Annotated in this window: 36 protein-coding genes and 3 pseudogenes (1 of these 39 only partly in view); 11 read left to right on the forward strand and 28 right to left on the reverse strand. The window is 43.9% G+C overall.

The features are described from left to right. The 3 genes from QZ918_RS03290 to QZ918_RS03300 form a co-directional block, all read right to left on the reverse strand. Window positions 1-1,324, reverse strand: partial view of an adenylate/guanylate cyclase domain-containing protein gene (locus tag QZ918_RS03290; RefSeq protein ID WP_293331012.1) — the 5' portion only. The gene continues 290 nt to the left of window position 1, outside the view; 1,324 of the gene's 1,614 nt are visible here — the first part of the coding sequence; its start codon is at window positions 1,322-1,324; its stop codon lies off the left edge, out of view. Between the two features lie 72 nt (window positions 1,325-1,396). After that, window positions 1,397-2,254, reverse strand: coding sequence for a ribosome biogenesis GTPase YlqF (gene ylqF / locus QZ918_RS03295; RefSeq protein ID WP_293331015.1), 858 nt, complete (start codon window positions 2,252-2,254; stop codon window positions 1,397-1,399). Window positions 2,255-2,605: 351 nt separating this feature from the next. After that, the gene (locus QZ918_RS03300; RefSeq protein ID WP_293149304.1) at window positions 2,606-3,019 is read right to left on the reverse strand and encodes a universal stress protein; all 414 of its coding nucleotides are present in this window, start codon (window positions 3,017-3,019) and stop codon (window positions 2,606-2,608) included. Window positions 3,020-3,204: 185 nt separating this feature from the next. Here QZ918_RS03300 and QZ918_RS03305 point away from each other — a divergent pair, with 185 nt between their 5' ends. Continuing rightward, window positions 3,205-4,404: a phosphoglycerate kinase gene (locus tag QZ918_RS03305; protein WP_293149303.1), complete on the forward strand. Its 1,200-nt coding sequence runs from the start codon at window positions 3,205-3,207 to the stop codon at window positions 4,402-4,404. Between the two features lie 381 nt (window positions 4,405-4,785). After that, window positions 4,786-5,511 (forward strand): pentapeptide repeat-containing protein, encoded by a 726-nt coding sequence (locus tag QZ918_RS03310; RefSeq protein WP_293331018.1) that lies wholly within the window; start codon window positions 4,786-4,788, stop codon window positions 5,509-5,511. A gap of 143 nt (window positions 5,512-5,654) precedes the next feature. Here QZ918_RS03310 and QZ918_RS03315 read toward each other — a convergent pair whose 3' ends face one another. From QZ918_RS03315 to QZ918_RS03370, 12 genes and pseudogenes are all read right to left on the reverse strand, one after another. After that, window positions 5,655-6,371, reverse strand: coding sequence for a response regulator (locus tag QZ918_RS03315; protein ID WP_524538452.1), 717 nt, complete (start codon window positions 6,369-6,371; stop codon window positions 5,655-5,657). Window positions 6,372-6,489: 118 nt separating this feature from the next. After that, a pseudogene (locus tag QZ918_RS03320) lies at window positions 6,490-7,609 on the reverse strand (transposase). A 264-nt stretch (window positions 7,610-7,873) separates the two neighbouring features. Beyond that, window positions 7,874-9,220 carry an EAL domain-containing response regulator gene (locus QZ918_RS03325; RefSeq protein ID WP_293149300.1) on the reverse strand — a complete coding sequence of 449 codons (1,347 nt, stop codon included), beginning with the start codon at window positions 9,218-9,220 and terminating at the stop codon, window positions 7,874-7,876. 237 nt (window positions 9,221-9,457) lie between these two features. Continuing rightward, window positions 9,458-9,658 (reverse strand): hypothetical protein, encoded by a 201-nt coding sequence (locus QZ918_RS03330; protein ID WP_293331021.1) that lies wholly within the window; start codon window positions 9,656-9,658, stop codon window positions 9,458-9,460. 84 nt (window positions 9,659-9,742) lie between these two features. Then, window positions 9,743-10,012: a hypothetical protein gene (locus tag QZ918_RS03335; protein WP_293149298.1), complete on the reverse strand. Its 270-nt coding sequence runs from the start codon at window positions 10,010-10,012 to the stop codon at window positions 9,743-9,745. 190 nt (window positions 10,013-10,202) lie between these two features. Continuing rightward, entirely contained in the window at window positions 10,203-12,137 is a 1,935-nt protein-coding gene (locus QZ918_RS03340; RefSeq protein ID WP_293331024.1) for a serine/threonine-protein kinase, read from the reverse strand. Window positions 12,138-12,379: 242 nt separating this feature from the next. Next, window positions 12,380-13,168: a Uma2 family endonuclease gene (locus QZ918_RS03345; RefSeq protein ID WP_293149296.1), complete on the reverse strand. Its 789-nt coding sequence runs from the start codon at window positions 13,166-13,168 to the stop codon at window positions 12,380-12,382. Between the two features lie 532 nt (window positions 13,169-13,700). Further along, on the reverse strand, window positions 13,701-14,816 hold the full coding sequence (locus QZ918_RS03350) for a ParB N-terminal domain-containing protein (RefSeq protein WP_293331027.1): 1,116 nt from the start codon (window positions 14,814-14,816) through the stop codon (window positions 13,701-13,703). 657 nt (window positions 14,817-15,473) lie between these two features. Beyond that, window positions 15,474-16,349 (reverse strand): ParB N-terminal domain-containing protein, encoded by an 876-nt coding sequence (locus QZ918_RS03355; protein ID WP_293331030.1) that lies wholly within the window; start codon window positions 16,347-16,349, stop codon window positions 15,474-15,476. A 6-nt stretch (window positions 16,350-16,355) separates the two neighbouring features. Then, entirely contained in the window at window positions 16,356-18,002 is a 1,647-nt protein-coding gene (locus QZ918_RS03360) for an AAA family ATPase (RefSeq protein ID WP_293331033.1), read from the reverse strand. A gap of 209 nt (window positions 18,003-18,211) precedes the next feature. After that, on the reverse strand, window positions 18,212-19,264 hold the full coding sequence (locus tag QZ918_RS03365; RefSeq protein WP_293331036.1) for a fatty acid desaturase: 1,053 nt from the start codon (window positions 19,262-19,264) through the stop codon (window positions 18,212-18,214). Window positions 19,265-19,500: 236 nt separating this feature from the next. Beyond that, the gene (locus QZ918_RS03370) at window positions 19,501-19,788 is read right to left on the reverse strand and encodes a hypothetical protein (protein WP_293149291.1); all 288 of its coding nucleotides are present in this window, start codon (window positions 19,786-19,788) and stop codon (window positions 19,501-19,503) included. A gap of 120 nt (window positions 19,789-19,908) precedes the next feature. Between QZ918_RS03370 and thrC the strand changes: the two genes are divergently transcribed. Both thrC and QZ918_RS03380 read left to right on the forward strand, forming a co-directional pair. Continuing rightward, on the forward strand, window positions 19,909-21,033 hold the full coding sequence (gene thrC / locus QZ918_RS03375) for a threonine synthase (protein ID WP_527250383.1): 1,125 nt from the start codon (window positions 19,909-19,911) through the stop codon (window positions 21,031-21,033). 202 nt (window positions 21,034-21,235) lie between these two features. Continuing rightward, window positions 21,236-21,871, forward strand: coding sequence for a Uma2 family endonuclease (locus tag QZ918_RS03380; protein WP_293331039.1), 636 nt, complete (start codon window positions 21,236-21,238; stop codon window positions 21,869-21,871). A 777-nt stretch (window positions 21,872-22,648) separates the two neighbouring features. Here the strand turns inward: QZ918_RS03380 and QZ918_RS03385 are convergent. Beyond that, window positions 22,649-24,037 carry a tetratricopeptide repeat protein gene (locus QZ918_RS03385; RefSeq protein WP_293331042.1) on the reverse strand — a complete coding sequence of 463 codons (1,389 nt, stop codon included), beginning with the start codon at window positions 24,035-24,037 and terminating at the stop codon, window positions 22,649-22,651. After that, window positions 24,030-26,492, reverse strand: a complete 2,463-nt coding sequence (locus QZ918_RS03390) for an ATP-binding protein (protein WP_293331045.1) — start codon at window positions 26,490-26,492, stop codon at window positions 24,030-24,032. The genes QZ918_RS03385 and QZ918_RS03390 overlap by 8 nt, the downstream gene beginning before the upstream one ends. A 158-nt stretch (window positions 26,493-26,650) precedes the next feature. Here QZ918_RS03390 and QZ918_RS03395 point away from each other — a divergent pair. Next, window positions 26,651-26,830 (forward strand): annotated as a pseudogene (locus QZ918_RS03395) (ACT domain-containing protein); the annotation flags it as partial. Between the two features lie 59 nt (window positions 26,831-26,889). Here QZ918_RS03395 and QZ918_RS03400 read toward each other — a convergent pair. Then, complete coding sequence (locus QZ918_RS03400) at window positions 26,890-27,531, reverse strand: hypothetical protein (protein ID WP_293149285.1); 642 nt, start codon at window positions 27,529-27,531, stop codon at window positions 26,890-26,892. A gap of 234 nt (window positions 27,532-27,765) precedes the next feature. Between QZ918_RS03400 and QZ918_RS03405 the strand changes: the two genes are divergently transcribed. Then, window positions 27,766-28,782: a YihY/virulence factor BrkB family protein gene (locus QZ918_RS03405; RefSeq protein WP_293331048.1), complete on the forward strand. Its 1,017-nt coding sequence runs from the start codon at window positions 27,766-27,768 to the stop codon at window positions 28,780-28,782. A 505-nt stretch (window positions 28,783-29,287) separates the two neighbouring features. After that, complete coding sequence (locus tag QZ918_RS03410) at window positions 29,288-29,950, forward strand: hypothetical protein (protein ID WP_293331051.1); 663 nt, start codon at window positions 29,288-29,290, stop codon at window positions 29,948-29,950. Between the two features lie 91 nt (window positions 29,951-30,041). Here the strand turns inward: QZ918_RS03410 and QZ918_RS03415 are convergent, their stop codons facing one another. The 4 genes from QZ918_RS03415 to QZ918_RS03430 all read right to left on the reverse strand — a co-directional run bounded on the left by QZ918_RS03415 (window position 30,042) and on the right by QZ918_RS03430 (window position 32,059). Then, a complete protein-coding gene (locus QZ918_RS03415) occupies window positions 30,042-30,734 on the reverse strand; it encodes an MAE_28990/MAE_18760 family HEPN-like nuclease (RefSeq protein ID WP_293331054.1) in 693 nt (230 codons plus the stop codon). 109 nt (window positions 30,735-30,843) lie between these two features. Next, window positions 30,844-31,407, reverse strand: coding sequence for a DUF262 domain-containing protein (locus tag QZ918_RS03420; RefSeq protein ID WP_293331057.1), 564 nt, complete (start codon window positions 31,405-31,407; stop codon window positions 30,844-30,846). Between the two features lie 119 nt (window positions 31,408-31,526). After that, window positions 31,527-31,697, reverse strand: coding sequence for a hypothetical protein (locus tag QZ918_RS03425; RefSeq protein WP_293331060.1), 171 nt, complete (start codon window positions 31,695-31,697; stop codon window positions 31,527-31,529). Window positions 31,698-31,822: 125 nt separating this feature from the next. Then, window positions 31,823-32,059: a hypothetical protein gene (locus QZ918_RS03430; RefSeq protein WP_293149278.1), complete on the reverse strand. Its 237-nt coding sequence runs from the start codon at window positions 32,057-32,059 to the stop codon at window positions 31,823-31,825. Window positions 32,060-32,274: 215 nt separating this feature from the next. On the opposite strand from QZ918_RS03430, the gene QZ918_RS03435 reads away from it, so the two are divergent. Together QZ918_RS03435 and QZ918_RS03440 are read left to right on the forward strand one after the other, a co-directional pair. Then, on the forward strand, window positions 32,275-32,451 hold the full coding sequence (locus tag QZ918_RS03435; protein WP_293149277.1) for a ribbon-helix-helix domain-containing protein: 177 nt from the start codon (window positions 32,275-32,277) through the stop codon (window positions 32,449-32,451). A 55-nt stretch (window positions 32,452-32,506) separates the two neighbouring features. Then, window positions 32,507-32,683, forward strand: coding sequence for a ribbon-helix-helix domain-containing protein (locus QZ918_RS03440; RefSeq protein WP_293149276.1), 177 nt, complete (start codon window positions 32,507-32,509; stop codon window positions 32,681-32,683). Between the two features lie 96 nt (window positions 32,684-32,779). On the opposite strand, the gene clpB is transcribed toward QZ918_RS03440, so the two are convergent. The 4 genes and pseudogenes from clpB to QZ918_RS03460 all read right to left on the reverse strand — a co-directional run bounded on the left by clpB (window position 32,780) and on the right by QZ918_RS03460 (window position 40,830). Next, window positions 32,780-35,395: an ATP-dependent chaperone ClpB gene (gene clpB, locus QZ918_RS03445; protein ID WP_293331063.1), complete on the reverse strand. Its 2,616-nt coding sequence runs from the start codon at window positions 35,393-35,395 to the stop codon at window positions 32,780-32,782. Window positions 35,396-36,378: 983 nt separating this feature from the next. Continuing rightward, window positions 36,379-38,100 carry a sensor histidine kinase gene (locus QZ918_RS03450; protein WP_293331066.1) on the reverse strand — a complete coding sequence of 574 codons (1,722 nt, stop codon included), beginning with the start codon at window positions 38,098-38,100 and terminating at the stop codon, window positions 36,379-36,381. 532 nt (window positions 38,101-38,632) lie between these two features. After that, complete coding sequence (locus QZ918_RS03455) at window positions 38,633-39,157, reverse strand: hypothetical protein (protein ID WP_293331069.1); 525 nt, start codon at window positions 39,155-39,157, stop codon at window positions 38,633-38,635. A 388-nt stretch (window positions 39,158-39,545) separates the two neighbouring features. Beyond that, window positions 39,546-40,830, reverse strand: a pseudogene (locus tag QZ918_RS03460) (transposase). A 303-nt stretch (window positions 40,831-41,133) separates the two neighbouring features. On the opposite strand from QZ918_RS03460, the gene QZ918_RS03470 reads away from it, so the two are divergent. Beyond that, on the forward strand, window positions 41,134-41,256 hold the full coding sequence (locus QZ918_RS03470) for a hypothetical protein (protein WP_293331072.1): 123 nt from the start codon (window positions 41,134-41,136) through the stop codon (window positions 41,254-41,256). Here the strand turns inward: QZ918_RS03470 and QZ918_RS03475 are convergent. Continuing rightward, entirely contained in the window at window positions 41,213-41,785 is a 573-nt protein-coding gene (locus tag QZ918_RS03475; protein ID WP_293331075.1) for a thermonuclease family protein, read from the reverse strand. The two genes, QZ918_RS03470 and QZ918_RS03475, sit on opposite strands and share 44 nt — an antisense overlap. Window positions 41,786-41,798: 13 nt before the next feature. Then, window positions 41,799-44,882: a DNA polymerase I gene (locus QZ918_RS03480; protein ID WP_293331099.1), complete on the reverse strand. Its 3,084-nt coding sequence runs from the start codon at window positions 44,880-44,882 to the stop codon at window positions 41,799-41,801. A gap of 362 nt (window positions 44,883-45,244) precedes the next feature. Here QZ918_RS03480 and QZ918_RS03485 point away from each other — a divergent pair, with 362 nt between their 5' ends. Beyond that, entirely contained in the window at window positions 45,245-46,708 is a 1,464-nt protein-coding gene (locus QZ918_RS03485) for a DnaJ domain-containing protein (protein WP_293331078.1), read from the forward strand. Window positions 46,709-46,960 lie beyond the last annotated feature (252 nt).

Consider the following 46,960-nt stretch of genomic DNA (forward strand, 5'->3'; position numbering starts at 1 on the left):
CATTGAGTTCGTCAAGACGGTTGAGCATTCCCAAAGCTGCCGCCACAGCGCGATCGGCATGATCCGTTTGAGGTTCCGGCGCTCCAAAAAATGCCATAATACAATCTCCAATAAACTTATCTAAAGTTCCTCCTTCCCCAAAAACTTCTTGCAACATTTCCTCAAAAAAATTGTTGAGCAACCGCGCAATTTGAGGGGGACTCAAGCGTTCTGACATCGCAGTAAAGCCTACAATATCTGCAAATAAAATACTGATTTCGCGTTCCACAGGGGGCAGGCGGTGGTCAATTAAAGTCCCCGTATTCATTAAATGCTGAACCACAGCCGGAGAGTGATAGCGTTCCAATCTTTGCCGCATAGTTTCTTGGGTGCGGAGTTTTTGTGTCAGCAGCCAGCGCTGCACGCTAGAAGCGACAATATTTCCTAAAGCCGAAAAAAAGCTCAAGTCTTCATCTCCGCCCAGATACCACTCTCTAGAAGTCAGTTGAGCGTCGCCGTAAAGCACTCCAAAAACTGTATTTTCATCCCAGAGAGGAACAGCTATCGCCGTGCGAATTCCTTTATCGATCATGCTCATATTGTCGTCAAACTGTTCGTCAAACTGAGCGTCGGCAGTTTTTAGAGCAACTTGTTCTTCCAATACTTTGCGGCAAATAGTGCGGCCGATCCAACTGCCGTCAGCGGGGATATATTTATTTTTGGCAGTTGGTCTGGCGGCAGTTTTAACTACTTCCAGTTCGCCGTTATTTCGGAAGTCTATTAATAGTGCCAAACGTTCGATGTTTTTGATATCGCGGAACACGATTTGCTGGACTTGATCGAAAATTGCTTCGATGGATTCAGCGGTGTTTAAATACTTGGCAATATCGACCAAGTATTTTAAACGCGAGATAGCTTGTTCGTAGTTTTTTTCAATTTTTGTGTCTGGTTCTATCCACTGTTTTTGGAGTTCTTTAGCTTTGCCGAGGATAGTCACTCCTTCGGGCATGGTGCCGATTTCAGGAAGTTGGGGGTCAGAGCGATCGGGCAAAACGACAATCAAATTAATCCGGTGTCCCAGATAAATCACATCGCCCTGATGGACTAAGTGAGGTTGGTTGAGGGGACTGTTGTTTAGTAGCGTCCCGTTGGTACTGCCCATATCCTCAACTAGCCACTCCCCTGAAGCTATTTTAAACAAGCGGGTGTGGTGCCTGGAAATGTCAGAAAAAGGCAGTTGCAAATCGCATTCTAGCAACCTACCGATAATAAATTGCTCGCCTTCGACAGGCACGGTTTTTTCGATGATTCCATTAATTTGAAGTTCCAGATTCAGTTCATTCATAGACAGCACCGCTGTTGAATTTTCAAGGCTTGGATAAGACTTGAATTCATCAGATCAAATCTCCTACAAGTCTTATAAAGCTGGCGGCAACTCCAAAGTAAGCTGACCCAACACACCAGTTCTAAAATCGTTTAACATCTGCCGCGCCGTTCGTTCGACATCTCCTTTATACCTGTCTTTTGCTACTTCGTGCAAATAATCTTCACCATTGCTAGATCCTATATCTAATTTATACCGAGATTTGAAACCAGATACTGATATCAATGTGTCATCAGCCGCCTCCAGCCCGAGGAGCAAATCTACCATAGCTGCGGCTACTACCTGATTGTCGTAAGCTGCTTCGCCAATATCTTCGCAAATAGCTAATTTTATGGCATTTTCTTGATTGTTAATCCGGGTGGGGATAACTCCGGGGGCGTCTAGTAACTCAATTTCGTCAGAAATGCGAATCCATCGGAGCGATTTAGTTACTCCAGCTCTGCGGGCACTGTCTACCACTCTGCGCCCTAACAGGCGATTAATTAAAGCAGATTTGCCGACATTGGGAAAGCCCATCACTACGGCACGGACTGGACGGGGTAGCATTCCTCGATCGAATCTACGCTTATTTAGCTGCACCCCAGCCTCCTGGACAGCATCGGAAACATCGTGTACTCCTTGACCGTGCTCGGCGTTAGTAAAATAGGCAGTTTCCCCCTGAGATTCAAACCAGGTTTCCCACGCATCGAGGGTTCTAGGCGTAATCATGTCCATGCGGTTGATGACCAACACTCGCGCCTTACCGCCCACCCAGGTAGGCATTTGAGGGTGATAAGTCGCTAGTGGAATGCGCGCATCTCGGACTTCTAGCACCACATCTACTCGCTTTAACTGTTCTTTTAATGCCCGTTCAGCTTTGGCAATGTGACCGGGATACCATTGAATTTTCATTAGTTATTAGCTATTAGTTATTAGTCATTAGTTATTAGTCATTAGTCATCAGTCATCAGTCATTAGTCATCAGTTATTAGTCAGAAGTGCGAGCCTCGGAGTTTGCGAGCAGCAGTCATTAGCGATCAGTCATCAGTCATTAGTCAGTTGTTATATTAATTCTGTAGGTCGCTGCACAGAATGGTAAGCCTGAAATCCTTTCCGGTAAAGGATATTCTATGCAGCTTCACAGAAAAATGGTATTAGTGGTCAGTTGTTATTAGTTAGTTGTTATTGGTTGAATGACAACTAACCACTAACAACTGCCAACTGCCAACTGTCAACTGTCAACTGTCAACTGTCAACTGTCAACTAAGGCACAATCAAAACTGCACAAGGAGACAGATTGATCACCCGACTGGTAACGCTATCAGACGCGCCATCGTCAGTTAAACCCATCCCCCGACAGCCCATCACAATCAAATCAGCCCCAACTTCGTCAGCCACATCACAAATCGTGAAAGCAGGTTTGCCTTCTCGTTCGATGATTTCAGCTTCAATTCCCTGCTGGGAAAACATCGACTGGGCCTCAGACAGCAGTTTGGCGACTGCTTCGGGAGAGCTCATCACCTCTGACGGTGGGGCGGCACCCTCCTCGGCGGGGGGTTCGACTACCGACAGAATAATTAAACGAGAAGCATAGGTTTTCACAATATTGACAACCTTTTCCGCGGCTTCGCGGGCTTCTCGGCTTTGATCTACAGGAAATAAGACAGTCTTGAACATAGTTCGCATTTCCCGGACACGGACTCCGATAAAATGTTTACGTTGAGCCAAATCAGTGCCGTTTGTTTCATCTTCCGTTTTTTGTACGGGCGCGGTTGAATGCGCCCGAGGCCCCAAGTGCAAGTGACGAGTGCCGCCATTTCAACGGAATTAGACAAAAACACAAATATTAGGAGGTTAATCCTGTGACAAAAAAAACTGTAGCAAATTTATCGGCATCGGACTTATCGGGCAAACGGGTATTGGTGCGTGCGGACTTTAACGTGCCGCTCGACAACGGCAATATCACCGATGATACTCGCATCCGGGCTGCTCTGCCGACTATTCAGGATTTAGCGTCGAAGGGCGCTAAGGTCATTTTGTGCAGTCACTTCGGGCGTCCCAAGGGTGTGACGGAGAAGTTGCGCTTGACTCCGGTTGCTAAACGGTTGTCGGAATTGTTGGGGAAGGAAGTCAAAAAGACTAATGACTGCATTGGGGATGAAGTAGCTGCTACTGTGGCGGCGATGGCTGATGGCGATGTGGTGTTGCTGGAAAATGTCCGCTTCTACCCTGAAGAAGAAGCAAATGACCCAGAATTTGCCAAGAAGTTAGCTTCTGTTGCTGATTTGTACGTCAATGATGCTTTTGGTACGGCTCACCGGGCTCACGCTTCGACTGAGGGTGTGACTAAGTATCTGAGTCCTTCGGTGGCTGGGTTTTTGATGGAGAAGGAATTGCAATATCTCGGTAGTGCGATCGACAATCCGCAACGTCCCTTAGCTGCTATCATCGGTGGTTCTAAGGTTTCCAGCAAGATTGGAGTCATCGAAAAACTGCTCGAAAAGTGCGACAAATTGCTGCTGGGTGGCGGCATGGTGTTCACGTTCTACAAAGCTCGCGGTTTGAACGTTGGCAAGTCTTTGGTGGAAGATGACAAGCTCGAACTAGCTAAGTCTTTGGAAGCTAAGGCAAAGGAACGGGGAGTTACTTTTCTGTTGCCTACTGATGTGGTAGTTGCTGACAAATTTGCTGCTGACGCCAACACTCAAACTGTCTCCGTTGAAAGCATTCCCGACGGTTGGATGGGTTTGGACATCGGCCCGGATTCTGTGAAAACTTTCCAAGATGCTTTGGCCGATTGCAAAACGGTAATCTGGAACGGGCCGATGGGCGTGTTTGAGATGGAAAAGTTTGCTGCGGGAACTGAAGGAATTGCTCATTCTTTGGCTGGAATTACTAAGACTGGTACTACCACGATTATCGGTGGCGGTGACTCGGTGGCGGCTGTAGAACAGTTGAATCTGGGGCCAGAAATGAGCCACATTTCTACTGGTGGTGGTGCTAGCTTGGAACTGCTAGAAGGTAAGGAATTGCCTGGTGTTGCAGCTTTAGACGAAGCTTAAATCTTCCGATAGAAGGTAGAAGACCGAAGGCAGAATTCAAGATAATTGTCAATTAAAAAAAGTTAATTTTTTAGTTTGCTATGCTATTGAAATTTCTGCCTTCTGCCGGCTTATATGGTCTCCACTAGAACCAGCCTAATACAATTGGTTCGTAGTGAGGACTTTAGTCCGCATCCAAGAAATGACTAAAGTCCTCACAGCCTAATAAAATTGGTTCGTAGTGAGGACTTTAGTCCGCATCCAAGAAAGGACTAAAGTCCTCACTACAAACCTTTTATATTGGAGTTATTGAAGGTCAATAATATTACGTTTACCAGTGCAAGCCTAGCGATCGCAAATTTTGCGAGTATAATTGGTCTGAAGTGGCAGTGAGGTTTGTTTGTGAAATTTAAAATCTTGGCAAGTGTAACGGCAACTCTAGCAGTTTTAGCGCCGTTTTTGCTGGCACCCCCCGTCAAAGCTCAAAATCCCGATCACGTCCAACAGTTGCTAGAAACTAAGGAGTGCGAGGGCTGCGATTTGAGAAATGCTGATTTGTTTAAGGCGAGTTTGTACAGAGCTAATTTAAGAGGAGCTGATTTAAGCGGAGCTAATCTCTACGAAGCTAATTTGCTAGAAGCAGATTTAAGTGGTGCTAATTTGGCAAATACTAACTTGGTTAATGCTGAAATGTATGGTGCCGACTTGGACAGCGCTAATCTGCGAAATGCGGATTTGTCTAATGCTTTTTTGGGGCGGGCCAATCTGACGAGAGCTGATTTGCGCGGTGCTAAGCTTTTTAATACTAATTTGGGCGAAGCTTATTTGCTGCAAGCTAATTTGTCGAATGCAGATTTGCGACGTTCGCTGCTGTTTAGAGTGAATTTGAATCGCGCTAATTTAAGCGGGGCTGATTTGTCTTTTGCTGACGTGCGCGATACTAATTTGCAGAATGCTATTCTGTCAAATACCAGGCTTCCTAGAACTCAATTGACTGGGACAAATATCGATGCGGCGAGGGACGTGCGGCAGGCTGATTTGGAACGTGCAAATTTGCGGGGTACAAATTTGGGGCCGATGGTTTGCGTGACGACGAGTTTTCCTTATTGTGTTTTGAATTTGGAATAATATCAGGTTCTCTCGAACGACGACAATCAGATGGGTTTGTAGTGAGGACTTTAGTCCTCAGATTATGAGGACTAAAGTCCTCACTACAAACCGTTTTTATTGCGGGTAATTAAGGGCTGGTACACCGTAAGTTGAGACAAAAGCTAAGTTTGAGGTGGTTTGTATCCCCTTTCTAGGGCAAATCTCACAAGCTGGGCGCGATTTTCTAACTGTAGTTTGCTGAATATGCTGCCTAAATGAGCTTGGACGGTGCGGGGGCTAATAAACAGTCGATCGCTAATTTGTTTGTTAGTATAACCCTGGATCACCTCCCAAAAAACTCTTTCCTCGGCTGGTGTTAGAGGCAAAGGTGCTGGTGGTGGCAATACTGCGATAACTTTGGGTTCCACCGCCAGGGCGGTAGAAGTTTGCAGCAGTCGGACAATCTCGGCATGAATGCGGTGAGAGCGCTCTAACTGCGCTTTCACCTTAGCCAAGATTTCTTCAGACTGAAAAGGTTTTACCAGATAATCGTCAGCGCCGATCGCATGACCTTCAACTTTTGCCTCTATTTCGCCTTGACCAGACAAAAATATAAACGGCACCAACTGTCCTAAACGTGTAGTACGCAAGCGCCGGCAAAACTCAAACCCGTCCATTTCCGGCATCATTACATCTGAAATCACCAAATCTGGGGGGGCCTTCTCAAAAATCGAGAGCGCCTCAACACCAGAATTAGCGCATTCAACCCGGTATCCTTGGCTTTCAAGGTACATTGATAAGACTGTTTGACAGTCTGTTTCGTCGTCAACTATTAATATTCTTTCCATGACAGCCTTGCACCAATTCCAGTTGACAGTTCTTGAAACTGCGGCTCCCAAATTGACACTCCTGAGCTCAGATGAGCGTGAGGATTCTTAGTTCAACGATCGGACTTAAATTAAGAGCGTTACCGCACCTAACCCAGGGGTCTAATCTCCCTAAGCGTTTACGATCTTGCTAGATCGAAGTTCCGACGTGTCCCGTCGTACCTATCCCGCGATTCAGGATATTAATTGCGGCATTACGATCTCAATCCATCTCGCATCCACATTCACAAACAATGGGTTCGGGTGGATAGAGATTTTTTAACGACTTCCCCACAATTACTGCATTCTTGACTGGTATAAGCAGGGTTCACCGCAATGGTAATCCGACCAAACACTTTTCCAAAATATTCTAAGAACACTCTGAACAGGTACCAAGAAGCATGGCTAATTGATTTGGCTAAGCAGTGATTTTTAACCATGTTGGACACTCTCAAATCTTCATAGACCACTACGTCGTTTGACGTGATTACGCACCTTGCCAATTTGATAGCATGGTCTTTACGCTGTCTACTTATTTTGAGATGTCGCTTACCTAAAATCACTCTAGCTTTCCGGCGATTTGACCCACCTTTTGCCTTCCGGCTTACAAGACGTTGAGCACGTTTTAACCGTATCTCACCTCTATGCAGAAACTTAGGGTTGGAAACCGTGTCGCCATTTGAATCAGCGTAAAACTCTTTCAATCCTACATCTAATCCAACAGTTTTACCTGTCATTGCAACTATTTCTACTCTATCTACTTGAATACAAAATTGAACATAGTAGCCATCTGCACGTTTTACTAGCCTTACCCGTTTAATTTGGTCTGGCTGATATACATTCATGTCTCTTGTACCTTTTAACTTCAGCCTACCTATTCCGCACTTGTCGGTAAAGGTGACTGCTTTTCTATCTTCTGAAAGCTTCCAAGAGTTGGTTTTATACTCAACAGAACGACAGTCTTTTTGGAACTTGGGAAACCCGACTTTTTTACCTTTTACACCATTCTTTATGTTTTCATAGAATCGAGAAATACTAGCCCATGCTCTTTCTGCACTAGCCTGCCTGGCCATCGCGCCTAGCTTGTTGGCAAAGTCAAACTCAGACGCCCAAATCGCACAATACCTAGAAAGATCGAACCAAGACTTGGCTCCACCATCCATCCAAAGCCGAATCGATTTGTTGCGAATGAATTGACAAATTCTAATCGCTTCATCGATTGCCTTGAACTGTCCAGGCTTGCCGTAAGTCTTGAATTCCAGAACGAGCATTATGATTTACTCCTATATTCCTATGATAACAAAGCTGTCATAGGAATGGTTGGTTTTCTCGAAAAATATTGGGAAAGTCCCCCTAGAAGCGGGAGGCTCTAACCCCATTTTTTCGGTAGAGGAATATTTGGAAAAATTTCCTTTTTTTATTCGCCCCTCCCAAAAAAGCTACAACTTTTCAGGAGAGAGAGCGTCAACTTTTCCGCTGAAAATAGAAGCTCTGAAAAACAATTTTATTGTATTATACAGAAATCCTGGTAACACTTAGACTATTCCTAGACCTGACATGGTAAGGTTTTTAGATTTTTCGGCTTCGGAGACAGGTACAAAAGGTATAACACGAGCAGGTGCTACTGCTGGGGGCTGAGCGAACAAACGCTGGTTGGCAACTAACATACTTTCAACGATCGCTGCCGGTTCCGGACGGCTGAACAGATACCCCTGCATGATATCGCATTGGTGCTGTTTCAAGAAAGCTAGTTCTGCTTCTGTTTCTACTCCTTCTGCAATTACTGTCATATTTAAGCTGTGACCCAGCAAAATTACTGCTGTGGTAATAGCAGCATTTTGAGCGTCTTCGCTGGCATTTCGCACGAAAATGCGATCGATCTTTAAGCTGTCAAAAGCAAATTGCTTGAGATATCCTAAAGTAGCATAACCGGTGCCGAAGTCGTCAATGGCAATCCGAATTCCGAGAGCTTTAAGTTCGTTTAAAGTTGCGCCTGCGACTGTCGCATTTTCTACCAGGGCGCTTTCGGTCATTTCTAATTCTAAATTAGCAGGCTCCAAGCCTGTAGTTTCTAATATTTGCACGATTCGGGCCTTGAGTTCCGGGTCGGATAACTGCCGGGCCGACAAATTTACTGATATCGTAAAAGGCGAGAACCCCGCCGCCAGCCAACTCGCCGCTTGAGCGCAAGCTGAAAGCAGTACCCACTCGCCAATCTGAATAATTAAACCTGTTTCTTCGGCTAAGGGAATAAATTCAGCGGGAGAAATTATACCTCGATCGGGATTTTGCCAGCGCACCAAAGCTTCAGCGCCGATAACTTGTCCGGTAGCAATATTCACCTGGGGCTGATAGTATACTTGAAACTCACCTTGTGCTAAAGCGTGGCGCAGCAGAGCTTCTAGAGCCAACTTTTCAGGGGAGAGGACACAAACCTTTGTAGAGTCGTTAGCTAAATCTTTGAGTCTGGCTTCTGCTTGGTGAAGCGCAACTGTCAGGGGTTGGGTAATAGTTTGCCGTTTCGAGACGCGAGAAGCGATCGCCCCTAACAATTCAGCCTTAGTAAATGGCTTTGTTAGGTAATCGTCAGCCCCTAATTCCATCCCCCGACGAAAATCGGTTTTGGCACTTTGAGCCGTGAGAAAAATAAATGGAATTGTGGCAGCCAGCGAGTTTTGTCGCAGAGTCCGCAACACGTCATAACCGTCGAGTTCCGGCATCTGTACGTCGCACAAAATTAAGTCGGGGATCTCCGAAAGTGCCATCTGCACCCCAAATCGACCATTTTCTGCCACGATAACTCGGTAGCTGTGAGATTCCAGGAGTTGCACAAGAGTCTCCCGGATTAATTCGTCGTCTTCAATGACCAAAATTTTGAGCATGATACTTAGATAACAGATGGCACTATATATCAGAACCTGACTAACTCTAGCATACTCAAACTTGACAGTAACTGATTAGGCCAATTAGCTAATAAATTTTTAGCCAAATGGCTCAAGATTTTCCCTCGGTTCTTAAGTGACAATCAAAGAATTGGCAAAATTCGCAATAGTTTCGATCGCTTTCAAGGGCAGAAAACTGTGGCGCCAAACTATTTTAATAAATTTTAATAAAAAATATTATTGTTTCTCATAAAAAATGCCGCCAACACTTTCACTACTGCGCGGATAGCGGCAAGTTTTATATAATATCGGGTCAATTCGCTTTAAAAAGTGTTCGATGGTTCTGGCTTCATTCCTGGGATAGATGCGGACTAAAGTCCGAACGATCAAACCTGCTTCATTCCTGGGATAGATGCGGACTAAAGTCCGAACGATCAAACCTGGGATAGATGCGGACTAAAGTCCGAACGATCAAACCTATTTTATTGTGTCGTTCGATGAGACATCATAGGATGCACTGCCTTAATTGACCGGTTTAGTGGAATTAGCGCAAAACTTGTCATCTACAATTACAGAATTGATACTGACAGCTTGCATTGATGATGACGGAATTATGAGGTCTCGCGGAACTACAAGTGTCTTTTTGCAAACCAACTCGCTGCTGCCTACAGAGGCAAAGTTCCAAGCATAAAATTCGGGATTGCTGACTGTCGCACTGGCAGAAGATAAACCTAATGCAGTCATTAATACTAATCCCAAAGTTACTAAAGCTACGATCGCAAATCTCAGCATATTCTTTGTTTGAACCGGAAAATTTACCCGCTCGGGATTACCTTATTATTGCTCGATCGCCCTCAAGGCGTCAATAGCTATGAGTCGATTGCAGATTTACTCGTCCAGATGAGTCAGCGAACTTCAACGGGAGTCTCTAATTTTTGAGCGCGACAGAAGTCGGGGACTGAGATCCGTTTTGAGATGGGAGTTATTTCGTTTCCAGATTTAACTCGTAGGCGATCGGCTCTGATGACTGAGAAACTACCACGAATTCATAAAAACCAGCATCATCGAGAGTGCCAGACCAACTCACCTCCTCTGCATCTTCTAGTAAAGCCTTGGCTTTGTTGGTGCGCCCAGGAGAATAAATTGATAGCAGAGTTGATTTGCGAGGAGCTTGCAAATTTACGCTCAAAATCTGATTTTGGGCGAACCTGGCAATGTAAGCTTTGCCTTCTCCGGGCTTGAGATTTCCTTGAAGGGTTTTGTTGTTCGCGCGGCGGTCAAATTCGACGCTTTCAAGAGTTGCTCCTGCTTGCAAAGAGGCGAGGGTGTCGGCGGTAATTGCTTGCCAAATTTGTCCGATCGGCAAACCGATGATATTTTTATTCCGTGGGTGCTGTGGAAACCAATAAAAGAACTTGGCATCAGCCAAATCGTACAGCGCTCGACTGCTCAAATTGAGCTTGTTAACCTCGGTTTTGACGCGATCGAGATCTGCAATCTCGTAACTGCCCAACCGCGCTCTAGCATCGCTGCTGAGATTTTCGAGCTTGTCGAGCAATTCGTCGCCGATTTTCTGCCACCTTTCGCGCCATTGGCGATCGTCGTCGCCTTCTTTTAAGAGTCGCCCGTTTAATTCTGGGTATTTGGCATAGAAATTCTCATCTACAAGGTTGACGTAACCGCTGTAGAATCGATCGTCAATTTTAAGCCGAGAGTAGCGATCGCGCAAAGCATCCTCTTGCTGCTGCTTCGGGCCTGGAGTCACGGGAATCTTCTGCACTTTTGATTGCAGGTTTAACACGTAATTGCCCGCAAACCAGCCAACTCCGCCCATACTTGAAAGCACTGCCACTACGAACAAAAACATTTTCCAAGCAGGCATCTTTTGCTGATTGCCGATCGTAGCCAGTCGCACCGGAGTTCCCGGCAGTTTGGGGACGGGTGCTGGCACAGGAATGGGTGCGGTGAGAGGTGTTGTGTAATCCGGTGGTGGCTGCGTGAGTCCCAAATCTGGCTGTGGCTGCGGCTGTGGCTGTAGGATCCCATTGCCGGAAAGAGCGAGCAAAACCTCGCGAGCCGAGGAGTAACGCTGGTTCGGCTGCTGAGCGAGCATTTTATCCAGCACCAGGGACAAATTCGGAGATAGAGAACAGTGCGATCGCCAGTTCCAATTCAGCGTCTGACTGTCGAGCAATTCATGGGGTTCCTTCCCTGTCAGCAACACCAAAACCGTCGCCGCCAGAGCGTACAAATCGCTGTGGGGAGACACAATGCCCATTTGCATCTGTTCGACGGGAGCATAGCCGAGTTTGCCGATGCGAGTTGCGGGGGTGGGAGTGGGAGTGGCGTTAGCTTCTGTTTCAGCAAATAGAGATTCTACGGTGGCGGCGATTTGTTTGACTCCGCCGAAGTCAATGAGCACGGGCATTCCGTCAGACAAGCGCAGAATTAGGTTGTCGGGGGAGATGTCGCGGTGAATCACTCCCAAGGAGTGAATGTATTCAAGGACTGGCAAAATCTGAACCAGCAGTTGATTGATTTCTGCTTCGATGAACCGCAAACCCTGACGCTTCCTGGCATCCAGCAGGAAGCGGTAATTTTGACCGGGTACGTAGTCTTGGACGAGAAATAGGTAGCCTCGATCGACTATACTGACGCGAAACATTTCGCGGAAGCGCGGAATTTGATTGTGTTGCAGCTTGTAGAGCACTCCGGCTTCGCGCTCGAAGAGTTCCTCGGATTTTTGTAAGGCGTAACTTCCTTGTACTTGGGGCGCAAATTCTTTTAAAACGCAGGGTTCGTTAAATCGGTGGGCATCTTCAGCGAGGTAGGTGCGCCCGAAGCCTCCGTGTCCCAATTCGCGGACGATGCGGTAGTGGTTGTGGAGAGTTATGCCGGGGTAGATGGGATTGTTCATTGGAACTTGCGTCGGATTGTTACGCTTGACTGAGATTGGGAGTTTGGGTCGATCGCGCTAATTAATCGCGAGATTAATCTTGACACAAGTTTGTCTGTGTTGATTGGTCGATCGCCCACTTGGTTATCTTCTGTCGTTATTGTCAGACAAGCAATTTCCTGGTAGACACTTTTTTGAACTATTTGTGCGATCGCACTCAAATACACGGGACAATCAACCGTGTTTTTGGAAAAAGGCGATCGCTAAATTGTATCGGGATCGATATTTAATTCTCGCAGTTTTGCGGCCAGGCGATCGGCTCTTTGAGCCTCTTCTCCGGCTCGTTGGGCCTCTGCATCTGCTCTTTGGGCCTCTGCATCTGCCCGTCGAATCTCCATTTCTGCAACCTCTTCAGGAGTGGGAACCAATTCACCGGCTGCTGTAAAGAAACGCAATTGTCCGCTACAAATGCCCAAACTCAAATCAAGCTGTTGACTCCGCAGATAGCCGAATTCATTCGGTACAATTAGTTGATATTCTCCATCTACCAAATGAAACCCAGCTAATTCTAAAGTTTCTGGATCGAACCAAAAGTAATCATGGGTTCGGAAAGTATCTTGATAGAGTTGTTTTTTAAAGTTTTTATCTACGTTCGCGGTTTTCGGTGACAGGATTTCAAGAATGACATTCGGGTACTTTCCATCTTCATCCCAAACTACCCAACTTTTACGAGTTTTGCGCTCAGTGCCGAGTACCACAAAAAAGTCTGGGCCTCGGAAGTCTTTTGATTTAAGTTGCTTGGGGCTATAGTAAATACTGAGGTTGCCAGCAGCATAGAAGTCATTTCTATCTCGCCACAACCATTCTAGACATTTAAACAGCAGCATTATTTGTCGGAGATGCAATTCTGTTTCCACTTGAGGTTCATCACTATATAAATCGACTGGAGGAACGATAACATTTTTTGCTATCTCTTGTTCTAATAGTTCTTCTTCAGAGAGCTCTTGTTCTGGTATTTCTTGGGGAGTAACTAATTCTGCGGTTGCGGACATGGCTGCTTGGGGAGGAGTAAGAGGTGATGTGTGTATTTTAGCAAGATTTTCAGATCGATACTCTCATATTAAATAAAAAAAGGTACGTAGTTGCGCTTCAGCGCTCTTTAAAATATCAATAATGGCGATCGAACCCCAAACCCTTAGAGAACTGACGAAACTGTCGTATTAAATAAAAAAAGGTACGTAGTTGCGCTTCAGCGCTCTTTAAAATATCAATGAAAAAGCGAAGATAGCACAACTACAGCCTGAGAGAACTGACGCAACTGTCAGATTAAATAAAAAAAGGTACGTAGTTGCGCTTCAGCGCTCTTTAAAATATCAATAAAAAGCGAAGATATTACAATTACAGCCTGAGAGAACTTACGCAAATGTCAGATTAAATAAAAAAGGTACGTAGTTGCGCTTCAGCGCTCTTTCACAATATCAAGAAAGAGCGCTCAAGCGCAACTACGTACCAAGAAGTCACCCCCAATAATAGTACAAGTTACGTAAGTCTTGTATTAGTCTTTAAATATTAGAAATCACCGTATTATTTGCCATCAGCTTCTCTGAGGGCTGCCAGAATTTCCGGTCGTTTCATGCGCGCGTAGCCCCGCACTTTTCGGTCTTTGCCGATCGCCTTCAAGCGTCTCAGCGAAAGAGTATCGTAGTCTTCCTCGTCTTCCTGCTGCTGCTGGGGCGGAAACGGCAACTCCAACTGCAACTGCGGTAGCTGAGGTTTCTGCTGAGCCTTCGACTGCTTCTTAGCCTCCGTTTTTGGCTGGGCCTTCGACTGCTTTTTCGGCGGTGTCTCGGGCTGTATTTCTGAGTGCGTCGCAGCGACTCCCAGTTGGCTGCGGAGCGTGGCAATTTGATTTTTTAGGTCATTTTCTACGTCTGCGATCGTGTCAGCCACAAACTGATTAATTATTTGGACGGTGCGATCTAATTTGATTGACAGCAATTTTTCCAGTTCATCCAACTGTCTCAGGGCACCTTCAAGATTTATCTCCGAAATAACCGCCGATTTCGGAGAACTATTGCTGCCAGATTGTTCAATTTTTTTAGCCAATTTATCTACCTTTTCATGAAATGTTTTTTCAACTTGTTCTAGCAGATGCTTAATCTGTGTTATTTCATCGCGATCGAAGTTCTGCTCGGCTAGAGCTTTTACTTGTTTTTTTAGCAGGTCTTCATTCTTTTTAACAGATTGTTCTATTTGTTTTGTTAGAGTCTCTACCTTTTTTTGAAATGATAGGTCAAATTGTTGCAGTAAAGTCTCAAGTTGTGCAGTTTTTTGAGTCGGCTGCGGAGCCAAATGTTCCATTTCTGCTTGAGCCGCAACTACCTCCTCGTCGGTCATTTCAAAAACCCAAGCCCACATTTGCTCAAGGCCGAGTTCTTTCGCAACAATACACCAATCTGAACCGCAGACAACTTCGTATTCTTCTTCGTTGCTGTAAGCTTCAGTAGGACGTACAATTAAAGGAATTAAGTTGCTGCCTTGCTCGATGAGACTCCTCCTGAGAGCTTCGCGACGTTCGCGAGGGATTTCCCCACCCTGAGTCTCTGGTACCGCAATTTGGGAAGTGTAAATTTGACTGTGACTAATTGGCTTAATCCGCAAATATTCTACTATTCGGTTTTGATCTTGCGATCGATCCATCTTCTTACAAGTCCCCTTTTGTCATTAAAATCAGGTGTTTGGGTAATTATATATATTTGCACTTTACAGCCTGGGTTTTAAGTGCAACAGAACTAACCCAAGGACTCTAATGATAGGGTGCGAGACAAACACCTTACTCAGACTTTGGTTAGTTAAAGGATTTGTTGGCCTGAGTCTCTCAATCTGGGAGAGATATCAGTGGCGTGCTGTACCTGTACGGCTGGCTGTGGGGTGACAGCCCGGGCGATCGTGCAACGAGTGCTTCGCTAATACCAATTTAATGTGAAGTTGCATATATCTCGATCCCCCTAAATCCCCCTGATTGTTGGGGGACTTTAAGAAGAATCTTGTCCCCCCCTTATTAAGGGGGGTTAGGGGGGATCAGATTCTACGGGGCCTCATAAAAAATTGGTATAACGGCAAAACTGACTGCAATTCCTACAAAAAATCGACTGTGATGAGTTTAACTGGCTGGGGGACACAAATTATACACTGCTTCACTCATCTTTACTTTTTTTGGCGATCGGGCGATCGCAATTGTGAATGATAAGTATTTTTACCCTAGTCAATTACCTTTCATAAAACCAGTTTCAACTCTTGTGGGGCGTTGCTCCGAGCATCACCCCCAAAAATGCTATTGAGACGACTGACAGCCGCTCAGTATTTTTGCCAGCAATCAATAAGTTTAATCATTGTTTTGTCGGTTAACCCTTTAATACGTTCCACCACATTGGCAAATGAGACAAATGGCCGCACATCTCGCTCCTTGAGTATGAGTTGTATAACAGGAGCCTTCAGCAGCTTAGTATCTTCTAAATTCGCTTTCAGTTGAGCTGGATTTTGAGTATTCAGTGCTGCCAACAGCGACATTGGTTGAGAAGTTACCTGTTCAACTTTTGGTACCGCATCTACCAAACTGGGCTTTGACGATGCAGGCTCTGATTTCAACTCATTAATTCTGCTAGCCAACTGCGCTTCAATTAACAGAGGTAATTGTTGTGAAATTAGATTTTCAACCTCTTGTATTCTCTCCGCTAACAACTCTTTTTCGCGGGCGTGCTCAGCTTTCAATTCATTAATTTGAATTTCTAACCGGGCTTCAAGATTTGTCAGCCGCTGCTCTAAACTAGATGAAGCTTCTAGAGTTTCAATTTCAACTGAAGCCTCAGTTATCAATGACTCTTTGGGAATTTCAATTTCACCTAGATTCTCAGTGATTGCGGTTTTTCTGAGGATTTCCAGTTGTTCCAGGAGAAGTGCTTCATTTTCCGGTTCCAGGATGAATGCTCCGATTGTCTCGCCCTTGAGAGGTTCAATTTCCCTGGCTCTCGCCGCAGCGTAGTATTCAAAGTCTCCGTCTACTATTTCGTAGGCATCCATGCTGGTACGGCGGACAATTATCGGATTAATCAAGCCTCCTGAATCTAAAATGAGTCTAGCTAATTTATCCAAATCGCGATCGGCAAAATTGGAACGGGGAACTGCGGAAGTAATTCTTTTCACTGCAACCAGTGACGGAGATAATTTTTTCATAAGTTTTTACTTACCTATTTTTACCAAAACTTCTTCGGCTAGCATTTCAAATTCTTGGGATGAAGTGCAATCCGGTTTAAAATCTAGCACCGAAATCGGATCGGCGATTTCCATATTGCCCACGATTTTAAATAGTTCTGCACACTTTGCTAAATCTTCTCTCTCATAAATTACGCTGTCCATGATTTCCAGTCCGTAGCGTTTGGGAATTGCCTCCCTCCGCTTGGGCAAACTGTACTGTACAAATTTAAGATTAGGTGAGATTTTACAAGGGAGGATGCCTAAAATTTCTAAAGGTTTTTTGCCAATTTGTTTTTTGAAGCCATTGACTTTTTTGATAAAATCCTTGACATTAATCAATCCTTGATTGGCAAAAGGTTTCAAGTCAGAAGGAATAATTAAATAATCCGCAGCAATCAGGGCAACTCTGGCGAAAAAATTCAAAGATGGCGGCGTATCAATCAGTACAATATCGTACTTATCTTCTACTTCCGCTAGTTTTTGAATTAAAATCATGCGACTGTAATCTAGTTGATTGAGTTCCGTTTCATAGTACATTAAATCGATGTGGGAAGGAACTACATCGATTTTAGGATTGCAAAAATTAGACTCGCGGGCTACTTCGGCGATAGAGTAAAAATCCTCTGATTGCAAAACTTGAAGAATATTGCAATCTTTCAAATCATCTTGTTCTTCATCTTCAAATTTAACCAAACCAGTTGCAAAGGTTGTATTTGCCTGACTGTCTAAGTCGATGACTAGGACTCTTTTACCTTCCTTGCTCATTGCTGCTGCTAAATTGACTACAGTTGTAGTTTTGCCGACGCCGCCTTTGTTGTGGTAAACTGCTATTATTTTCATATTGTTTGGTATGGTTTGTGACACGCTCAAATCTGATTTAATTTCAATATTAACTGATAAAGGTTCAGCTATTTTTTCAATTGCTAATATTTGATTCTGCTCGGGTTCTGGGGTGGGAGGATTGTTTGATTCTACAGGAATTTCGCTAATCAAGTCAGGAATAACTAAATTAATTTGACTATCTTCTTCTTCTTCTACTTCGAGATTATCAAGATTTTCACTAATAGAGTCAGGAATAACTAAATTAATTTGACTATCTTCTTCTTCTACTTCGAGATTATCAGGATTTTTGCTAATAGAGTCAGGACTAACTAAATTAAGTTTACTATCTTCCAGTTCCAGATTGTCTTGATTTTTTACAAAATTTAAACTATCTCTGCCTATTAAAGCTATAATTTCATCAAATCTACTTTCAAGGTCTTGTCCGGCACACTGAAAAACTAGCTGAATATCATTGCTGACTCTTGTATAAATTCTAAGTTCTTTACCGTTAGTTATGAGTCCGTAGCGAATACTTAAACTTGTTAAGTAACGCTTGAGTTTCCGAAGATGGCGGTCTAAATTTTCCTTGGGATGTTTTGCTTCCATGACTAAACTCATGGGCGAGTCTGCATCGAGAACTCTGGGGATAACTTGGGTGGCAAAGGAAAGAAAGTCTAGGCGAATATTCCCAAAGGCGATTTCTTGGTGCCAAGTGTCGGGAGTATAGCCGAGTTTTGGCAACAAATAACTGACAATGAGTTTGCTTTCTACTTCGCTTTCGTTGCGACAGTTATTGGGATTGAAAGCCATTAGATTTTAGATTTTAGATTTTAGTCGTAGGGTGTGTCGCCGCAGAAAATCACAAACAAATATCGACAATCTTATTAGGTACGTTGTTGCGCTTCAGCGCTCTTTAATATCTTAAGAGAGCGCTGAAGCGCAACTACGTACCTTATGATTGAGAAAACCCGGTTTGTTTAACAAAACCGGGTTTTTCGGAGATTTATCGCGTTTCAAACTTATTTGGTTTGAGCGTTGAATTCATCTAATGTTAGATAGCCACCAGCGGGGTTGTACAGGTGACAGTTGTCGGCAATCCGCTTCATTAAAGACCAAGAAAATTTGGTTTCATAGAGATGGGGTTGCCAGTTTTCTTTCAAGCTGCTGTGGGCTAGACGCAAGTTGTACCAGGGTATAGCAGTTGAAAGATGGTGGGGAACGTGCACGTTAATGTCGTGGCATAGAAACTCAACCCAGCGGGGATAGTCGCAGTGAACTGTTCCTGAGAGTTGTGCTTGGGCTTCGTTCCATTCTTTGGGTTCTTTAAATGAAATGTCTGGCGCTGTGTGGTGAACAATGGTGAAAGTGCTCATCCAGAAGTGGTAAACCATCCAAGGCATCAACCAAAATTTGATGAATCCCCAAATGCCTGTTGTAGCAATTAAAGTCGGAAATACGATCGCAGCACCGATCAAAACCACAAAAACCGAAAACCGCACTTGTTCGCGTTGTTGACCTTCTTTGAAGCGCCACCACATAAAGTGTACTTTTGCCCAGTGGGCGATCGAGCCAACCCACCACAGCGGGCCGAAGATTAAACTATAAGCTATTTGTAATGCTTTGGGCGCGGCAGCGTAGCTTTCTGCTGTCATCGGTTGCCAAGCATTATCTTCACCAATTTTGTTGGTGTGCTTGTGGTGGTAATTGTGTCCGTGACGCCATGCGTGAAACGGAAAAATTAACGGCAGAAATGCGAGATGTCCGACTAAATCGTTTACCCAGCGGCGGTTGGCAAATGACCGGTGTCCGCAGTCGTGGCCGATCACAAAAAAACCGGTTAATCCGGTACCTGTGAAAATCCACATTAGGGGCAGTAAATACCAAGGTGATACTGCTAGGCCAAAATAACCAACAGCAACTAGAAGAACGTTGACGATGACTTTTGTCCAAGCTTTGCGGCGGTTTTTGACAAACACTTCGCGCGGCAGGGTTTTGAGAATATCTTTGAGGCGCAGGTTGGAGGTGTCCGTTGCGGATGTCAAATTTAGTGGTTTTTCGATCGATGCTGTCATAAATTGATTTCGATTCTCCGTGTGCCATCTGGATGGCTTAACAAAATTATCGCAGTAAAATATCACCTCGCTACCGACAATTAGCAGACGAGTTGAGCAGTAGGCAAGCACGTTTTGGCAAATGCTAGCGATCGCTAGCCGCAGATTAAATGGCTAGCGCTTTTGGTTAAAAAACTGCGGTTAACAAAACTTTACTTTTTATACCACAGGGGCGGCACAATTAGCACGAGTTGCCGTTAATTGCCGTTGCCCACAGCAGAAGTTTTGCCGATCGCAACTTGAGAACAAGCAACAGAGCGCTGCTGTTTGAGGGTTTGGACTTGCAGCAGCAAGGAGTCGATTTCTGCTTGCAGGTGCAGAAACTTAACTTGCTGATCGGCTTGGTAGGGACACTTCACCGAATCAAGTTTGCGGGCAAAACCCGTCGATAGCGGAGCCGAACTAGCGATTTCGGGATTGCTAGCCGTGACTTGAGGCCGAGAAAGAGTGGATGAATTATTTGACATTAGTAATTGAGTAGACATATCTACACATTCACACCATTAAGTTACTTTAACCTGAACCGATCGTATCAAACATTAAATTAACCGATCGAGCTAAAATTAGTGTAAATTCTTTGCCAAAGCCTAGAAACCATTGACATCGTGACCCTGATTCTACCTGCTACTGACTCTGCTGCTAACTCCGCTGCCCGCGCAGCCTCGCCGAAACTTCACGGTTGGCCGGGCTTGATCGAAGCTTATCGCCCCTACCTGCCTGTGACGGAAACCACGCCGGTAGTGACGCTTCAAGAGGGCAATACTCCCCTGATTCCAGCACCGGCGATCGCCTCTCTCATCGGTAGAGACGTGCGCGTTTTGGTGAAATACGACGGTCTCAACCCCACTGGTAGTTTCAAAGACCGGGGGATGACAATGGCGATTTCCAAGGCAAAGGAAGCCGGCGCCAAAGCTGTAATTTGCGCCAGTACCGGCAATACTTCGGCAGCGGCGGCAGCCTACGCCAGGCGCGGGGGAATGCGGGCTTTTGTGTTGATTCCCGAAGGTTACGTGGCTTTGGGCAAGTTGGCCCAAGCTTTGCTTTACGGTGCGGAAGTGATTTCAATTGTCGGTAATTTCGATCGGGCTTTAGAAATAGTCCGCTCTATGGCAGAAAATTATCCCGTAACTTTGGTCAACTCCGTCAACCCTTACCGCTTGGAAGGCCAAAAAACCGGCGCGTTTGAAGTGGTGGACGCCTTGGGCGATGCCCCCGACTGGCTGTGCATTCCCGTGGGAAATGCGGGAAACATTACTGCATACTGGATGGGTTTTTGTCAATACCATCAAGTGAATAAATGTTCGCGCCTGCCGCGAATGATGGGATTCCAAGCAGCCGGAGCAGCACCGTTGGTAATGGGTGCACCAGTGTCGCACCCAGAAACTTTGGCGACAGCAATTCGGATCGGCAACCCTGCTAGCTGGAAACAGGCGATCGCAGCCTCCGAAGCCAGCCGCGGCAGTTTTTCTGCTGTCACCGACGAAGAAATTCTCGACGCTTACCGCTTGTTAGCATCAGAGGAAGGGATTTTCTGCGAACCTGCAAGTGCGGCTTCTGTAGCCGGTTTGCTGAAGGTAAAAGACCAAGTTCCGACGGGAGCAACAGTAGTTTGCGTGCTCACCGGTAACGGTTTAAAAGACCCAGATACGGCAATTAATCACAGCAAGAACAACTTTAAACAAGGGATTGCTCCGAGTTTGGATGCAGTAGCTGGCGCGATGGGATTTTAAGCAGAAGGAAGAAGGAAAGGACACGGATTTGGACACGGATGAATTTAACTGAGTTTTATTTCAGGAGATATGAATACTCTCTGTTCTCTTATGTGTCTTTTCTTCTTCAGTCAAGCGGATGTTCTTGAGGGGAGCCAAATCCGTTACCGAACTTCCTTCGGCTATAATAGGATTATCTGTCAAACAGTTTTGAGAAAAAGTTATGTTACTAACGAAACCTCGTGCCGATCGAGTTGTTCTATATAATATCAGTTGGCAACAATTTGAGAACTTGCTCGCGGATCTCGGTGAAAGCCGTGCTGCTAGATTCGCCTATGACAATGGAACTTTAGAAATTATGACACCCTTACCCGAACATGAATACTACAAAGAAACGATCGGCATTTCCATTCAAGATATAGCTGAAGTGTTGGAACAAGACTACGAAAGTTTAGGCTCAACCACTTGGAAACGAGAAATCCAAAAAGCTGGGGTAGAACCAGACAATTGTTTCTACTTCCAGAATGAGTCAAAAATTCGCGGCCAACTCCAGTTTAATTTGGAACAAGATCCACCACCGGATTTGGCTTTAGAAATAGACGTAACGAGTAAATCTCTCAGTCGTTTTCCCATTTATGCTCGGTTGGGTGTTCCTGAAATTTGGTGTTACGATTCGGGTGAACTGAAAATCTACCAACGGTCGGGGAAAGAATATATTGAGGTACAAACTAGCTCAATTTTTCCAACTCTTCCGATACAAGAAATACCGGAATTAATCGAGCAAAATCGTAATTCTGGGCGGATTTCTTTGCGTAAAGCCGTGCGAGCATGGGCGAGAGAAAAATCGGGAGAACTCTAAGATATTTTTCAATCAAATTTAGACTAATATCACGAGCTGATAAAACTTCTTAGTATACCCATTAGCTTAGCTACATTATTCAGGAAATATTCATTAGGATCGATTTCAACTACAGAATCAAATAATTTCATAAATTTCCAGTTTGTTCCAGTCGTTACAGCACCATAAATCATTTCATTATTACTTTGACGTTGATTAACTAGAACAACTTTAAATAGGGAATTGCTCCGAGTTTGGATGCGGTAGCTGGCGCGATGGGATTTTAAGGAGTTATATCCCAATACGGTTGACTTAACGCTTTTTGACGAATTTACGATCGCGATTTTATAGCCAATACAGGCATTTTCCCCACATCAGATTGTTCTTAAGTCAACTGTATTGAGTTATATCCAGATTCCTCGGCGGTTGAAACCGCTTCTACACAAATGAAGTCCGCCTTCGCGGACTAAGAAATAAGACAGGCAAGATGCCTGTTCCACTCTTAGTTAAAATCTCTTGTGGGGTGGGCATCTTGCCCGCCCCTAAACGTAAGGTTGAACGGAGTGAAACCTAACTTACTAAGTACAATAGTCCGGACAGTTTTGAATCACTCACGGCATCATGCGGGTTTGGCCTCCTCAGTGAGGTCAAATCCTAACGGTAGAATGCGGGTTTGGGCTTCCGTCTCAAAAACTGTCCGGAGTATTGTAAGTAGGTAAACCTAATTAAATAGAAGTTGAGTAAGTTCGTTTATGAAAAATTTGCTAGGAGACAGCGATCAAAGTATCAAATCATTCTCTATAAATCTTGTACTTTCCAGGCTCTAAGTCCAGCATAGCTAAATCCCAAGTGAAATTTCACTGCCTTATTCTCATCTCGACCCCTTATATACCCTTCTCGGCTCGGAACAAAAAAAGCCTCAAGGCCAGAAGCCATCTCAACTTTACCTGCTTTACCACTTTTAATTTCTGAAATTCGCCCATGTACTAATGTTAATAGAGAAACATTTTTATAAAAGTCAGCATTTGTATCTTTTTCACCTAAACGTTGGTGATAAACTAACCTTTTCATTCCAGCTTCATTTTCATTACCATACCACTCAAAGCTGAAATTATGATTTCTTAGTAATTGAGATTTAGAAAAACTTTCTTGGATTAGCTCTTTAGCATTATTACTTGCTAAAGTAGAACCATCTAATGCTTTTATAACATACAAAACATATAAATAGTATGTGGCATCAAGAGCATCAGTATTTGCTCTCCAATAAGTTAATTTCTCAATAGCAGAGTCAATATTCTGTTTGAAAGAACGACGTGCTGCTTGGAACCACAGGCGGATGTTTTTATCACTTTCTGGTTCTTGAAGAATATTTTGCTCTAATAATTCTAAGACTCTCTCAATTTCATTTGGTTTTAATTCATCCCATGAGCCTGAGCGTTTGGCTACATAGGCTCTTACCAGTTGGCGACGAACAGGAGGATGATAGACATCTTTATTATCTAAAAGACTATTCCAGCGTTGAATAACTTGATTATAATCTTGATACAGCTTGGCTAAATTTGCTTGACACTGTACTACAAATTTATCTGGCTTTTCACCTTCACGTAATCGACCAACATTTTCTAGCAATTCTTCTGCCAAATCTAAAAGTTCAAGATACCAAGCAGATGATTTACTGGCTAAAAATTCTTCAATAGATTTTTTGATAGATTTTTCTATTGATACAGAGTAGCCAAACTCAATAACCCGAATTAGCAATTGAATATGCGAAATATATCCTGGTTCATTATTTGTATCGATCTTCCTTGTTTTACTAAACTGTTCACCCGCCTCAATTACCAATTTACGGATTTCTTTTAATTCATCTGGAGGGTAGCTATTCTGTTTTAAACGTTGATTCATTAAGTCGTACAACTTTGAGCGCAGACACATCCCCTTCATATGGTAAAGAAGGTGATCTGTTGGAGATAAATTAATTGCCTCTTCCACAGCTTCTAGAGCTTCTTTGTATTGTTTTAATTCAATACTATAGAAACGCGCTAAATGCCCCCAAAAATGGGCTTCATTAGGAAAATTTTCAACTAAGGATTTAAAAACTTGTAAACGACCTTCTATGCTTGGAATATTCTCAATTAATTGAGAATATTTTTTGGAACGACCATTAGTCAATGATATTTGATTAACCATTACTTTCTTCCTTACCCATTAATTCTTGGTTATCTTTAAGAACAAATAGATGAGTTAATACATCTATTACTTCATTGGTAGGTATGCGGTTGTTTTGGCTACATAGATTTATAAAATTCAAAGCCCACGCAGACAAATTTTGCGACCAATTCCTTCTTTCAGCAGAACCACTTGATAATACCTGCTCTACAATTTCAACCGCAATAAGTTGGTGTATAGGACGCCAATTGGTAGAGCGTTCGCATATTAATAAATCCAAGAGTGGCCTTGCAAGTCTTTTTTCAAGCCAGATCGTTTTGTTACTCATACTCTTTTGATTTTTGTCCTCAAGAAGAGAGACAAATAACTGAGAAGATAAGCATCTTTGTGAATAATAGTATGTAAGTGCTATATAAACTATTATTTCTTTTTGAATTTCCAAAACCTCTTTAGCCTCTAGCCTGGTTTTGACATAATCATATAAGTTAATAAATTTATCTTCGTAACTTACTAATCCAAAATAAAATGGTGTTTTAATATTTGAGTTTTCATCCGACCTAATTTTGTCTAACTCCGAACGCTTATTAGGAAATTTTCCAGAATATTTTTCTATAAATCGCAAGCATTCATATTCTGTGAGAGTGGAGTTCAGAGAGTGACTACGTAATTCTTGATTTTTAGATTTTGAAGGTTGATAAAATCTCCTTTGTACTATCACAAAAACAACGGGTAATGACTCATTTCTCACGAAATTATAGAGCCGTTCTATATCATCTAGATAAATTTGGGATGCTTCTACAATAACTAATATTGATTGTTCTGTTTTGTCGTATATTTGCCGTAGACGATTGTAAGTTTCTTCTACAGAAGAATGACGGTTGCTAGCTCCTTTAGTACGAATCCTATCCAACAAAACAGTTGGATAAGTTTCATGTATATCCCAAGCTACACGCCGCGCTACTGTCGTACCTCCGGCACCCGGCTCATGATAAAAGCTGATGCGAGTAGCAGAGCGAGAGTTTAAATCTTTTCGTATCTGTTGAATCAAACCTTTTGTAATATCTCTTTCAACATCACGGCTGAGGTTTAAATCAAACCAAGAAACCGTCATTCCACGATAAAAATCATGCTCAGGAATTTGAATCTCATTTTCTGGTTTTCCACAGTTTAAATGAACAATTTCAAAGTCCTCTTGAATCCAGAGAAAGTCATTTACTGACAAAACTGCTGGCCCTCCATTTAGTGATGGCAACCAGATCTGTTGGCTATCAATATTTACCTGAGAATGAGGAGTTTTTTTACGTAAACCCTCTAAAAATTGAGGTAAGGTAATAGGGATAATATCTGCATTAAAAGACTCTCCGAAAGATTCAACTACAGAAGAGATTGAAAATGAATTGTTAGTAGCAAATACAAAATTAGCCGTATCTCCAAAAGCACTGTCAATAGATTCACATAATGTTCGGATATAGCTAGGCTCATCCCAAATACTTACTACAGTAATTGGCCGATCAGAACAAGCTTTGTAAAAGTCTATTAATAATTGCCTTAAATACGTTGAATATTTTCTATTCCATTCCCGCCAATTATCATCTACAAATGTTTTTTGAAATCCCGATAAACCTCTTGCTGCAAAGCAATAAGTGGCAGATTCAGGTGCAAATGTTTGTCTATCTCCTAGTTTTACCAAGTGTATAGATCTTCGTAAACCCAATTCATCTTTGACAGCAGCTACAACTCCATCAGATTCAGTATTAGGATTAAAATCAATAATTAATGACCAGTTAACTTTACCTAAAAGAGTTAATAGCTCTTTAGGAGTATTGAATTGAGGAGGAGTTATAAGTATAAATAAACGACCTTTATCATCAAAGTTATGACAAGCTAATAGAAGTTTATCCCAATGGTTAGTTTCTATTTCATGAAACCATCTAGTAATTCGATTTTCTTCATCTTGGTCAGCCTGTTGATTAATTGATCCTAAACGATGATATATCTTACCTTTTTCCAGTATATTTCCTCCAAAATTTTTGACTATACGAATTGGGTTAACTCCTTTGACAATAAAAATTTCTATAATTCCAAATTTATTACCTTGTTGGTCGGTATGAGTATAGTAAAGAAACTTGGGTTTAGGATCTACTTTGTCTTTTACTAAATTTTGAAATATTTCATCATCAATAATCTGAGTAATTCCATATTCATACTTTAAAGATGTATCACCGTGTTTATATCTGCGTGCTTTGCCATCTACCTCTTCGACACCCATGACAATATATGCACTGCTTTGGCGAACTGTATTAGCTAAACTAATAATATCTTTAATACACTTCGCTTTGTTTATTTTTTGACTATCTTCGCTATTCTTATTGCCATGCAAGCAATATTGATCCCTTTTGTAGTCAATTATAAACCCTTCATGCTTCAATAATAGCTGGTTAAAATCATCATCATTTGAGATCGATGCTTCAGACATTGACTCTCCTACTTGGTTAAAAATGATATTTACTTACAGTCAAGTATAGCACAAATTTTGAGGAATGTAAATAATTTATACATGAGTTACGATCGCGATTTTGCCATAAACCCGATCAGATCGCCTAAAATAAAACTCAACTCTTTAACAATTATACAATGACTAGCCCTACTGCAACCCTGTTAATTGCCTGTCCCGATCGCAAAGGACTCGTCGCCTTACTTGCCAATTTTATCGCATCCCATAACGGCAATATCATCCACGCCGATCGCCATACAGATTTTACCGCCGGATTATTTCTCAGCAGGCTAGAATGGCAATTAGATGGTTTAGACTTAACCACCACAGACGGATGATACAACCGGATTTGGTATGACTAATGACTAATAACTAATGACTAATTCCCAAACGGCGGTAAATCGAGTAACTGGTTTTTAGAAGGTGGAAGCTGGGCCGGATTCCGGCCGGTTTGCGCGGGATTTTGGCGGATTTCGATCGCAGTTTCGCCCGGATTTGCGGTACGAGTAGGGACTATTTCTAGAGAATAGGCTGGTGATGGTTCCATTTTTGTAGTAGGAACAGTTTGTGCTTTAGCCAGCAAGTCAATGGCGTCTCCGAGGGCGGTGGTTAAATTTTTGCTAGTTTCGGCGTGACGGGCTTCTTCTTGTTTGAGGGCTTGAGTGAGTTGTTTAATTTGTTCGATCGCCCGATCGCGCTCTTCGAGAACTTCTGCTAACTTAGTTTTAAGTTCCCCAACTGTATGCAGTTGTTCAACCTCATTCTGGCGTGCAACTCCAGCTTCGTCACCTTCGGGCGCAATCGGGGAGAAAGTTTGAAATTCCTGTATCTGTGCTTCCAAAGCATCGATAGTTTGCTGAGTTAACTTAGCATCATTCCGTCGCTGCTCGGCTTCGGTATTGTAGAGTTGGCGCCATTGAGCCGCACTTTCACCAGCGTCATCGCGATCGCGCGAAACCTCTGTTAACTGCTGTTGCAGTCGCTTAATTTCATCTAACCACTGTCTGATATCTTGAGACATATTGTTTATTTTAGAATGGGGAATGGGGAATTGGGAATTGGGAATTGGGAATAGCTTAATTAATTCATTCCTGGAGGCAGAGATATTATTTGTGGGTGATTGTGTCCACCTTGGATCGATAAATAGTGTAAAAATTGCCGATCGACTTGTAAGTCATATAATTAACATTTGTCATTTCCAGTTGTCGCCCCTGAGTTTATTTTCCATTTTCCGTTTCCCCGTTTCCTGTGCGCTATGAACATTTTTTACTGGCTGCGCTACCTAATTTTAGCTTTGTTTCGGGTGCTTGTGAGGCTGCTGAGAGCTGTTAAAAGGAAATTTGGTGATTTTTGGCTGTTCTGTCGCTGTTTGACTTGGAGCACGCTCAAGGAAGTCGGCGTGAAAGCGGGAGAGCAGCGGTTGCCGGGGCTATCTGCCGAAATGGCCTACAATTCTATGCTGGCCCTGTTTCCGGGGCTGTTGGCTGTCTTGTCGGCGATCGCCCTGTTTGAACCTTTGCAATCAACACTTTATCAAATTGCCGGTCTTTTGGGCAAAGTTATACCAGATGAAGTCCGAAATTTGATTCGCACTTCCCTCAAAGAAATCCTTTTATATCGCAACCAACAACTATTTTCACTCAGTTTTGTCGCATCGCTGTGGGCATTTTCTGGAGTCATGAGTGCGGCGATGGCTGCGCTCGATCGCATTCATGAAATTCCGAGCGATCGCACTCGACCATTTGTGAAAGCAAAACTGATTGCTCTAGCACTGAGTATCGGTACAATTATATTATTAATTCTAGCATCGGGCGTAGTATTTGTCAGCGACTTAATTGTACAAGCTATTGCCCGCCAGAGTTGCCTGCTGGAGTCGGTCGCTAATTGCAATTTAAAAGATGTTCAAAATTGCTTGGCACCGACAGACAATTGCCCTTTGGAGTCGCAACTGTTAGCTGTTTGGCGGCTGTGGCGCTGGCCTAGTTCTTTAGGCATTATCTCAGTTGCCTTTGCCTTTGTTTACCGTTACGGGCCGAGCCGACACCAAAGAGATATTCCGATTTTTTCGGGGGCTGTTTTTGCGGCTGTTTTGTGGGCGCTGATTTCAGCTTTGTTCCGCTTCTACGTTTTGAATTTGGGTAATTATAGTTGGACTTACGGGACGATCGGCACTTTTATTGTTTTGCTATTGTGGCTCTATCTTTGTTCTTTGGTGATGCTGATCGGTGCTCAGTTAAATGTGACAATCGGAAAAGCAATGAAACTAAAATAATTGGGAATTGGCAATGGGGCATGGGGTATTGGGCATTGGGCATGGGGCATTGGGCATTGGGCATTGTTAGCTGTCAACTGTTAACTAAGAAATAATAACTAATAACTAATAACTGTTAACTGTTAACTGTTAACTAATGACAACTGATAACTGACTATTACTTACCAAGAAGAATGGTTTTAAAGCCTCCTCCTTCGAGGGGGAAATAAAACAAAATTATTCACTTTTTGAATCCTCTTGCTAAGTAGAGGTCGCTCTCAAACTGTCAACTGTCAACTGTCAACTGTCAACTGTTGAACTTACTTACCGGAGCGCCCTTTACCTGCGGAGTATAGTGCTGAGGATGCCCGCAACAAAAGAAAGTAAAACCAGTATCCAAATAACAACACCGGGAATGAATGTCAAGAGGCCAACACCTCTGAGAATCCAAACTAGCAAGGTGATGCCCAGGATACTCAAAAAGATGCGGGTAGATAGTCGCATTTGAAATCTAGGAGAATTAGTCATGTTAAATCTTAAAGTTTTGTCTGGATCGATGATAGCTGTTTTATTGGCGATCGGCTCTTATCTGGGAGCAATATCTAATCCGGGTGTCGCTGTGGCGCGCACGGGTGCAAATACCCGAGGGGAAATAGCCAATGCTGCTGCAAAATCTTCCTCTGCAAGTGTAGCAATTGCCGATCGCACAATTGGCGAAGCAAAAATCGGCATGACTTTCGGACAACTCAAGCAGGCTTTGGGTTCCACAGCCCAGTTTAAGGTAGAGTCTCCTTTTATGGTAGACTTTGATGCAGTCACGGTTAGTCAGTCTGGAAAAGTGCAGTATCGGATTATCTACGCTGCGGGTACAAAGCTGAAAGATGCGGATGCGATCGAACTTTTGATGACAGACAATCCCAATTATAAAACAGCTCAAGGCGTCGGGCCAGGAATGACCTTAAAACAAGCCGAGGCAATTTACGGCAAAACTACTTTATCTTATAATGTAGATAATGAATCGAGAGAAAATGTAGTTTTTGCCAACCAACCGAGCAAAAAGTTCTTGTTTGTTCCCAAGGCGGAAGGGAAGCAATTTGCGGGAGTTTACGGCGCGGGTAAAGGCGGATTTTTTGAGACTAACAAGTATCAAACCAATGCTGTAATTAAGTCAGTGATGGTGCGGAAGTAGCCTTCGCATCATTCCTAGAAACCGGGTTTCTTCCGAGATATCTCGCCACCCAACCAAAATTACCCTAGAAACCCGGTTTCTTAGCCTAAAATTAAGGATTATTTGTATTTACGTCCAAATACTCTTGATTGTCAAGATAACTTTTAACATTCTCAAGTATTTGACGCAAATACTCTATGACTTCTTCCTTCATTTCTAATAGTTCCTCAATAGCCTGATATCCCCCCACTTCTTCAAAAGACTTAATCCCGTGGGCTAAATCATTTCTATTACTTTTAATCACTACAAGATTTTGCCCATTTTTGGTCTTAGCAAAGTCTGTTTGATATGAAAAACCGTATTTGTCTGCTATTTCTTTAATTAACCTAGCATCCACATTTCCTGAAAACAGTTCCTCGCGTTCAAATGTAGCTGTGATTATATCAGTAGAGAGTTGATTAATTGTTAAATAAATTTTCTTAGGAGAACGATTTTTAAGATTTTGGAGGACAATCAGTTTAATTTCTGGTTTGAGTTGGTCAAAGGTGACTGCTTTATTTTTAAACTCCTCAAATATGGATTCAATCGCATTTCGCATAGTAGATTCAACCAAGTTATACAGCAACAAAAAACCATTAGCTTTGAGAGTTTTTGCTAACTCAGAATCGAGGCTTTTAATTTGGTATTTGCCAGTAGTATCGAGGAAAGCTAACTGCGTTGTCTGTTTTTCTAGGCTCTCCAAAAATATAAAGTAGTCATCCACATCTTGAACGCGTCTATTAAAATCTAAGAGTACATTTTGCATAATTATTCTGTCAGTCGATCGCGGGCATATTCAATACGCACAATCTTTTTTATTTGTAGCAATAATTGCTGTAATATTGTGCGTCCTTGAAAAAACATTTAATTTGGCATTAAAAAGATTGTATCCTTTCAAATAACTCTCTTCGGACTTCCTCATTTGCAGCTTTGGTTAGTTGGATTACCCGAACTGTAGTTCGGCTGAAGTTCCTCTGGCGAGGAAGCAATAAATCAGCAAACTTAAATCCATTTAATTGCTCTATTTTTTTGAGTCCACTTAAGATTAATTCGTTATTGAGAAATCTAGCTAGGCTGAGAATGCGTTGTGCACCGTCTACGATCTCTAAACGTGGTTCATCATTTTCATCGTGACCGATATCAACAACAAATATATAAGGTATTGGCAGCCCCCAAATTACAGATTCGATAAACTTTGATTGCCTGGTGTCATCCCAAACAATTTCACGTTGGTACTCTGGAATAAACAATTTATTAGTATCATCGTTAATTCCTTCCAGATATTTTTGAACGAGTATTTCGACTGGATACTGTTTCGTGTCGTAATTAATTTGCTGCCGCTTGTCGCGAATTTCCATTTCAGCGGCATTTCTGTCTTGAAGCGTAATTTGTTCTAGTTGCGATCGCATATTTTTAAGTAACGAAGAAGCACTGTACATACGAGCATTTTACCACAACCCAGGGTTCATTGAGTGCTGTTCCGATAATTCCGAGATGATGTGCTCCCAAAAGGCGATCGCCAATAAAAGCGATCGCAATTCTTCACATCTACTCAAACTTATATCTTTTGTGCCGCAGCGCGTTTAGCATCAGCTTTCCGCCGCCACTTTTCGTCTATTGTTGCTGATTCCTCAAGAGCTTGTTTAATTTGCTGTTCGCCGACGATCGCAATTTCGCAAATTTCCTCTAGGATAGCTTTTTGCTGTTCCGTCATTTCTGCTTGTTTCATTCTTGAAATTATCTGCATTCATCCGCCGATATCTGCGGTTTTGGGTTCCAAGATTTCTGCAAAGCGATCGCCCTGATTCACAAAAAGAGCGATCGCCAAACATAAACCGTCGCGAAGATTACAATCTACAACGCGCTAGTGAGGACATTGGAAAGCCGATCGCACAATGCCTCCAAACGATTGCTTTCCCCCTTTAAATCGAACACAACCTCAAACTTAACGTGGGGTATAGTTTGACGCAAAAACTGAAAATGCCCCTCTGCATCGGAGCGACTGCGGCAGCGGGCAACAATTATCCATTGCCCAGAGGGTAACAAACGGGCGATCGCCCAACAACACAAGCGGTCTTTGTATGTCAACATAGAACTCATCTCCATTGATATTTTTGGAGCCAGAGCCAGCCCGGAACCTTGGACAGTTTAGGGGCTGGCTTCTGACGTTTTAGGGTTTTAACCCTATATTCACTTATAGCATAAATCGATGTTTTTAACATCAAATGACACAAATATTTATCTAATGACGTGAGAGTGTAAAATTGAAGACAGTTGCAGTAAATCTATGTCAGCCAATGCCTTCAATGCCTTCACGTATGCGAGTCACCGTTACATTGCCAGAAGAGGTTCATCAAGCCTTGTCCGAATGGGCTGAAGAAGAAGATAGAACCCTTGCCAACCTTCTATCCCACGTGGCAGCTAAAGCAGTCAGAGATCGCCAAGAGCAAAAAAAGGAAGAATCTAAGAGCGATCGCCCTTAAGCGGGATTGGCACAGCGTAAGGTGGACTGTTTTGAGATGTTTAGGAGTACAACGAATGGCTTCACGGGGAAGAGTTACCGCATATCTGCCAGAAGAAATTCAAAAAGCTCTCGAAGAATGGGCAGAAGAAGACAGCAGATCCGTTAGCAGTTTAGCCACGTATCTGTTGACAAAATCTGTTCGAGAGCGTCAAGAGCAGAAAAAAGATAAATCAGAAGGCGATCGCACTTAAGCACGATCGCCCCCAATCCCATCCGCGTCCATTCGCGTCTATCAGCCCACATCTGCGGTTAAAAAAAAAGGTGAGCCGCAGCCCACCCTACTAAGATTATTTCGCAGTCACCAACTGCGCCGGCAACCTTTTAAACGCCAACCTTTCATTCTCGATATCGACAAAAATGGTATCGCCGTCAACAAAATCTCCCCGCAAAATACCCTTCGCCATTTGCGTTTCCAACTCGCGTTGAATTCCCCGCTTCAATGGGCGCGCACCGTACACCGGATCGTAACCAATTTCTGCTAAAAAGTCGATCGCAGATTCCGACAATTTCAGAGACATTTTGCGATCGGCTAAACGTTTTTCCAAGCGCTTGACTTGCAACAGCACGATTTGGCGCAATTCCGGTTTACTCAAACCGTGGAAGATAATCATCTCATCAATCCGGTTCAAGAATTCCGGGCGGAAAGTTCCGCGCATCGCATCCATCACCCGACTCCGCATCTGTTCGTTATCTCCCGCCACATCTAAAATGTATTGAGAGCCGACATTCGATGTCATAATAATCACAGAATTCTTAAAGTCAACTGTGTGACCTTGAGCATCCGTAACGCGGCCGTCGTCGAGAATTTGCAGCATGATGTTGAAGACATCCGGGTGCGCTTTCTCGATTTCATCGAATAGAATTACCGAGTAAGGACGGCGGCGCACAGCCTCAGTTAATTGTCCGCCTTCGTCGTAGCCGACGTATCCCGGAGGCGCACCAATTAAGCGCGAAACTGCGTGTTTCTCCATGTATTCCGACATATCAATGCGGACGATCGCCTCTTCGGTGTCAAACAGGTATGATGCTAATGCTTTCGCCAACTCGGTTTTACCAACGCCCGTAGGGCCGAGGAAGATGAAACTCGCCACCGGGCGGTTGGGATCGGACAATCCCGCGCGCGATCGCTGAATTGCGTCTGCAACCGCCGTCACCGCTTCATCTTGTCCGATTACGCGCTTGTGCAGTTCGTCTTCCAAGTGCAGGAGTTTCTGCATTTCCGATTCAACTAACTTGCTGATCGGAATTCCCGTCCACTTAGAAATAATCTCAGCAATGTCAGATTCCGTGACTTCTTCTCGCAGCAGAGTTTTACCCGTGGTTTGAGTTGCTGTTAGCTTAACTTCAGCTTCTTCTAGTTGTTTTTGCAACTGAGTTAACGTGCCATATTTCAACTCCGCAGCGCGGTTTAGGTCGTATTTTAGTTCTGCTTGTTGAATTTCAATGTTAGCTTTGTCAATCTGTTCTTTGATCTTTTGGATGCTACCGATGACACCTTTTTCCGATTGCCACTGAGCGTTCAAACCGCTTTGTTGTTCCTTAAGATTTGCCAAGTCTTTTTCCAGTCTTTCCAAACGTTCGATCGAAGCCGCATTGCTTTCTTTTTGCAGGGATAGTCTTTCCATTTCTAGCTGCAAAATCTTGCGATCGATTTCGTCTAGTTCTTCCGGTTTGGAAGTAATCTCCATTTTCAGTTTAGCCGCCGCTTCGTCCACTAAGTCGATCGCCTTGTCGGGAAGGAAGCGATCGCTAATATATCGAGTAGACAAAGTAGCAGCCGCCACTAGGGCGCTGTCGGAAATTTTCACACCGTGGTGCACTTCGTAGCGTTCCTTCAAACCGCGCAGAATCGAAATAGTATCTTCAACTGTCGGCTGATCGACATAAACTTGTTGAAAACGGCGTTCTAGGGCCGCATCTTTTTCGAGATACTTGCGGTATTCGTCGAGAGTTGTAGCGCCGATACAGCGCAATTCACCCCTCGCCAACATCGGTTTGAGCAAATTGCCAGCATCCATCGATCCTTGGCTGGCGCCGGCGCCGACAACGGTGTGAATTTCATCTATAAATAGGATGACTTTGCCGTTGCTATCCATAACTTCTTTGAGCACGGCTTTCAACCGTTCTTCAAATTCTCCCCGGAATTTTGCACCGGCAATTAACGCGCCCATATCTAAGCTAATTAATTGTCTGTCTTTGAGAGATTGCGGCACATCTCCGGTGATAATTCGCTGGGCGAGTCCTTCGGCGATCGCAGTTTTGCCAACTCCCGGTTCCCCAATCAGTACCGGGTTGTTCTTGGTGCGGCGGCTCAAAATTTGAATTGTGCGGCGGATTTCGTCATCTCGTCCGATTACCGGATCGAGTTTGCCTTGACGCGCCGCTTCTGTCAAATCTCGGCCGTATTTTTCCAGCGCTTCATATTTGCCTTCTGGATTTTGGTCTGTCACTTTGTTGTTCCCCCGGACTTGGGCGATGATGTCTTTAAGCTTGGCTTCATCTAGTTTAAATTCTTGCAGTAAATTTTTGCCAAAGCGATCGTCCTTAACGTAACCTAAGAGCAAATGCTCGATCGAGATAAATTCATCCCCGTACTCTTTCCGATAAGCTTCAGCCCTGTCTAGCAGGGTGTCCAGGGAACGGCCGAGATAAACGTTGCCACCGCTTCCAGAGATTTTGGGCTGGCGGCTGATAAACTCGTCAGTGCGATCGCGCAATTTTGCTACAGACACTTTCGCCTTGTTAAATAAGCTGCTAGCGAGTCCCGATTCTTGTTCCAGCAACGCCTTCATCAAATGTTCGCTTTCTAGCTGCTGCTGCTGAGCTGTTTTGACAACTTCTGGAGTGCGGGCTAGGGCTTCCCAGGCTTTTTCTGTAAATTGGTTCGGATTATTTGGTTGCATAAATTTTAATTCCCTGAATTCAAAAACATGACTGCTGTGAAGGCAATGGCTCGATTGCCCGTATAGTTGTCATTGTAGGGAGTTAGCGGCGGGAAGGGCGATCGGTGTTCCCGTATATTGATATAGGTATTTCCGCCCTGTGTTTCAGCATAGGTTTGTAGTGAGGACTTTAGTCCGCAGCTTTGTAGTGAGGACTTTAGTCCGCCTAAAATCAGAGGACTCAAGTCATCAAATATATAAAAACTGTTTACATTTCAACGCCTAGAGGAAATATCGATGATTCCATTACATCCTGAATTTATCACCAAAAACGGCAAAAAAGAATTTGCAGTGATACCTTATGAAGCAATACGGTTTACTTAAGAAGAATCTGACTTGGAAAAAATGTCTGTATTGCCTAGAAAATCGTCAGATTAAATTCCTAAAAAAGCGCTAAGTAAACCGTATTGCCTTATGAAGAATTTGAAGCACTGCAAAAATTAATTGCGGACATAGAAGATTTGAGATTTGAGGGTGCATCTGGCGCAAGGCAAATATATCTGTAGGGGCGAAGCATGACCGCAGTCAATATGGGATTATAACTAATAACTTATATGCGGTCATGCTTCGCCCTCTTAAAAAACCATATGCACCCAGATTTGATTAATTTGAGGGTGGCAAAAGAAGAAGATGCAAATCAGCCTTCTCTTGATTAATTTTGTCAGGTGCGTCGATCGCAGATTGTTGATTTTTTTAGGGCTTGTTGATGGCGGCGCACCCTACAACTGCTGATTAGTTTTGTCAGGTGCGTCGCTCGGGGATTGTTGATTTTTGTAGGGATTGTTGGTGGATCCGCACCCTACAACTGCTGATTAATTTTGTCAGGTGCGTCGCTCGGGGATTGTTAATTTTTGTAGGGATTGTTGATGGATCCGCACCCTACTGCCAACTGTCAACCAAGGGCGGGCACTCTTGGCACCGCCCCTACAAACTGTCAACTGTTTTCATGCCTGCATCACCACCCGTTCCGGGAGACTGACAATAAAAACTGAACCTTTCCCGTTCTCACTTTCAACGCTAATTTCGCCACCCAAAATTTGACACAAACGCTGGCTAATTGTCAATCCCAAACCCGTCCCGCCGTACTTCTTAGTAGTCGAAGGATCGGCTTGAGTAAAAGGTTTAAATATCTGCTCTAATTGTTCGTTTGTCATCCCAATCCCAGTATCGCTGACTCGAAAAATTAAAAATTGAGAACTGTAGTTTGAACCCGAATTAACAGCATTATTTTTATTTTTATTCCTTTTCTTAGGTTTTGGCTTTTCATTTTTAACTTTTTCGATCTCGATAGTAATGACGCCTTTTTCGGTAAATTTGGCAGCATTGCTGAGCAAATTGAGGAGAATTTGCCGGACTTTCGGTTGGTCGGCGTACATCATGCCGAGTTCGCCTTTTGCTTGCAGCCTTAAAGCATTGCCTTTTTTCTCTACTAGCGGTTGAGCCGTAGTCATCACTTCTTCAATCATCGTCGCCACATCGAAGTGTTCCAAATAAAGCGTCACATGACCTGCTTCTATTTTAGAAATATCGAGGATATCGCTGATCATGTCGAGCAAATGTTTGCCTGCGGTTTGAATTTTTTCTAAGTCGGGGAGAAAGTCTTCGGAGCCGGAATCTTGAGCATCTTCTTGCAGCATTTCGCTGTAGTTGATGATGGCGTTTAGGGGGGTGCGGAGTTCGTGGCTCATGTTGGCGAGAAATGCACTTTTCGAGCGGTTGGCAGCTTCGGCTGCTATTTTTGCTTCTTGCAAGTCTTCCGTGTATTCCGCGACTCTTTGGATCAGTTCGTTGATCGAAATTGCCAGCATTCCTACTTCGTCGGAGGTGGTAACGGGTACTTGCAGGTCAAAGTTCGATTCTTCTGACACTCGCTGAGCGATGAAGGTGGCGGCTTGTAGTGGTCGGGCGATCGCCCTGCTGGTGTATATTGCCAGTAAGGTGGCGATAATCGCTGATGCCAACAGAGAACCAAGCAGAATCAGAGTTCCGAGTTGTTCAGCTTTCTCGTAGGTTCTAAATGCCTCGTCTGCTTTGTCTCGAAAGGTGCCAGCCAGTTTGGCTGAATCTTGCGAAAACTGTTCGAGTTTAAAAGCGTTGTTCCCCGTGGCAAAATTATTCAAGCTCCGCTGGAATACCTGCCGCTGCTGCGGATTCAAACCAGATAACTTGGCATTCCCCAGCAGTTTCTGGACTTGTTGGAAGTAAGCTTCTACGGTTTTGCTGTGGGCTTTGGCGAACTCTTGAATCTCTTGGTAATCTTTTGTAACACCGGCAGAAGCCGACGGCGATTGGCTTTGCAGTTGTTCTAGCTGTCCGCTCATCTGAGCAACGCGAGTCAAAAAGTCCGATCGTTCCCGATCGAAAATTTGCGGTTGTGCCGTCAGATTCAGCAGTAATTGCTGGTGAATTCTGACTTCCTGGGCGCTATTATTCAGATTGGTGAGGATTTCGGCTTTATCTCGGTCGATCGCGAGTTTTTCTCTCACTTGCTGTTTGTGATATGACTCTACTCCCCGTCCCCCGGCGGCGCCCAAAATGGCAATACCAATGACCAAGGCGTATCCGCAGCCGATTTTTTGCCTGATACCCAAGCGGCCCAACAGACTTTTAAAACCTATTTGAGAATTGTTCTGGGATTGATTGTTCGAGGCTAAGGTTGAAGACATGGGCAATATACTCGTCACCCTGAGGGGCATTATCTATTATTCTAATTGATGCCTGCCCGAGGATAAATAAAGTTCTGGCAAAGAGCCAAATTTCGGCAGTTATGGGGTCTTTGCAGGGTTCCACACCTCGACCTGCTTTACAGTTTGGGGGAGTTATGGTTAAAAAATTATGACACAAGCAAGAAGGCAGAAGCAAGAAGCAATAAAAGCCAGGGTTTAAGACATTAGGAACGTCCTCACCGTCGGGCGGTTGCTATATATAGCCTTTCTCAGATATATCTGGCACGCTTGCGGTAAAGAGTAATTGGGAAAAAGGTAATTGGTAACAGGGAAAAAGGTAAGCGATAGTTCCTATAGGCTCGCTGAGGCTTTTCTCCGGTAAAGACGCTCGCTTGTGTGTGTTCTCAAGGCGATCGTATCAGAATTTGACATAACTCATATTTATGAGAACCGCTATAAGTTGCGAGTTATGAATTTGATTGGTGATTCAAGCCTCAACTCTACTCGCAACTCACAACTTATCGCTATTCTTCTACTGGCAAAGTCGAAATTGTGCTAAGTCAGCAGGAAGTTTTGAAGCATTAGGTACGGTAGCAGAGGCAGGAACGAAGATTCCCATACCAAAACTGCAACCCTCTTCCTTTGTACATTCGCCAGGCTTAGCAGTGATTTGATATTCCCCTTGGGATGGCGGAGTAAAAGAGATTGATACCAGTTCGCCCGTCTTTTGACTCGTACCGATTTCTTGGCCGCTGTTGGCATCCTTGAGGGTTAGGTTTAAATCCTGGCAATTTCCGTCGCAAGTGGCTACAAAAACATACTCAATATCTGGATGCAGCGTTGCTCTAAAAGGAGATGAAACTTGCTTGCGAACAGTGCCTATCAATGGCCAAAACACCAATTTTTGACCGTTGCTCGAACGCTGGTCAACTTCTGTTTTCAACCGACAAGTAACAGTTTTTTGCTCGTTGGTCAGTTCTTGAGCAATAGCATTTCCTACGATTGCAGTACCAAGCAGGAGTGCAATCCCGGAGATAGTGAGATGTTTGATATTCATTGATGTCCCCTCAAACTAATTTCTGGGTGATTGCAATAGACCGCTTTTCGTGGCAGTCTATTGATTTATCTGGAGCCTATCACATTTATTGACTGTTCTAAAAACAGCTAAGAGAAAAGTGCGATCGCACTGGGTACATCTGGGTTTTGCATTTGTAGTGCTGTCGGGAACACAGGAAAGCTTTTTCAACAGTTGACAGTTGACAGTTGACCGTTGACCGTTGACAGTTGACCGTTGGAGAGCGACCTCTTTAGTATTGTACTAAATGAGGATGCTCCGCATCGATGTCTAGAAACCTGGTTTCTCAAATGTGCGATCGAGCTTCGCAGATACCACATCAACAACATAATTTTGCTGATGTCAATATAGCTGGTAAAAGTATAGTCATCTATGACATGACGTGGGAGGCACCCGGCCCTCCCCTTTCCCTTTCACTTTGAGCGGATCAACCCGCCTCGGCTGAGCTACGCCCACGACCTATCCCATCGCTAAAAGCATTTGGGATTGCTTTTCTTAATATATTATAAGACCCATTAACATCGGCATTAATCAATCGACCTGACGACGTTTTGTACAATCCTCTCTTAATTCTCGAACCACTAAATGTGACATCCCCAGAGCCAATATTTCCATAGACAGGAATTGGATCTAAAGAAAAAAAATCAGATTTGGAAGTATAGGATTCCTCTTGCTCTATTACCTTTATCCCGACCAATGAGGCTTTGTATTTCAACATTTCAATTAGCCGAGCATGAGAAATGCTGACAAAGTTTTGATTGGTTTTCTTGCCTAAATTAATCTCATTTTTCCATTTTTGGTTTTTGCCAATTACTAGCGTCCCTATCTTTTCGGATGCGAGCAGATTGATTATCTGCCGACTGGTGTGATGCAAGTAATTATCAACTTTTTGATGGCGGCAACGAGTCAGGCGCCCAAGGCGTGATGAGGAGCAGCGGTTTCCTTTTAATTGAGATTGCAGTTGTGCCTTACGCTTGTTGTAGAATTGATTAATTGATTTGAGTGGTCGCCCGTTAATCAGTAATGGGACAAATCCCGGCTGATTTGAAGTTAGCGCTACTAAATTATTCAATCCTAAATCGATACTAGCTACTAATTCTTTTTGATTTTCGACGGTGGGCTCCGGCTGGGTACAGGCATTGTAAATTACCTCAATTACATAGGAATCACATTTTGGCACTAATCTAATTTGACAAATTTGCTCTGGTTTGACCTGGGTTTTAATTAAAATCTTAGTACCGGACAGCTTGATAATTCCTTTCTTTAGTTCCTTGCTACTAATCGCTTGAATTGTATAAACAAGAATATTCCGACCCTTGACTTTATCTTTATACTTTGGTAATTTCGGGCGACCGCTAAATCACGCGCAAGTCGATTTTGTAAGCTTTGACTGCTTCAAAAAAAGACTTCCAATTTTTGTCTAATATCATTAATATTTGTTGACTTACCTTGGCTGGTAATTCTTTATATGCTTGATGAGATTTCATCAAACGGTTCATTTCGTTGTAATTTATATAACCCCATCCATAGACAAAACTTTGACGGATAACGTAGTTAGCGGCATTGTACAAATTTTTGGATTTAAAGGCTAATTCGTCTATTTCAATAAAACGGTGTTCGCTGGATTTAATGATGTGTCTCTCTGCTAGTTGCATTTAGACTCTCCATTTTTTAACGCTCGCGATAATTTTCGCCGGTACGACCCTTGTGACTATATGATACTATGATTGCTTACTACTGCTTACAAACTTAATGAAGTTTTATAATACATATAGGTTGATTTTTTGGCGATCGCCTTTTTCAAAAAAATCGGGTACACAGAAACCTGTGTTGCTAAGCTTTTGAACTTTGATTGAGTAGATCGTTTACCCTGTAATATCACCTCCTTTGTTATTCATCCCGTTATAAGTGGTAAGGTGCGTCGCTACGATATCTCTCAATAGCAACAAGAGTTGTTCGTGGCGACGCACCCTACATTTACTGTCAACTGTCAACTGTCAACTGTCAACTGTCAACTGTCAACTGTCAACTCTTCCTTTATTTATCGCTGTGCCGAAAATCCCAAGCTGGCACAAACTTAGAATCTCCCCAAATACCGCGGCGATTTTTCTTGGCTTCGGCTTCTGCTTGTTTCAAAATACTTGCACTCGGACAATTTTTTAAATATGGAGTGTAAACCATTGCTAATCCTTCCCGCACCAAAACTTCTTGAGCAAATGTGCCATTTGGTAAGCGAACTTCGCTAACTTTGCGGCCATAGCGGTCAGTATCAGTGACTGTCAAAACGACGCGGTCGCCCCCTTGTTTGACGAGCTGCTGCATTCTTTGCTCGGCTAGATTGCCCCACTTAAACTGATTTTTATATGCTGCTTTTTTGCTATTTTTTTCGGCGTTAGTGTGAGCAATTTCTGGTGCATCTACGCAGGCAAAACGCACTTTAATATCTTTGCCGGCGACATCGCTGGCGACAAGAGTATCGCCGTCGCTGACTCGTTTGACAGCATAATTGTTGGGCGGTAGCTTTTGCGGACAGCCGGAGAGTAGGAAAAGCAGAGCAACTGCGCTCAAGCTGATGATTGTAGGCGAAAGGGAGATTTTATTTTGTGTCATGGTTTTCTTTTTTTTATTTAGTTTCCATCCAATTTTGCCCCGCGTGGATATCAACTATCAGGGGTACGCTAAGCGGCAGAGCACTTTCCATCGCCGTTCTAATTTTGGGCTGCAATTCTTCCCATTCATCGGGAGGTACTTCAAAGATTAATTCATCGTGAACTTGCAGCAGCAGCCGCGCCTGATAGTTTTGCAAAATTTTGTCTACCTCAATCATGGCAAGTTTAATGATATCAGCACTGGAGCCTTGAATGGGAGCGTTTGCTGCGGCGCGCAAAGATTGGGCGTCATTTTCACTCATGCCCTTGAATTCATCTAGGTTAATATCTTCTGCTTTTTGCTGATTTTGTTTGACTTGTTTGATGTTTTTACCCTCGAATTCAAAATAGCGACGACGGCCTAAAATTGTGGAGACATAGCAATTCGCGATCGCCTCTTTTTTAAGTTTCTCCAAATATTCAAAAACTTTACTATAACGCTCGTTAAATCGGCGAATAAATTCCTTGCCATCTGCTGAGCTTTTGCCCATCGATCTACCAAACTTAATAGCACCCATACCGTAAACTACCCCAAAATTAATCGTTTTGCCAAACCTGCGCTCGTCGGGAGTTATTTCCTCTTTTTCAAACAAAATTTGAGCTGTTACGGTATGCACGTCTCGATTGTTTTGGTAAGCTTCGATTAAAACAGGCTCTTGGCTCAAATGAGCCAAAATCCGCAATTCAATTTGAGAATAGTCAGCCGACACCATCAACCAACCTTCTTCCGGCACAAATGCCTTGCGAATTTGCCTAGAAAAGTCCGTACCGATGGGAATATTCTGCAAATTAGGATTAGAAGAAGAGAGACGACCTGTGTCTGTAACAATTTGATTGAAATCAGTATGCAATCGCTGAGTATCGGGACGCACCCGCTTCGGTATAGCATCTACATAGGTAGAGTAAAGCTTTTGCAGGGTACGGTAGTTTAAGATAGCATCCACAACCAAATGGTCTCCTTGCAAATTTTCTAGGTATTCAGCATCCGTGGAGTAGAAGCCTGTCGCGGTTTTACGAGACTTTTGGGTATTGAGCTTGAGTATGTCAAACAGCAGTTCGCTCAACTGGGCTGGTGAGTTCAATTTTAAAATTTCACTGGGTGCTGTGCTGTGAACTTTCTGCTTAATTTCAGCCAAATCAAGGTTGTTTTTTGGCAAGACTTTCTTGAGATAAGGCTTTAAAATTGCACTGGGTACGGCCTCGTAAACTTTCTGAGGAACCGTCCCTAAAGTTGGTTCAATCTGTTCGATTTTTTCTGCGAGATAAGCCTTGAAATCATCAAGAGGTACGGCGTTATAAATTTTTTGTTCAATTGCTGCTAATTGCGGTTCCAGTTGGTCGGAGAGTTCTTTAAGATATTTTGTGTCAATGCGAATACCCTGATATTCCATTTCAGCTAAAACAGGTTCTAGGGGCTGTTCTACTTCCAGCAGTAACTTGTGCAAAGACTTATCGGGAAAGTTAGCTTCATCAGCTTTATCTAATTCGGTTTTCAGTTTACCTACTAACTGAAATGTGGTGTGAACATCCATGCCGCAGTAGTCGGCTACCGCCGGAATACTGATGTCAGCAATTGTTTGGTTTTTTGCTCGTACTAATTCCTTGTAACTTTTGGCGACAATACCTAAGTATTTTTTTGACAATTCGCTGAGGCTGTGGCTAGTTTCTGGATTGAGTACGTAACTGGCTAGCATGGTGTCGAAGACGACTCCTGCTAGTTTGATTCCTTGACAGCGCAGGATCGATCGATCGAATTTAGCATTTTGCAGCGCTTTGGGATAATTATCGCTCTCCAAAATCGGACGCAAAGCATTTAAAACAGTGGCTTTGTCTAAGTTTTTTCCCGTTTTATGTCCGGTGGGAATGTAAGCAACATCTTGTTCGCCTGTTCCCCAACAGCAGCCAATTCCGACTAATTCGGCGTCTCGCGGTTCGAGGGCGGTGGTTTCGGTATCCCACGCCACGGGTGTAGTTTTGTCGGTGCAGGTTTCCAGCAGTTGGACTAATTCGTTTAACTGTTCTATTGTTTGAATTATTTGGGGTTTGATAGGTAATTTTTTTGCTTCCCTATCGGCTATGGTATCAGCATAAGTCCAAAACCATAAGGCGTATTCTTCATTAAAAATAATTCCACCAAAACGTTTTTGAATTTGTTGCACTTTGCCTAAAAATGTTTTAAATTCCAACTTTTCCAGCATCGGAATTAAGGCTGCTTCGTCAAAACCTTTGAGCTGACAATCTTCTAAGTTGATTTCTAGGGGAACGTCTTGAATAATTGTCGCCATTTTTTGAGAATGATAGGCTGCTTCTTTGCCTTCTTCTAGCTTTTTCTTGGTTGCACCTTTAATTTCGTCGATCGCAGCATAGATGCCGTCGAGGGAATGGTAAGCTTCCAACAATTGCAGGGCGGTTTTGTCGCCGATGCCTTTGACTCCGGGAATGTTGTCGGATTTGTCGCCGCACAAAGCTTTGTAATCTATTACTTGTGCTGGTATAATTCCGAGTTTTTCTTTGACTGCTTCCGGGCCGTATTCTTGGGATTTGCCTTTGCCCGATCGCCTGAGTTCATCCGTGCTCAAGTACAATACACTGATGTGTTTCTCGGTTTCTACTAATTGAAACAAATCTCGATCGCCCGTCAGGATTTTAACCGCATAACCCGCGGCGCTGGCTTTGTTCGCCAAAGTTCCCAAAACATCGTCGGCTTCGTAGCCCGGAGCGGTGACTGCTGGTAAATTGAGATAGCCCAAAAGTTCTTGCAGGTTTTTGAGATCGGGGATAAAATCTTCGGGGGTTTCGGCACGACCGGCTTTGTAGGTTTCGTCTGCTTCGTGGCGAAAAGTGGGCGTGGCGAGGTCAAAGGCGATCGCCATGTACTGGGGATCGTGGGCGGCCATGACTTCCAGCAGCGACTTGAGAAAGCCAAAACAGACGCTGGTGGGAATGCCTGTGGTAGTTCGCAAGCCTCCGTCTCGACTTTTGGCAAAGGCGAAGTAGGAGCGAAAGGCCAGGGAGTGGCCGTCAACTAAGATGAAGGTGGGAGCTTGATTTTCCGACACTGACACAGATGGCGATCGCCCGAAACTATTTTTCCATTCTACCCAGTTGTCATCCCTGTTTCAAAACCGAACGCAACCTCAAAAAAGCTCTAAACCCTTATAGAATAACTCATTCCCAATTCTCAAATCTAAAATCCCAAATCAAAAATCTAAAATTGGTCGATCGGCTTAATGTGCAGCTTGCCTGAGAATGGTAGAAGATAAGAAGTATAGCCTTTCTCAAAAAGATGAGGTACTCATGGGGATAGGGCATAGGCCAAACCGGGCATAGGCCAAACCGGGCATAGGGCATACCTCACTTTTCTGAGAAGCGCTATACGATCGCAAATTTACCAGAAAGAATTAATTGAAAGTCTCTCGCTTTGAGGGAGAAATTAAAATCAGACTATTCATTACTCCAATCCTCGGACTTAAGGGTTGAGGTAGCTCTCAAACTGTCAACTAAGAGGGCAGGCACGGGGGCACTGCCCCTACAACTGTCAACTGTTGAACAACACCAGCCGACGAAGTTTATGGGTGACATTAATCGATGCTACGAAATCCTCGAAATAGAGCCTGGAACTTCCCCAGAAGAAATTAAGCGCGCTTACAGGGATTTAGCCTTTGTGTGGCATCCCGATCGGTTTGCTCACAACGATCGCCTGCAACAAAAAGCCGAACAAAGATTAATAGAAATCAATCAAGCTTACGACGAGTTGGTGTTATTTCTGACTCAGCCTCCACCGCAGTCGATCGACAAACAATCTCAGCAGCCCGCACCGCCCCCACCACAAGAAAAGCCGCCCGAAAAGCCACTGAGAAGGCGATCTGCAAAATCAGGCGGTAAGCCCGGTTCCCAGCGCACTCAAAGCCGGCCAAAAAAAGCAGCATCCCACAAAAATCCCACTTCAAACAACCCGAAAAACAAGAAACGATTTACAACTCAAAATCGCCAAACGTGGGGAAAAAAGCCATATGGGCCCACCGTAGCGAGGGAAGCGCGGCCATCTCAAAAATATCCCTACCTTACCCCGAACCGGAAAAAAGAATTTCCGACTCAATACTCAAAACCGCAGCTATCTCAAAAATATTCCATCTTCCCTTGGGGGCCGTTGGCGATCGCAGTTGGGAGTTACGCTGTGACAAGCTACATTTTGACAAAAGTTGACGCCCCAATGTGGATGTTCACTTTAATCTGGGGTGCGGATTTGCTGTGGGCCGCGATTTTGCTAGCGGAGGGTTCGGCAACGTCTAGAGTGTGGCTGGCGGCGTTAGTTCTGGCTGGCACGGTGGGGGGGTCGATCGCCGGTTTTCAGGCGGGAGGAATCGTAACAGGGGCTGCTTGGGCGCTAGTTGGGGCCCTTATGGGGGCGATCGCCAGTTCAGAGGCCCAGTCCCGGGCCGTGGCTGTAGTTTTGGCAGCAGCGGGAGTGCTGACAGTGGTGGGATTGATGGCTGGAACGGGTTCCGGTAATTGGCTGAAGGTGTTAGTGGAGGCGGTTTGTTGGGGGATTGTCGGCTTGATGTGCGGGCTGGCGGCGGAACTAGGCGTGCATTCTGGTGGGCCCGTCGGGCTTGGAGGTGCGATCGGGCTCTTGATTGGTGCGTGGGCGGGGGCTTTGGCTGGGCAGGGTGCGGAGGCCCTACCCCAAGCCTTGGCTGTGGCGGGCTCTGGGGCTGTTTATGGGGCTTGGGCTGCGATCGGGATTGTTGCGGGAGTTGTGGCGCGGATGGTAGCTGGGGAAAGGTCGATCGGCAATGGCGGGATCTACACGTTTATCCTGTTAGTGGCTACTTCTGGTTTCGGGCTGTGGTTGGGAAATTGGCTGGTTGGGCGAATCTTTTAAATTAGTCAGTAGTCATTAGTCATTGGTCATTAGTCATTAGTCATTAGTGCTGTCCCCTCCGAGCGAACAGCATTAGTCATTAGTGCTGTCCCCTCCGAGCGAACAGCATTAGTCCTGAGGAAAAATTACTGTAGTTTAGACTAACCAAAGATGAGAACGGTGGCAAAAGAAGAACTAAAGCCACCGTCCCAGGAGAGAATGAGGGTGAAAAAGAAAACCTATCCACTCCCTAAATGAACAGTGAACGATTAA

The organism is Microcoleus sp. CAWBG58, assembly GCF_020883045.1.
Taxonomy (GTDB): Bacteria; Cyanobacteriota; Cyanobacteriia; order Cyanobacteriales; family Microcoleaceae; genus Microcoleus.

Coding starts and splice junctions, on each gene's coding strand:
- QZ918_RS03400 (WP_293149285.1), bottom strand. CDS start 27,531: ATGTCTCAAGATATCAGACAGTGGTTAGATGAAATTAAGCGACTGCAA.
- QZ918_RS03360 (WP_293331033.1), bottom strand. CDS start 18,002: ATGGCTTTCAATCCCAATAACTGTCGCAACGAAAGCGAAGTAGAAAGC.
- QZ918_RS03440 (WP_293149276.1), top strand. CDS start 32,507: ATGGCTTCACGGGGAAGAGTTACCGCATATCTGCCAGAAGAAATTCAA.
- QZ918_RS03425 (WP_293331060.1), bottom strand. CDS start 31,697: ATGAAACAAGCAGAAATGACGGAACAGCAAAAAGCTATCCTAGAGGAA.
- QZ918_RS03325 (WP_293149300.1), bottom strand. CDS start 9,220: ATGCTCAAAATTTTGGTCATTGAAGACGACGAATTAATCCGGGAGACT.
- clpB (WP_293331063.1), bottom strand. CDS start 35,395: ATGCAACCAAATAATCCGAACCAATTTACAGAAAAAGCCTGGGAAGCC.
- QZ918_RS03420 (WP_293331057.1), bottom strand. CDS start 31,407: ATGTACAGTGCTTCTTCGTTACTTAAAAATATGCGATCGCAACTAGAA.
- ylqF (WP_293331015.1), bottom strand. CDS start 2,254: ATGAAAATTCAATGGTATCCCGGTCACATTGCCAAAGCTGAACGGGCA.
- QZ918_RS03350 (WP_293331027.1), bottom strand. CDS start 14,816: ATGGATCGATCGCAAGATCAAAACCGAATAGTAGAATATTTGCGGATT.
- QZ918_RS03405 (WP_293331048.1), top strand. CDS start 27,766: ATGAACATTTTTTACTGGCTGCGCTACCTAATTTTAGCTTTGTTTCGG.
- QZ918_RS03335 (WP_293149298.1), bottom strand. CDS start 10,012: ATGCTGAGATTTGCGATCGTAGCTTTAGTAACTTTGGGATTAGTATTA.
- QZ918_RS03340 (WP_293331024.1), bottom strand. CDS start 12,137: ATGAACAATCCCATCTACCCCGGCATAACTCTCCACAACCACTACCGC.
- QZ918_RS03385 (WP_293331042.1), bottom strand. CDS start 24,037: ATGGTTAATCAAATATCATTGACTAATGGTCGTTCCAAAAAATATTCT.
- QZ918_RS03355 (WP_293331030.1), bottom strand. CDS start 16,349: ATGAAAAAATTATCTCCGTCACTGGTTGCAGTGAAAAGAATTACTTCC.
- QZ918_RS03410 (WP_293331051.1), top strand. CDS start 29,288: ATGTTAAATCTTAAAGTTTTGTCTGGATCGATGATAGCTGTTTTATTG.
- QZ918_RS03415 (WP_293331054.1), bottom strand. CDS start 30,734: ATGCAAAATGTACTCTTAGATTTTAATAGACGCGTTCAAGATGTGGAT.
- QZ918_RS03300 (WP_293149304.1), bottom strand. CDS start 3,019: ATGTTCAAGACTGTCTTATTTCCTGTAGATCAAAGCCGAGAAGCCCGC.
- QZ918_RS03430 (WP_293149278.1), bottom strand. CDS start 32,059: ATGTTGACATACAAAGACCGCTTGTGTTGTTGGGCGATCGCCCGTTTG.
- QZ918_RS03370 (WP_293149291.1), bottom strand. CDS start 19,788: ATGTCTACTCAATTACTAATGTCAAATAATTCATCCACTCTTTCTCGG.
- QZ918_RS03345 (WP_293149296.1), bottom strand. CDS start 13,168: ATGTCCGCAACCGCAGAATTAGTTACTCCCCAAGAAATACCAGAACAA.
- QZ918_RS03455 (WP_293331069.1), bottom strand. CDS start 39,157: ATGAATATCAAACATCTCACTATCTCCGGGATTGCACTCCTGCTTGGT.
- QZ918_RS03390 (WP_293331045.1), bottom strand. CDS start 26,492: ATGTCTGAAGCATCGATCTCAAATGATGATGATTTTAACCAGCTATTA.
- QZ918_RS03475 (WP_293331075.1), bottom strand. CDS start 41,785: ATGACACAAAATAAAATCTCCCTTTCGCCTACAATCATCAGCTTGAGC.
- QZ918_RS03380 (WP_293331039.1), top strand. CDS start 21,236: ATGTTACTAACGAAACCTCGTGCCGATCGAGTTGTTCTATATAATATC.
- QZ918_RS03365 (WP_293331036.1), bottom strand. CDS start 19,264: ATGACAGCATCGATCGAAAAACCACTAAATTTGACATCCGCAACGGAC.
- QZ918_RS03435 (WP_293149277.1), top strand. CDS start 32,275: ATGCCTTCACGTATGCGAGTCACCGTTACATTGCCAGAAGAGGTTCAT.
- QZ918_RS03450 (WP_293331066.1), bottom strand. CDS start 38,100: ATGTCTTCAACCTTAGCCTCGAACAATCAATCCCAGAACAATTCTCAA.